Origin of the sequence: Desulfogranum marinum, assembly GCF_963675105.2 — a bacterium.
Lineage (GTDB): Bacteria > Desulfobacterota > Desulfobulbia > Desulfobulbales > Desulfobulbaceae > Desulfogranum > Desulfogranum marinum.
Genome location: NZ_CAXXRO010000002.1, coordinates 1,333,405 through 1,391,075, shown reverse-complemented (window position 1 = coordinate 1,391,075; position 57,671 = coordinate 1,333,405). Strand labels below are relative to the sequence as shown.

Here is a 57,671-nt window from a genome sequence, read left to right as displayed (position 1 = left end):
TGGAAAGATCGAAAATGATGATTTATTACTGTTTGAAATTATGGATAACGTAGATGATGTGGTACGATATGTCCGTAAAACATTGGTTTTTTAGTTGATATACTACCTGCATGCCGGTGAAAGGAGTAATATATGGCTCAGATTGACGCATTTTTTAAACTTATGAACGATGAGGGTGCTTCGGATTTACATGTAATGGCTGGTCAGCAGCCGGTATTGCGGATCCGTGGTGATATGGAGCGGGTTAAGTTTAAGGTTTTGGATAATGAAACCCTTAAACAGATGTTGTATGAGATTTGTCCGGAAGATAAAATTAAGATATTTGAAGAGACCGGGGACATGGATTTCGGCTACGAAATACCGGGTCTCGCCAGGTACAGGTGTAATTTTTTCCAGCAGAAGTATGGTATTGGCGCTGTTTTTCGTGAGATTCCAAGCGAAATTATGACCTGTGACCAACTGGGATTGCCAAAGGTTATTTCAAAACTTGCAACTTTACCCAAAGGCCTGGTGCTTGTCACCGGCCCTACAGGATCAGGTAAGTCGACCACCCTTGCCGCCATACTCGATGAGTGTAACAAAACAAGAAAAGACCATATTCTTACCATTGAAGACCCCATCGAGTTCGTCCATAAATCCCAGCAGTGTGTCATTAATCACCGCGAAGTGGGTACCCATACTAAATCATTTACAGCTGCACTAAGGGGAGCGCTTCGTGAGGACCCTGATATTATTCTTGTGGGCGAGCTACGCGACCTGGAAACCATTACCTTGGCCATGGAAGCATCAATGACCGGGCACCTGGTTTTTGGAACCCTGCACACCATGAATGCTATGAAAACAGTTGACCGTGTGGTTGAAGTCTTTCCGGCCAACCAACAGGGACAGGTTCGATCAACCCTGGCTGATGCCTTAAAAGCGGTGGTGTCTCAAACGTTGTTTAAACGAGTGGATATAAAAGGACGGGTTGCCGCCTTGGAAGTTTTAATCTGTACACCGGCGGTACGTAACCTTATACGGGAAGCGAAGACCTATCAAATTCCCAGCGTAATGCAGACAGGGAAAAAATACGGTATGCAGACCCTTGATGATGCCATTCTTGAGCTTTTACAAAAGAAAAAAGTCAGTGCAGAAGATGCTTACATCAACTGTTCCGAAAAGCAGAAATTTGTAAAATTTTTAAGAAAGGCACCGGTTGATTTTACTGAGATATAAGCTCTTCGGGGGGTTGGATCTCTTCCAACTTCCCATTTGTTTGGATACAGTCGGCAAGTAATTTTTTCTGTGCCTGGGTAAGATTAAGAAATCGGGCACCTTTGGTTGCTTGAATTGCAGCAACGGGTGTTTCGTTCTGGATTTTTTCAGGGGTCGATACAATTTCTACAGGTAGCTGCTCTATCCCCGTGCCGGTATTACAGTTAAAAATGTCAACTCGCAAAGTTTTGTGAGCCGGCAGGCAGCAACTGAGATTATCAAAGCTGATGCCTCCTTGACTGATGTTTTTTATGCGAGCAAACTGGGGTTTGTCGCCGGGTATGCGCAATAAAAAAGAAGCTGGAAGCAGGAACCTGTTGTGTCTGCGTTGTTCGGCGGATATGGTGCACAGTCCATAGGAAGTGAGCCGTTGCCCACATTCAGTGCACACCAGTGGCGAAGCAAAAGAGGTGCGCTCCATCCATGAGTTCTGCCCCCTGCTCATCATTTTTTTTCCACCACAGCAAGGACATCGTTTACCCAAACATACCATTTTTTCATACTCCAATGTTGATGGTCGAATGATGTGGAGGGAGAAAATATTGCATGCAGCGATAAATTTCAAGCAATTAATCAACCCGGATTTCTCTTCAATAAAGTGTTTCGCAGGGCAAGGCACAAGCCGCGCAGTAGGTAGCGAAGACTCCGGGTAGCGAAGACTCCGGTGGTAAATTACCGCACGTGGTTTGTAGGGTAGATTCTGCGGAAAAATTTATTGGAAAACTATTTTTTTCCCTGAAAAGGTGCTGGCCTGTAATGATTTTCCATTGGTGTTGCAGGTAATAGTGCCGTCTGCAGCGGTTATGAGAACGGGTATTTTTTGTTTTTTCCATTGTCTGATATGCTTGCTGTGAGGGTGTAGACCTTTTTTGCTGCTTCCTGAGGAAACGAGAATTAACTGTGGACGAGTTTTCTCGATGAAAGTAGCACTGCTTGAAGTAATACTGCCGTGGTGAGATGCCAGAAGCACATCGGTTGCGAGAGTCTGATGACGGGTAAGTAAAATATCTTCTGCTGTTGCAGGGATGTCGCCGGGAAAGAGAAAAGTTCGAGAACCGTGCCGTAAAAGGAATACCAGACTCTGTTCATTGGAAGACCACTGTTTATGCTCATCCAGCAGTCCTCTCATTCCAAGGCATGATAATGTGTATTGTCTGCCGGTGGAAATGATAGTGCCGGCTGTTCCCTTTATAAGGGCAACGTCTTGCTGTTGCGCTATGGAGAGAAGCCTTTGGTAGGGCTTGTCATCTTTTTCTTCCTGCCCGTTGATGTACAGCGTATCGGGTGAAAACTGGCGCAGTAAAAAGGGGATGCCGTTAAAATGGTCGGAATCCGGGTGGGAAATGAGGATGCTTTCAAGGTGCCGGATTCTTTGTTTGCGAAGAAAAGGAGCAATTACGCTTCTGCCGATATTAAAACGTGTAGAGTGGGCACCCCCGCCGTCAATGAGGATGTTTTTCCCATCAGGTAGCTGTAACAGGGTGGCATTCCCCTGGCCAATGTCCAAATAATGGATTCTGGTCTCCTTGCTGTGGCGTGGATGCCAGAAAGAGGAGGTGAAAGAGAGCATGAGTAGAGACGACATGCTTGCGATACCAACAGCCTTCAGAGCGTATTTCTGCTGAAAGTTGCCCTGTAGGCATAAGGCAATGACTACATAATAGAGAGCAATTTCATAATATGTAGGGGTGATGGTCCATACCGATGAAAATGGGAAAGCGGCGATTGCAGCGGTACTTTTTACTGCCAGCCATAGACCTGCCTGGCCGATTTTCAATATCAAGAGTGCTAACTCAGGAGCCGGCTGCATAAAGAGAAGCGCAACTAATCCTGCAGGAAGCGCCCAGAGGCAAAGGAGCGGTTCCAGAAGCAGGTTCATCACCGGGCCGACAAGAGATGTTTGATTAAAGTGGAAAAGCATTATTGGGAGAGTGCCAATGGTTGCAGCACAGGAGACAATCAGTAAAGAGAGAATGAGTTTGCCAAATGAAAATTTGCTCCCTTTTTCGGTCTGCTTTTCATCAGAAGAAGAGAGCGGCAATTTAGGGAGGATGGCGGCAATGGCAATAATAGCAGCAAAGGAAAGTTGAAACGAGGCTGTTGCCAGGGCAAGTGGTTTGTAGATAAGCATCAACAAGGCTACCGCAGCAATCAAGTGCATCAGATTTTTTCTTCTTCTTATGAGCAGGGCATAAAGAGCTAGTGCTGCCATAAGGAAGGCTCGTAGAACCGGAGCATTTGCTCCGGCGATTAAGCAGTAAGTGAAAAGAAGTGGTAGTGTCAGGCATACAGCCATGGTCGGGACATGGGTATGCAGGAGCAGCCATTGCGAACGTTTGCCTAAAAAGGTCAGCAGCAGTGCTGTTATGCCGCCTAATAGACCTAAATGGAGGCCTGAAATTGCAAGCAGGTGCATCGTGCCTGCGTTTTTAAATTGTTCAATAATCTGCAAGGGGATATTGCCGCGGTAACCAATGAGCAGGGCTTGATACAAACCGCAGATTGTCTTGTCTAAATGGGTGTAGAGAAAAATAGCAATTTGCTGCCGCACGCGTTGCGGTGCAAAACGAACTTTTTCCCATAAAGAGGAGTTGCTGCCGACAAGTCCGAGTATGCTTGCCGATGATTTGATCCATCCCGTTGTGTAAATTGCTTTTTCTGCGAGATAAAGTTCGTAGTTAAATGCTCCCGGTGTCTGGAAATTTCGAGGGGGGGAAAGGGTGGCAATAGCCATTATTTTCATACCTGGTTGAAAGGTACCTGTCAGATCATGCCTGATTGCCAGTTGCAGTTTACCACATGTGGGTTGAAACTTTTTGGACTGTTTGTGCAAAGAGTGGAGCAGTATCTCTTCCGCTATCACGGTGAATCTACTCTTTTCCCCATTATACTCAACCATGGTGCTAATGGTGCCGACTACTGTTGCCTCCCGGCTCTTAGTAATGAGATTGGCGATATGATTGTCTAGTTGAGGTCCTTGAAGCGCATTGTTGGTCAGTGTAACACCAAGCAGGAAGAAAAGCGCTATACAGGCAATCGGTCCATAAGAAGTATGCAATCGCCTTGAAAAAATGAGTCCCCATAGCGGGAAGGCAAGAAAAAACGGAAAGATAAACAGTGACAGTTTAGAGGAGGGAAGGGCAAGAGTGAGAGCAGAACCGGTTACATACCCGATAGCAACCCATGGGAGCAGAGTATCGGAAAGTTTTCGGTTGAAAGCGACTACCAAATAATGATCTCCTTTTTTTACTTCACTTCCCCAGTTTGGGGGGAAGTAAGTCTAGAAGTAAGTCCAAATGACGCCTCACCACTCCTTGATTGGCGCGGACCCACTGCCTGGCCTGTTTTCCTTTTTCTTCCCGGTACAAAGCGTCGGCAAAAACATGAGTTAAGGATTCCAGTAACTCTTTCTCTCCGGGAACTTGTATCCCGCCTCCACAATGAACCAGTTCCGCTGCGATTTCTGAAAAGTCCTCCATATGGATACCAAAAAAGACAGGGATTGCGAACACGGCTGCCTCTAAGGGGTTATGCCCTCCCAGGGCAACAAGGCTGCCGCCGATAAAGGCTGCATCTGCCAGCTGATAGGCAGCGGCCAATTCGCCAAGAGTGTCAAGTATGAGGAGGTCGTAGGGTGCGTCGAGGGCTAAAGAGGTTTTTTGGGCGCAGCGGAAATTGTAGCTGTGCGCCAGTTCGAGGAGTTCGCCGCTTCGGCCTATGTCCCTGGGAGCAACTATAAGCTGCAGTTCGGGGAAAGTGTTTTTGAGCCTGGCAAATACATTAAAGAGAATTGTTTCTTCACCATCATGGGTCGAGCCGCATATCAGCACCGGTGCATCGGGGAGTAAACCATAATACTGCTTAAGCTGGGAAACATCAGTATCTGGTAGAGACTCTTTCAGGAGAAGGGTATCGAGCTTCAGGTTTCCCAACGTATGAATTTTTGACGAAGTTATTCCCAGTTTTTGCAAATTCTGACAATCGTTCGCAGTCTGCATGCTGAGTACGGTGAAGCCGGAAAAAAGGGGCTTGAAGAACCAGGCAAATCGACGGTACCTTATAAACGACTCCTGTGAAATTCGCCCGTTGACAAGCACTGTTGGGATGGATTGTCGGTTGAGCAGGAAAAGCCAATTCGGCCAGAAATCTGTTTCTGTCAATATAAAGATATCGGGCTGTATAGACCGGATAAAGAGGTTAATCGTTAGCAGGAAATCCAGCGGTGCTGCAATGACAGCATCTGCGTGTGGTTTGATAATAGTATCGGCAAGAGTCTGCCCTGAACGAGTGGTCGTTGAAAAGACGATCAATGCATCGGGGTATTCAGCGCGCAGTCCTTTCACCAGGGGCAGGGCTGAGGTGGTCTCACCTACGGACAGGGCATGTATCCAGATGGTTTGTTTGTAGGGATGTTGTTGATGGATAATGGGGAGTCCCCAACCCAGACGTTTAGCGATTCGTGTTCTATATTTTTGTTTTGAGAGAACACCTACCAAGAGCAGTGGTAGAAGCAATAGACAGCCAAGTGTCACAATCAGGTTATAGAGCAGTATGGTGCAATATTGAAGCAATTGCAAATCCTTGGGTGGTGGTGATTAGAGATGTAGCGAGTCTGCAGAATTGTTTGTGCGGTTGAGGATCTTACCTCGCTGGACTTATTCGGTTGAGGCTGACAGGCTAATCGATGCCAGGACTTTTTCCAGTTTTGCTATAATCTTGTCGCATCCTGAAATAGTGTGGCGGTCACGCAGGTATTGGGGACTGTTGTAAGTAATCCATACCTTGCCATCTTTATCTTCCCAGACCAGCATTTTTTGTGGCAAGTCTATAGCCACAGTCTGCTGACATTTCATCAAGGGTGCCCCGACAACCGGATTACCGAAAATAAGGAGCTCCGTCTTCCGTAAATCAATGCCGGCGAGTTTAGCGCCTTCGGAGTGCTTTATCCGATTGAATACCGTCAGCCCTTTTTTTTGCATTATAATTTCCAGTCGATCTGCTGTTGCCTGTACTGAGAAACTACTTGCTACATTCACTGTGCCATCAACTGCTTGGGCTGAAACGGTCATGGAAAAGAAGAGCAGAAGAACAAGGAATATTTTTTTCATGTTACCTCCGGAAATTTCTTGTAGTTGTTACCCGTTATTAGGGTACTGTTAAAGTATAAAAACTACCCAGGGAGACAATCTTTTCTCTTACCCATAATATGGGCACAGGCTTTTTGAAAGGATAAAAAGACAGCTTCTTTTTTTTAGGAGTACGGCAATGTCTTTGAAGAATATTTTGAAAAATATAATTTTTCAAAGTACCCCCAATTAATAACGAAAATTAACCATGGTTGAAAATACGATGGAAATGAAAACAAAAACATTGCCTGCGGATTTTTCCCAGGCTTTTGACGTGTATACCCAAGTTTCAGAGAAGATCCAAACTATCATCAGGGGCAAAAGCGAAACTGTACGATTGCTGTTGGCAGCTTTTTTTGCCGGTGGACATGTTTTGCTGGAGGATGTGCCTGGCACGGGAAAAACAACTATTGCTAAAAGTCTGGCTCAATCTATTGATATGGCCTTTGGCAGGCTCCAGTTCACTCCTGATATGCTGCCGTCAGACATTCTAGGTGTCTCTATTTACAGACAAAATAGTGGGCGTTTCGAATATATTCAAGGCCCAGTTTTTACAAATATATTGCTTGCTGACGAGATTAATCGGGCAAGCCCACGGACTCAGTCTGCCCTGCTTGAGGCTATGGCAGAGCGGCAAGTGACGGTTGAGGGAAAGGTTTACGCTTTGCCTGTACCGTTTTTTGTCATTGCTACCCAGAATCCGGTGGAGTTTCACGGAACCTATCCTCTTCCCGAGTCCCAGATGGATAGGTTCATGATCGAACTCTCTCCTGGTTACCTTGATAGAGATGCAGAAGTAACAGTGCTCGGTGACCAACTTGTCGACCATCCTCTGAACTCGGTACTTCCGGTAAGTTCGGAAAAGCAGGTCCGAGAGGTCACCAGATCACTTGCCCACATCCGAATTTCAGAAGAGCTGCAGTACTATATTGTAGATGTGGTCAGCGGGACGAGAAAGGCTGAAAGTGTTTTGCTTGGTGCCAGTGTCAGAGCATCGCTTGCTTTAATGAGAATATCTCAGGCTCTGGCCCTGTTTGGCGGCAGAGAATACGTCATTCCAGATGACATTGTGGAAGCAGCGCCATATGTGCTTGCACACCGACTGCAACTAACTTCCCAGGCGAGGTTTTCCGGATTGACTGCCCGGGGAATTATTCATTCCATTCTTGAGCAGATTCCTCAACCCCGATGAGGTACAGGTTCTATACCCTTTACAGGGTCGTTGCCGGACTGAAGCAACGATTGCATGCCAGGACCACACCCTTGGGCAGATTGTTAGTCCTGTTCACCGTGTTGGTGATGGTGTTTGGGTTGAACACCAGACAGACCATGATGTATCAACTGGCCACGATTTGCTTTGGGGTGATGATTGTTGCCTTTTTCATGTCTTTTTTTTCCACCCCCAAGGTGAGAGTACGGAGAATACTGCCCAAAACCTGTACCACTGGAGAAAAAATTGCCTACGTGCTGGAGGCGGAAAATAACTGCCCCCAGGCAGTAGCTGGTGTTTTTTTTCGAGAACAGGGAGGAAGCGGTCTGCCGACCTATCAGGAATATCTTGTTTGTCTCAAAGAAGAAGGGAGCAAGCGAAATGTCGTAGACAGCAAATTGGGTTATTACCAGTGGCGGGATCTGTTGAGAAAGATAGTTGGTGTCAAACTGGAGTCCCACCAACTGCCTGACTTACTTCCAGGTGAAAAGAAAGCTGTAGAGATTTCATTGGTGCCATTGAGAAGAGGCTACCTTTCTTTAACCGGTTACGTGCTCTTTTCTCTGGATCCTTTTGGTCTTTTTAAAAAAAGTTTTTTTGTGAGTGCTCCTAGTAAAATGCTTGCCCTGCCCCAGCGCTATCCTGTGGTATCCGGACAACCACCAAAATCAAGAAAATACCATCAGGGGGGGCTGACAGCCGCAGCAGGGAGTGGCGATATAGGGGAATTTGTCTCTTTACGTGAATATTTTTCGGGTGACCCGGTCAAGCATATTGATTGGAAAGCGACCGCTAGAACGGGGGAAACCATTATCAGGCAGTTTGAAGATGAATATTTTTCCAGATACGGGGTGGTGGTCGATACCTATACGACTCAGCCTGGGGGTGCCGTTTTTGAGGATGTTCTTTCCGTTGCAGCATCGATAATCATTGATCAGGATATCACGACTAACCTTGTTGATATGTTTTTAGCTGGTCAGTCAGGTGTGGTCTCGTTGTCTTGCGGAAGAGGTAATACTGATCAATATAGTCTCCTCGAAGCGCTGGCATGCGCTGATGCCTGTAGCGCATTTTCTTTTCAGACCATGACAAAAACGCTCATGGCGAATCTCCCTCTGTTGAGCGGGGTGATTCTCATTCTCCTCGATGTTGATGAGCAACGGTTAGATTTGGTACGCCTGTTGGCTCAAGAAAAAAAAAGCTGCAAGGTCATTGTTGTTACAGCCGATGAACAACTTACCCGGAAAAAACTGCACCGCCACATGCTGCATGAAGCAAAGATTTTTCCTGTTGATGCGGCAATAAAAATTGTTGACTTACAATGAGTACTCCTACGTTACTGCTCGCTGCTGCAGTCCTTTTTTGGGGGCTGGAAAGTAAACATGTTCTTATTGGTGTGCTGCTGGCAGCGATTATTGGCGCAGAGCATTTTATGGGAAGAAGATGGAAGTTGGAACAGGATGATTTTATACGGGTTTCCGATCTGACATCCATCATTTTTCTGGCTGCTGCGGCAATTGTTCTGATTAATGTGGATAAAGTATATTTTTTAAAGACAGTGATCGTCTGGCAGCCAGCTGTTCTGCTGCCGCTGCTTCTTGCACAAATTTATACAGGGCAGAGCGAGATTGTTATCGGCACTCGTTTTGGATTTCGGCGTAAGCAAGCTTATGCCCATGAGCCCTTGGATTTTAAAATATATTATTTGGGAGTATGCCTTGTTGCCGCAGCCATGGCCAATAGCCGCTCTCTTCTCTTTTTCCCCTTTGCCTCGGGATTACTCTTTTGGTTGCTTTTTGTTAATCGGGGGCGCCGATTTTCCAGATTTGTTTTTTCTTTGGCTTTTATTGTTGTTTTGCTTGGTGGCTTTTTTGGGTTCAAGGTTGCCGAGACCGCGCATCAGTACGTACGGGAGAAAACCAGGCATCTGATGCGCGCATATTATGCGGGGAAGTATACCGATCCATTTCAATCCCACCTCTCCTATGGCAATATTGGGCAATTAAAATTCTCGGGTAAAATTATATTGCGGGTCACGAACAATGGGATCTCGCCGGGACTGTTACGGCAGGCAAGTTATGCGACGTATCATAAAGATACCTGGCACAGTAAGAAACAGTTCGAATACCTCTTGCTCCGCGACTTAGGCTGGGATTTGCAACCGCAACCGCACAAGCCCGACAAGCAGGCAACCATAGAATATTATCTTCCCAAAGAGCAGGGATTGTTACCTCAACCCTATGGCAGTTACCGGGTAACAGGGACCACTCTTTATGAACTCTCTCAAAAAAAGGATGGGATTGTGAGGATTGTCGATGGGGCTCCGTTAATACGCTATACTATTTTTTTTAGTCCTGATGTATTTCCACCTGTTGACATACCCTCGTACAGAAATCTTGCTGTGCAGCAGGATGAAAAACGTTACCTTGCTCCAATCGTAGACGGCTTGCAACTTGATCATCTTACAGTTGAGGAGAAGATACAGCAGGTACGACAATTTTTTGGAGACGGTTTCACTTACTCCTTACGTTCCGTTGCCCCTGGACAGTATGCTTCTGCGCTTGAGCGTTTCCTGCTCTCTGATCGTTCGGGGTATTGCGAGCTTTTTGCGACTGCTACAGCACTCATGTTGCGGCAGGCAGGGGTTCCCAGCAGGTATGTGACAGGATATGTGGTGTCAGAGAAAAGCACCTTGGAAAATAAATATGTGGTGCGGGATCGGCACAGTCATGCCTGGGCGGAAGCCTTTGTCCATGGCCGATGGGTGGTGGTGGATACTACCCCGGCCAATTGGTTAGCTCTGGAAAAAGAAAATGGAGCCAGGTTCGAGAAGTTGCAGGATCTTTTTTCGTATTTCAAATTAAAATACGATCATTTCCGCATAGGAACAGAGCAGAATTATACAATAGTTCTGACTGTAGTTGTTGTCATACTGACACTTATCCTCATTTTTCGGATCTATCGACGAATGAATGCGCAGACCAGACGGGTTGAAGCACAGGTGGAGAGGCAAAAGGTGACGGTAGTGGACTCGCCATTTTATAGGGTCATGGAAAAGGTGTCAGAGTACGGGATACCGCGCAAGCAAAATGAGTCTTTTTTATCCTGGGCCGAAAAAATTGAGCAGCAACATCATATTGATATTGTTGCCCTCACCCAGATGTTTCATCTGCACCAGCGGTTACGGTTTGACCCCGAAGGCCTGAAAAATGATGAGCAGAAGCATTTGTCGCAACTTACCGCAAAATGGCTTGCGACCTATGGAGCAATGACGCCGGCAGACAGTGCATTTGAACAAAACAGTGCTTTGCCTGCTACTGATTAAGGGTCTCTTGAACAGTTGCTGATTCGTCCAACTTCTTTGTTCCATCCAACATTGTATCTTCTGAGATAAGCGAAGAATCCGATATTAAGTGTATGCCTGTGTTAACATTTTCCCCATCCCTTGTTCTTCATCGAAAATGCTAATTTTTCAAGGTACCCTTTGCTTTTTGCATGAGATAACGAAATGCTTTTTCTTTTTTGCTCATAATTTCAGGTGGGTGACAGTACGTTATTTTGTTGCGCGGCAATAGTCCTGAGAAATGAAGATATATGCAGATAGTGATATGCTTTTGCATACTTTTATTATGTTGAGCCAACGGCTTTAGCTGCTTAATCAGTTCCCCGTCGAAATCATAACAAAACCGCAAAGAATGTATGCAACAAATGAATTTGACAAATAAATTTTGAAACAGCATAATTTAAGTTCCACCCGGTATGAATTATCCAGTTCGGATGGAGACTCTGTGCATACCGTGCATTTACTTCTCTAAAGAAAATCGAAAGATATATATATCGTTTTAGAGCAGATGTCCTCTGGGTACATTGCCTCAACTCATTAACCACAAATGCCAATGGAAATAGTTATGCGTAAACTGTTATATCGCAAGTTCTTTGTTGTCGTGCTGTTTTTATTTTTATTTAATATTTCCAGTATTTTAGCTGGGGAAGGTCCGAACTTTGCTGATGGTCAGCAACTCGTAGTGACCACCACTGTTGGCGATAGCAGGCACCGTGAAGCTAATGGGCAAGTATATCAAAAAAGTGATTTTTTAAGTGGTTGGCTCCGTATGCTTGACTCCCTGCCCCAAAGTGAAGATGAGGCTGGAAAAAGGGTTACCGTTGTGTCATTTGTATCTAGGGTGCCTGGAGATATTACGACAGTCCTCAATGAGTCCGGCGGCGAAAAAGGTTTGTGGGGAGTGGCACGTATGTGTCTCTTGTCCATGGTCTCTATTGCCATTGGATATCTTGCAATGTTATGGGCAAACAGAGCATTTCAAAAATATATTATGCGGCTGCAGGCGGTAAACATTCCCAACGATCAATTGTGGGCAAAAATCACTGTATCCTTATTACATCTGATACCAAAGTGTGTGGAACTGTTTATCGTTGGGATTGTATCAACAGTCTTTTTTGTGCTGACAGTGGGGTGGATATCAGTTCACAATAAAATGCTGTTCCAGCTGCTGCTGGGCACGTTTTTGATAACAAGATTTGTCGTCTTTTGCACCAGGGCTGCATTTTCGGCCGATGATGCAGGTAACCGTCTGATATCAATTCCTACAGAGCTGGTCACGCCCATTGTAAAAATAGTGGGATCAACGTTTTCGATTGTCTTTATCGGCGTATTGTTTATCCGTTATTTTATGGAATTGGGCGTTCAGGAGCAAACCGTATCATGGCTATTTATTGGTTTTGGAACGTTGATGATGTGTTCGATCGGTTATCAATTGTTCAGCATGCAAAAACAGGTTGCACTTGTGCTTAAAGAGGGGGCGGAACAGGAAACCTTAAAAATGCAGCTGGCAGATTACTGGCTCTTTCCTTTCCTGTTTTACCTGTTGGTATGCTGGGGTATCTGGGTAGCGCAGGAGCTTACAGGCACAGCTTTGCATGATGGCGCTCTTATCGGCAGCGTATTAATTCTGCCAATCTATCTGGGAGTCATCAGTATCGGCAAGGTAGTGATATGTTCGGTTGTAGACTCACTGGATCTTTTTGCAGCCAGTGAACCTGCAATTTGGGAACAGCAATCACCTGTGGGTGCTGAACAGGAGCAGCAAGCCAAAACTTCGGAGGAGAAAAAACGAGAAGTTGTCGACAAGGCATACTTATTTTTTAAGGCATTTGTTTTTTGTGTACTCGTAGCGTGGCTGCTCAATCTTTGGGGCTACCCATTACCCTTTGCTCAACATGCGATAAGGGCCATATTCGAATCGCTGGTCGTGCTTACCCTTGCTTTGCTTTTCTGGCAGTATGCCTCATCGTATATCGAGAAAAAGATAGAAGATGCTACTCCCAAAAATGACGCAAGTGCTGAAGATTCTGACGACGAATTCGGTGGTGCAGTTCCAACTGGCCGAAGTCATACTCTTTTGCCCATGCTACGGAAAGTGATTGCCAGCGTATTGATTGTAATGGTTGTCCTGGTGGTCGTTTCATCTTTTGGGGTGAATATTGGACCATTACTTGCCGGAGCCGGAGTGGTGGGGCTTGCAGTCGGTTTTGGTGCCCAAAAACTTGTTTCCGATGTTCTTTCCGGTTTCTTTTTTCTTTTAGATGATGCCTTTCGAGTTGGAGAATATATCCAGGCCGGTTCCATTAAAGGATCGGTAGAGGCAATATCACTCAGAAATGTTCTGTTGCGGCACCATCTTGGAATGCTCCAGGTCGTACCGCATAGTGACCTGGGAACTATAACCAACTTTATGCGTGGCGGTATAGTTGTCAAGTTTCCCTTGGAGTTCCCTTATGATACCGATGTTGACAAAGTTCGTAAAATCATCAAGAAAGTCGGGCAGGCTATGCTTAGTGAACCGGAATTTTGCGATGATTTTATCCTGCCTATAAAGTCTCAGGGGGTCAATGAAATAGCCAATTCTGTTATGGTTATTAAAGTCAAATTTACGGCCAAGCCGGGCAAACAGTTTCTTATTAGACGAGAAGCGTATCGGCGTATTACTGAGGCATTAAATGTAAAGGGTATTTATTACGCTCACCGTAAAGTTATCGTGGACTTTCCAGAGGAAGCAAAAAATATTGATCTGGCATCGGAAGAGGCCAAAAAGATTGCACAGGCTGGTGCTGCTATTTCGCTGGAGATGGATATAGAACAAGAACAACAACTAGCTGAAAACGAAGGGAAAGAATGAACAGAAGTTGGGGGTACTTGATAGTTTCCCATTCTGGTTCAATAGTGTAGCTTTGTAAAGGGAGAGGACGGAGGTGGGCTGTAATTGCTGCCCACCCCGAATCTTCTCTTCTTTGTGGGTTAAAGTTCATTGGTCATGAGAACGTGTTTTTTCCCGTCACATTCGATTTTTATTTCCGGCATGTTGGTTTAAAAAAGCATCAAGGCGGTTGGCAAAATTTTGCCGGTCCCGCTTGTTGAGTGTTGCCGGGCCGCCTGTTTCTATACCGTTTGTGCGAAGAGTATCCATAAAATCACGCATACTCAGACGATCTCTTATATTTTCCGCGGTATACATCTCCCCACGGGGGTTCAGTGCATAGCCCCCTTTGTCCACCACATTTGCCGCCAAGGGTATGTCGGCGGTGATGACCAGGTCACCGGCGCTCATTTTTTTCACTATCTCATTGTCTGCAACATCTAAACCAGCAGAGACGCGGACAAAGCATATGTAGGGTGATGGCGGTGTTCGTAGAAATTGGTTGGCAACCAGTGTCAGCATTGTGCCTGTTCGTTCTGCAGCTTTATATAAAATGTCTTTGATCACTGCAGGGCAAGCGTCTGCATCTACCCATATCTTCATGTTGAGGCTCTCAATAGTCGTGGAAAAAGAACGGCAACATCCTCGTTAAAAGATGTGTGCCAAAACCTGGAAATCTCTTTCAGGGAAGGAACTCAAGAAAGAGGTTACTTGCTAATTGTTTTTGAATACTGTTATTGGGTCTTTATGGCGAATTGCTCATGAGCATTTTGCCATTTTTTTAGATTCGCTGTCTTCTGGCTACTCCAGGGGATTACGGGTTGTTTGTCCTTTCATTTCAACACGCTCCGGTCCTCGTTTATGCCATGGAGCACAGGCCATCCCAACCTGTACGGTAAGCTGGATAGAGAAGAGTGATAAATGTGGCGTCATATTTCTTTTATAAAATGTTGTTCGACAAGGGCACGACTGTAACAAACTATGCCTTCCACATAATCAAAATCAAACAGCCCTCCCACGTAAAAGGTCCGGTTTTCTCCCTGGATTTTTTCCCACCTGTCGTAATAGCCCGCACGGAACTCATCCACAGAGACGTGTTTGAAGTAGAGCCATGCATCGTAAGAGTGCCAATCATCATCGGTTTTAATTTTTCCGCCAAATGCCTTTACGTAGCGCTCAACATGTTCACGCAGCCTATGTTCATCAGCCTCTGTCGGGTTGGAAGAGGACAGCCGTGCGTAAAAGGCCATTAGTTCGTTGTCCGGGTGCGGTTGGGAAATGATCATGGGCTCCCCCAAGGGAGGAAGAGGAAGGTGAAAGGCAACTCGCTCCTGTAAAACCATGTCGGCAATTTCAAAGGATGCGACGGCGTACGGGATAAATTGTGTCCTCGACTGCAGCCAGGCTTCCTCTTCGGTAAGATCCATCATTTTTTCCATCTCTTTTTTTAAGAGCGGACAAGAGATAATCAGATGGTCAAACTGGGCCTTGTCTATGGCATGGCTCACCTGGTCGCCAAGCATTTGTATAGGATGGGTGTAAGTGACAGTGATTCCGTCCTCATTTCGTTTGATTGTCTTGACCTCGACATTCAGCCGCACATTTAAGTCCCAGGCCACTTGCTCCCAAAATCTTTGAAAGCCATATGTAAATCGCCGCACCAACAGCACGCCCGGGAGGAATCGAGAGAATTTTACACTACTGAGCAAAATAGCCACAAGCGTCCTGGTGCTCATGTAGCGTAGCGCATAGGGTGCGGGGATTTCGTCGAGGTTACCGTAGCCGAATGTGGTAATGGGTATTTCGAAGAGACGGCTCAATTCTTCTAAATGGTTATTTTTTAACCAAGCAGAAAACGTAACGCATAAATCCGGGTGCGCTGTGATGCCTGCCCACCCGGGATGTCGAAACACATCGCGAAGAAAAAAACGTTTTTTCAGATAATTCAGGCAGAGCAGCAGGTAGCGTAAGTGTCGGATCAATGAGGAGCCGCCTGCCAGATAGTCGTACAACCGATGGTAAGGAGTTTCGTTTTTTCCGTTATCCATAGAAAATGCTGCCGCACCAATAGCTTTTTCCAGGCGAATCCTGTACTGACGAGCCATTTTGAGTACTTCGCCGTAGTCAGGCGAAACTACTGCGGCACCCAGGTCAAAAGACTGGTTGTCTTCGGTAATGGACCGACACAATCCGCCTACACGGCCTAGTTTTTCAAAGATCGTAACGTTCTTGTACCCGTACTGTCGTAAGTAGTGCGCAGTCGAAAGTCCCCCTGCGCCTGCTCCGAGAATCAAAATTTTTGCATCACGATCTATTTTGCGCATCAAGTCCCCCTTTTCATAACATGATCACCTTTTGTCCATCTGGTAGGGTAACGCCTTTGAGTAGAAAGCTTTGTGGTGTCTTTCCTTTGGCTGGGCTATATTTCTACCTGAATGATGTGATTGTTCTGTACACCCGCAATATGCGCTTTAGCCTTTCCTTGTATGTAAATATTCCAGGATTTTTCCCATTAATTTGTTGATGGCCTTATATTGCTCTTGAGGTGTCGCTAAAATTTCTTCCTCGCGTTGGATGTAGGCACCGTCCACGAGTTCATCTCTGCAGTGTTTGACAATGGCCTGCGCTGAACCAGGTGTTGTCTCCAAGTGGAATTGAAGCCCAATAACACTGTCTCCAATCTGAAAGGCTTGGTTTTTACAACCTTTGCTTTCTGCGATTGAAACTGCCCCCTCCGGCAGGTTAAATGTTTCCCCGTGCCAATGGAATACTGGTATTTCTTTCGGAAACTGAAAAAAAGTAGTGCTGTCCGTTTTAGTGGCTTGCACTGGAAACCATCCAATTTCTTTCACCGAATTTGGAAAAACATCCCCACCCATTGAAGCGGCAATGAGTTGCGCGCCCAGGCAAATACCTAGAGTGGGTTTCCCTGACTGGATGACTTCTTTTATGAATTTTTTTTCTTTGTCCATCCAGGGATACTGTATCTCATCGTTCACGCTCATGGGGCCGCCCATAATAACGAGCAGGTCAATATCAGCAATACTGGGAAGCACCCCAGCTTCGTAGAAACGAGTGTTTGTTATTTCATATCCAGCATCTCGGAGCCAAGTTTCGATACTGCCGAGACCTTCAAAAGATACATGTTGCAAGTAGTGAGCATGCATCTCCAGTCCTTTTTATATGGTTAATGTTGATGTTATCAGGTAACTACGTGTTGTAGCAGCTGCGCGGCTTTTTTTTATGATTTCAGATGAATAGATGGTTAAATGAATGACAATATTACAGCAAACAGTCCAGCTGTAAACTACAGCCATGAGACCAGAAAGAAAAGGCCAAAAATAGAGTCAATGGCGTTTGCATAAGTTTTTCCAACGGTTTGTAACAGAAGAGACAACAGGACTCATCACGTCTCCCGCTACCCGCAGAGATATAGGCAAAAGAGGAATTGGTGTCTATATTCAAGAAGGCCGCTGAAGCAGCACCGATAAAAGCACTTGTTGTGAACCCTTTGATCCTGCTAGAATTATCTCAAGTTACAAGAGAGCTTTTGGACACCCGAACAGCTTTTCCACTCAAACCACAGTGAGCATATGACCATCGCCATTCAGGAAGTTACAACCGAAGCCGAGCGTCAGCAGCTTTTCGGTTTTCGATATACGATTTATGCAGAAGAACTGAACAAACAACTGCCTGGGATAGATCACCAGCAAAAAATATACAGTGATGAACTTGATACAAATGCCTACCTGATTGTTGCAAAAGATACAGAGACGGGAGGTATTGCGGGAGCTATCCGCAATAACTCCGCAGCAGAATCCGTATTCCCCCGGCAACTGCGTGATTGCCTTAAGCTTGAACCGCTTCTGCAAACGCTTGACCAAGCGTCAGTGAGTTATACCAGTGGCCTGATGATTGATCCAGGCTATCGCGGGACAACAGTCGTGTCACTGTTGGTTAATTTTCTCTATAAACGCAGCATCGCGCTTGGGTACAGCATTGATATCTGTTTATCGGAACTGTCATTGGTGCATCTTTATTATCAATTAGGGTATCGTCCTTATGTGGCTCCCAAGCGACTTTATGCAGATGCTGGGCTACGTCTCCCGATGCTTTTAATCTCCCAGGATAAAGCCTATCTAAAAAAAGTAAGAAGCCCTTTGCGCCGTTTTGCCTCTGCCAGGGAGGATGATGGTGGAAAAACCGCTCTATTATTGAAAAAAGTTTTCCCGGAATGGGAAGACCCTCTTGTCACGCCTTTGCAGAAAAAGGCCCTTTGGGCAGGGATAGCTCATAGTTTCAGGTCGTCACCGACAACCAGTTTTTTCAAAGGGTTTTCCCCGGAAGAAATGCAGCGCCTTATGCAGCACATGCGACGATACCCTAATATTCGTATCAAGCGAGGCGAGCGACTTTTCAATAGAGGCGAAAACGAACAGAGCATGGGGCTGCTTCTTTCCGGCCAACTTGGGATTACCTTTGATAAAGACGCTGATCCCCATTTTGTTGCAGTGCTGGGACCCGGAGAATTGTGCGGTGAGGCAGAAGCGCTCATCGGAGGGACTCGCAGCGCCTCTCTCGTTGCCCTGGAAGACTCAGAGGTTTTGATATTGCCCTCCAACCTGTTTGAGGTGATGGGTAAACAAGACGCCTCTTTCGCAAGCCGGTTAAGTATGAATCTTAATCTTCTACTAGTTTCCCGGTTGCAGATGATGCATCTGCACTATATAAAATCGTATCAACGTGCTTCAAGTCGTTACTATAAAAGAAATGAACAACTCATCGGCAATGGCACACACGGGGAAGAAGAATTCAACGATTCATATGCAATCACCACACTGGATGATCCGGAAAGAGAATTGGAACGGCTGCAAAAGCAGGCCTGGATGGGGGAAGAAATTGAAAGGTATTGGCTTAACAAAATAGGATGTGTCGATAACAGTACTTTTCTTGATCTGGGATCTGGGCCTGGACTGACTTCTGTTATGTTGGCAAAAATGTTCCCCAACAGTCGGCTTATAGGGGTCGAGCCGGATGATATGCTGCGAAATACGGCAACGCAGGCGGCGCTGGAGGCTGGGGTGTCGGAAAGGTGTACTTTTGTAAAAGGAAGAGGAGAAGAGATACCGCTGGAAGATGATCGAGTCGATTATTGTAATGCCCGTTTTGTTTTTCAACATCTGCCCAACCCATCGGAGGTACTGGCAGAGCTGGACAGGGTTACCCGACCAGGAGGATTGATTTTTATTCTCGATGTTGATGATAGGGGGGTCATTATTCACCCTGAACCTCCGGGCCTCTATGGGTTTCAGCAGAGAACCGCCGAGGCACAGGCTGGAATGGGCGGCGACAGATTCATCGGTAGAAAACTCGGCGACTTGATGCTTGGTGAAGGCCTCACCGCCATCAACACAGAAGTGGTGCCTATAACATCAAGAGAAATTCCCATGAATGCACTTGTAGACGCTGCTTTCAGCTTTAAAGAGCAGACCCTGAAGCGTATGCATTTGTGGAAAGCTGAAGACCAGCAGGTGATTGATGCGCTCCGAAACCTACCTTCAATTCCCGGAGCATGGATGTATGTGCCTGTTTTCCTTGCCCATGGTAGGAAAAAAGAACGTTCCCTGTGAGCTTGCTATCATTGTAAACATTGGTCTGGTTGCTGAAAAAGTCTCTCCGTTTGCTGAGAGCAAACCACACCCAGTGTGATTGGGAAAAAAATATGCACAAAGGCCTGCAACGAAGCTGGCTTCCTTGCTGAGAATAGGGTATTTACAGAATCCATGAATGCCAAACGATAAGCAGGCAGCCCGGACACACGACCTGTTGAGGCCGAATCCTCACGGTGTGTTTATCCACAGCCGGTACATGGGACCGGTTGATTTTTTCCCGGTTTTTCCGAGTGAGGGAGACGAATGGGGGAAATGTTGATGATAACCAGAAACAAGAGCACTGGCAGGCATGGTTTGAAAAAAACAATAGGCGAAACCGAATTAATTCGGCTGCAGGTTAGCCGGACAGTTACGCTGCTGCAAAATAATATCACCCGTCACTACGATGCGCTCTATGAGCTCAGACGGCTGACCCTTATTCTGCTGGCCCAACAGCACCATACACAGCAGGACATTGACACTTGGCTGGAGCAGGAAGGCTTTGGTGTCGATACTGACGGCTTTTGGCTGAGTTTGCCTTTGCTTCAACAATTCCGAAAGGGAGTGGCACCTAAAGACGCTATCAGCCATTCATGGGATCCGGCAATCAAAGACCTGGAAGATGCTCGTTCCCGAATGTATTGCCTGCGCGATATAGGAACCTTTGTCCAAGAGATCCATTCCCGTTTACCCGGCAGCGCCTGGATCTACTATCAGGATGTCACCAACACTTCAATTCAATTCCCTTATATCGACCAGGTAACAGCCATCACTCCCGATTTTAACTGGTTGACCTATCATACCTTTGCCTCGGTCACCCCCCAGGCCAATCCCGAGCGGGCAATTCGATGGACACTGCCCAGCATAGACTATGCAGGAGAAGGGGTTATTCTTTCGGTATCCATACCGGTTTATCATGAAGAGCGGTTTATCGGTGCCTGGTCCATTGACCTGCCCATGAACACCCTTTATCAGGACTATATTGATGAATCGTATGTAGCAGGCCAGGAAAATTGTATTTTTGACCAGTATGAAAATATTATTGTTCACCCCTCTATTGAGGCTGGAATCGACAAGGAAAAAGGGAGCCTGTTTCAGCATAAACTAAATAGTCTGGGAGGAGATTTAGCCATTTTACAATCAGCCGGCTTGATCCGTGGCAAGCAGGGAGAGTTGCGCTTAAAGGGGAGAGACGGAGAGGAACTCCTTGCCTATTACGGCACTGTCCCCGACATAAACTGGACTTTTCTGGTAACAGTGCCGCGAGCTTCTCTGCTGGATGCGGTTAACCGAAGGATCAAAACGGCTTTCGATAAAATCATGAAGGGAGATTTCAGTTATCGAATAGTCAACCGGCAGGATGCCGGACATCAAAATCTCCTGGTGGAAGGGTACAATAAAATGGCCGCGGCTCTCCAGCAGCAGGAAGATATTCGGCGACAGGCTGAAAAAGCTCTGCGCGAGAGTGAAAATAAATATCGGCTCCTTTTTTCTAACGCCCATGATGGTATTTTCATTATCCAAGAAGGCCGGATTACCTTTGCAAATCCGAGAACACTCGAGATGACGGGGTACACCATGCATGAACTTGCGTTTCTGCCCATTGCCGACTTGCTCCATCCCGAATATCGCGAGGACGTTCTTGCGCACTATCAAAGGACATTGGAAAATGTATCACCGGAAACCCACACCTTCAAGATCCTCAACAACAATCAGGAAGAGCTGTGGATTCACCTTAACTCAGTACGGATAACCTGGGACAAAATAGCGGCTACGCTGCATTTTGCCCGCGACATTACCCAACAGGTAGAGCTTGAGCAGCAACTGCATCATGCTCAGAAAATGGACGCCATAGGAAAGCTGGCATCTTCCGTTGCCCACGAGTTTGGCAACCCACTCCTAGGCATGCGCTTTGCCATGCGAGATATTCTTAAGCGTTCGTATCTTAAAGAAGAAGATACCGAGCTGCTGTCTATGGCAGAAAAGGAGTGTGATCGCATGAGAGGGCTTATACGCGATCTCCAACGGTTTAATCGTCCCACCTCTGGAAGCAGAACAACATTTAATCTCCATCACCTTCTGGATAGCCTGTTCGTTTTCCACCGACGTTTACTCTCTTTAAATAAAGTACGACTTGTTCAACTTTACGATAAGCAGGAGATCATGATCAATGCGGTGGAAGATCAGCTCCGACAGGTCTTTATCAACCTCATCCTCAATGCAATCGATGCGATGAAGGAAAACGGTGGCGTACTCACCATACTCACTGCCTTGTACCCGGAAAAAGCGGTGATCTCAATTAAGGACAATGGGGCGGGAATAAAACTAGAGGCAATGGATCATATTTTTGAACCGTTTTTTACCACTAAATCTGCAGTAGAAGGGGTGGGGCTGGGCTTACCTGTCTCCTATGGCATCGTCCAGGCGCATAACGGCGAGATTGCGGTTGAGTCCAAGCCGGGAAATACGGTGTTTGAGGTGACCTTGCCGCTCTAGTCTTGACATTGGTGTTTGTAGGGTTTCGGAAAAGGGGCGCAACCCGGGAGAACAATTGTAGCGGGGATCGTTACCCCGTTGCAATCGATCCTTATTTTTTTATTTTGTCATCAATCACAGAATTTTACGTGAAATTTTCCCTTAATAGACTTCTTCCCTGGGCAGCTAAATGCTTTTTACAATTATGGTGCAATGCTTGCCGTAACTCCCAGCCCCCCCCCCCATTACACCATCTCCCAGAGGCACGCCTTACGTTTTGCTGTCAGGTCCATGTAAAAATTTACCCCAGGAAAAATGCCGACCTACAAGACCTGACCCTATCGACCTATGACCCCGCCGACCCAGCAGCCCGGTTCTGTCCCCGGGAACGGCCGAGCACTAGCTCGGCATAGAACAGAAAACAGAAGAAATGCAATGAGAAGGCAGGAATTCAAGCAACCATGTCCAGCCCATTCACCCCACGGAGGCATGCCGCATGTAGCAGTTTGGGGTACTTTTTAATTTTTTCACTCCAGGCTAAATGCTTGAATGCAGGCCTTTATCTTGCCTTCTTCCAGCATAATGCCGAGCTGGAGCTCGGCGTACCCGGGGGCAACGAGTACCTGGATGACGGCTCGAGTGTTAGCTGGGGTCAACTCGAAAGCGCCGGGATGAGCACCTCATACTACATTTGCGGGCGGTTGAATCTCACCGATCAAGCTCCTTTGAGCAGTATAAGAGTTTTTGTTTTAAGCCATTTTTGATTGACTCTCTCATAAAGCTACCCGTCTGACAAAATTTTTTACAGAATCACATGCGTCCATTGCTAGCTTTCAATATTGTAAAAGGGGTTGACATGGCCTTGATCTGTTGAAGTCTTATCAAGAAAAGTAACCTTGTCTATTCCTTCTATCTGATTAACTATATTTTCAATTCTTGATCGTATGACTTCATCATTTTTTAAAACGTCTCCCACGTTTGATAGAAAAGCTTCCTTGTTCCTTACTCTCACTTCAACCACCAATGAGTAATCTATCATGATGGAGTAAATTTTTGCTTCTAAAGTGATTTCATTAACTTTTCTTTTCGATTCTTCAGTGGTTTGAAATACTGGTTTGTTTGCAGCCTGGTAAAGTATATTGACAGCATCATCAACCTGAAGTTTATGAATGTTGATGACCATATCGTAGAGTCTGCTGTCCCAGGTGTCTATGCCGTATAGTTGCATTCCCCATTTTCTTCTTTCAACGTCATCTTTTTTGATAGTATCAATAGCTTGGTTTTCAGAAATGCCGTCTCTGTTTATAACTTCTTTTACGCGATCTTCAATGTTGGCCAGTATTCGAACCTTAAAGACATGAGGTATATCTTTTAAGAAATAATGACCTGCTAACCCATGGTACACGACGTTGTCATTTTGAATATGCTTCAATAAAGCATATTTATAATACGTCATGTATCGAAGTTTTCCTTGGTTGAATTTATTAAATATCGAAGGAGAATCATGCAATGCTTTGGTTAGTCTCATTTCAGGTATGTCAAATTCTTCAGAAGCTTCGAGGAGAATTTCACGAGAAACGCATTCGTAACCTAATTTTGCTGCTAATTTCTCTGCGACTTCCTTACCTCTGCTAAACGATCCTCTCGATATTGTGATTATGGACATGTCTCGCTCCTTGATAAATTTTAAATTACCCCAGTTATGATTATTTTAAAGGAACACACAAACCGAGTCAACCCAAGCATTTTGTTTTCAATCTTTGATTGTAATAAAGGCCCTATAAACAAGCTTTTAAAAAATAATAATTAATTTTGATTGTAATGTTCGGTAGAACTGCATCGATCTGTGATGAAAATAGTGGTACAAAAAAATATTAAAAATAATTCCTAACTAGAGTGTTATCAAATTGATCAACAGAGGATTCCGCATGCATAATGCAATGAATTGTTTCACATTCGCATGGATTATTGTCCTTCTTTCAGGAGTATTCAGTTGCGCTTTTGGATCAAGTCCCCATCAGATTAATACTGGTGAATTCACATTGGAGATGGGGCTTGTTTTTGCAGTGTTGATCCTGGTTATTTTACTTTTTGTATTTGAGTGGGTCAGGGTTGATGTTGTTGGCATTATTATGATGGTACTTTTACCTTTTTTAAATCTTGTTACTCCTCAGGAAGCCATCAGTGGTTTATCCAGTAATGCTGTTGTTGCAATCATAGCTGTCGTTATCATAGGTTCAGGGTTAGATAAAACCGGTTGCATGAATATACTTGCTCGTCAAATTTTACGCCGAGCAGGAAAATCCGAAAAAAAAATAGTGATACTTATTTCTACTACAGTCGCCTTTATCTCCAGCTTTATGCAAAATATAGGTGCTGCCGCACTTTTTCTACCTGCTGTCCGCAGGATCGCTCGTCAAACCGGAATTTCAGCCTCTAAAATTTTAATGCCCATGGCATATTGTGCCATAATCGGTGGGACGATAACATTGGTCGGCGCAAGTCCAACCATACTTTTAAACGACTTAATTCATCAGGCCAATGAGTTGCACACATTTGATAAGAATATTGAGCCGCTCGGACTTTTTACTCAAACACCTATTGGGATTGCTCTTGTTATTGCCGCAATCCTCTATTTCGTTGTTTTTGGCCGTTTTATCATCCCCTCAAAAGACGAGGCTGGGGATGAGAACAAAATTATGCCTTCTTCATTAGCAGATACTTATCAGGAAATAGCTGGAGTCTTTGAAGTCGTAATACCTGATGATTTCGGCTCCTTTACATTGGAAGAATTGCATGTGCGGGATAAATATCATGTCACCATTGCCGGTGTTTATTCTCCAGAAAAGAAATTGAAAAATTATGCTCCCACTCGATATGAATTGATTCACTCTGATGAAACACTGGCGATCGTCGGAAATGAAATGCATGCTCGTCAATGTGCAAAGGATCTGGGGTGGGTATTTAAAGGTGAGCTCGATATTTTTGCAGAAGATTTTTCGCCGAATAACGCAGGAATGGTAGAGGGCATCGTCACCCCGCGGTCACAATTAGTAGGTACAAATATGAGGGAGCGCCGGTTTAGAAAGAGGAATGGTATTGTTCCGGTTGTTCTTTGTCGAGATGGGATCTGTCAATTCAGTCAAATCACGAAGGAAATAATAAAACCTGGCGATGCGTTACTTATGTTTGGACGATGGGAAAAATTTCTTGAGCTGGCTCAGAAAGATTGTTTTGCTTTTACAAATGAAATTAAAGGGGAAGTGGTTAGAGAGGAAAAAGCAAAAGTTGCTTTTGGGTGGCTCGTTTTTACTATTGCAATGATATTATGGTTGAAACCTCTTTCGGCATCATTAGGTTTTCAGATAGATGTATCTTTATCTGTTTGTCTCCTTGCAGGTGCTTTAGGCATGATTTTAACCAAAGTAATTACCATTGACGAGGCATACAAATCTATAGACTGGATGACGGTATTTTTACTCGGCGGGCTTATTCCCCTGGGCTTGGCATTTCAAAAAACGGGAGCTGCTGAATGGATGGCAACATCAATAATGGTGTTGGTTGGCTCTGTTCCTGAGTCTATATTTTTGTTGATTATTGGCATTCTTACATCTTTTTTTACTTTGGTGGTTTCCAATGTTGGTGCGACCGTTCTTCTTGTTCCACTTTCAATGTCTATGGCCGTTGAAGTAGGGTGTGATCCACGATTAGCCGCTATGGTAGTAGCAATAGCGGCATCTAATACATTTGTGTTACCCACGCATCAGGTAAATGCTTTAGTTATGAGGCCTGGTGGTTACCAAACCATGGATTATGTTAAAACCGGAACGGGAATGACGGTCATATTCTTGTTGGTTTTAACGGTGATGCTCATTACTTTTTACTAGTATTTGCGCCGTTCGCGCAGTCAAATAACGCATAAGCGGCTCGTAACCGGGTTGGGCTAAACTATCGTCCTGAGTTACTGGTGTTTAAATCAATAGAATAACTATTGCCTGATCAATCACCTTGGTCCTATCCCCTTCCTGATTTGATCACTATACAGTGATAGGTATTGGTTCCTGGTTGAAAAGCACCACCATACTTGCGCCAAATGCACCACCGTCCCCCTTTTTCCCCTGGAGTAAACAATGTTCAACATCTGTAAACTATTGAAGTGTAATTAGATTAAGGATATAGTAGGCCGTGGCATGAAACATGCTTAATATTATCTACTTTGATATTTTGTAATCCATAAAGATATCATGAATCATGAGATATTTTGTCTAACCTGGTCAAATTAACTGGAGGAACCCGCAATGAAAAAACGAAGTATAGTTATCAGTGTCGTGTTTGCAGTGGCAACGAGTGTTGCCGCATTTGCTATTGAGCTTCCTGCTGACGTAACCGATATTCCATCAAGTTATGCTACGGTCAGCAATGGTAAAGTGAAATTTGCGTCAGACTGCAGGGCTTATCCGTCTTCGGTCTTCAATGCCGTCTTGGAATCTTATGGTCTTGAATTGACCGCGGAGAATGCAGCTGCGGTACCTTCAACCTATGCTAAGGTAAAGGATGGAACAGTGAGTTTTAACACCACGGCCATGGCCTACTCGCCGATGAAATACCATAAAATTCTGACAGCCTATGGCCTGGAACTTACTCCTGAAGGGGCGGCGACAATTGAAGGAACAAAAAATTATTGCCAAGTACTCAATGGTAAGATTGTGTTTGGTAAATCCGCTATGGCTTATAGCGGCTCGAAATGGAATCAGATCCTGTCAGCCTATACCCTTCCTGTAACTCCTGTAGTTGTTGTTGAAGTAGACTGCATCGACTCTGATGGGGATACAGTTTGTGATGAAATTGATGTATGTCCAGGGACGCCTAAGGGTGTTGAGGTAGATGAAAGAGGTTGTTGGGTACTTGAGCAGACCTACCTGTTTGATTTTGATAAAGCAGAACTCAAACCGGAATTTATGCCACTGTTGGATCATGTCGCCAGGATAGTAAATGATAACCCGAAAATGAACCTTCAAATTGAAGGCCATACAGATTCTATAGGTACTGAAGAGTACAACCAAAAACTCTCAGAAAGAAGAGCTGATGCTATAAAGAAAGCCCTTGTCAGCACCTATAAAATTGAACCGATGCGATTAAAGAGTAAAGGCTTCGGCGAAACAAAACCTATCGCCAGTAACACCACCGCTGAAGGTCGTGCAAAAAACAGAAGAGTGGAATTGACCCCTCTTTGGTAGCATAACTAAGCAAATGGATTAATGAAATCTGTTTGCCAAGTATATATGGGCGGGGTGCTACGAGGCACCAGTTGTATTGTCTACGTAAACACCTCTCCCATTTGTACAGGTTGTAAGAGATAAAACCAAATAACAGGGGCAGACCAAGCTATTATTCTGAATTACTGGTGTTTAAATGAATACAATAGTTGTTGCCTGCACCCTGCAGTACTCTTTTGATCCCCAACTAGCCCGGATTTCTCATCAGTTCAGGCAGCGCCAAGTTCAAAGTTTTTGGTAATGAATAGGTAAGCGTAGACTCCGATAGTCGCCTATATTCATTGCCAAAATACTGAAGAAAATGGTGCTGGATGGACTGACCTTTGGTGAACATTGTGAAAAACTTTCAACTTCATCTTAGCTTCTATAACATATAAGAATTGTATGCAATTTGACAGGTTGACACAATGTTCATGAGAAATTCGGGCTAGGAAATTGTAAGGGGCTGAAGCCCCTTTAAAAAAAATCCTTCCTTCTTTGAGGCAATCGAGCGCCCTCTGGCTCGTACGCCAAGTTGCTGGTGTATCTTTTCTACAAAGTCCTCGCTTCCGACCACAATTGATTCATTCCAAAGGCTCTTTCTTTTTTTTCACATCAGTTTGTAACTCTGAATCCACCCAGTCGCTATATTCTTGCTGGAAAGGCGCATGATTGCCTATGGAAAAAAATCCAGCAGAGCCTTCCTGTTTTTTTCAAAACGGAGAAGAAATTCTTGCTTATGGCACCTGTGGGTGATGTGCCGGACCAGTCCGGGGCTGTAGTGTCTGGGCGCTCTTGGCATAAAAAGAATTTGTTTTAGCTGCTTTGCGGAAAAAGAATAATTCCTTAGAATGTTGTTTTTGGGGTGAAAAAAGAAACTTTAAGGATAAAAAAGGAGTGGTTTGATATATATTATAAGGCTAAAACAGGTAATTGCTTTGGTCCGACCCCGCTCTTTGCCCGCTCTTTGAGGTCCCCTGTTTGACCAATGAAAAAAAATATCTTAAGCAAAATGCCGACCTACAAAACCTGACCCCACCGACTTAGCAGCCAGGTTCTGCCCCCGGGAACGCCGAGCTCCAGCTCGGCACAGAACAGCAGAAATAGAATGAAAATGCAGGCAATCAAGTACTCATGTCCCATCCCACCACCCCCGGAGGCATGCCGCATGTAGCTGTTTGGGGTACTTTTCCAATTTTTTCACTCCAGGCTAAATGCTGGAATGCGGGCCTTGATCCTGCCTTCTTCCAGCATAATGCCGAGCTGGAGCTCGGCGTTCCCGGGGGAAATCTTTGCCTTCTCCTTATTTATCGGGAGAGTTGCTTACCTTCTAGTGTTTTACTCTTTTGAAAAATTTACTCGAGGCCAGATAGTGTGGCAGATGCCGTAACTGCCAGGCCTTCCGTTCTGCTGTCAGGCCAATGAAAAAAAATCCCAGGAAACCTGCCGACCTACAAAAGCTGATTCCATCGACCTAAGACCCCGTTAATCCAGCAGACCGGTTCTGTCCCCGGGAACGCCGAGCTCCAGCTCGGCACAAGACAGCAGAAATGGAATGAAAATGCAGGCAATCAAGTACCCTTGTCCCATCGCTCCACCCCCGGAGGCATGTCGCATGTAGCTGTTTGGGGTACTTCTCCAATTTTTCACTCCAGGCTAAATGCTGGAATGCGGGCCTTGATCCTGCCTTCTTCCAGCATAATGCCGAGCTGGAGCTCGGCGTTCCCGGGGGAAATCTTTGCCTTCCCCTTATTTATCGGGAGAGTTGCTTGCCTTCTACTGTTTTACTCTTTTGAAAAATCTACTCGAGGACAGATGGTACGGTAGATGCCGTAACTGCCAGTCCTTCACCTATTACACCACCTCTTAGTGTCATGCCTTCCGTTCTGCAGTCAGGCCAATGAAAAAAACAGGAAACCTGCCGACCTACAAAAGCTGATTCCATCGACCTAAGACCCCGTTAATCCAGCAGACCGGTTCTGTCCCCGGGAACGCCGAGCTCCAGCTCGGCACAGAACAGCAGAAATGGAATGAAAATGCAGGCAATCAAGCACCCCTGTCCCAATCCCACCACCCGCGGAGGCATGCGGCATGTAGCTGTTTGAGGTACTTTTCCAATTTTTTCACTCCAGGCTAAATGCTGGGATGCAGGCCTTGATCCTGCCTTCTTCCAGCATAATGTCGAGCTGGAGCTCGGCGTTCCCGGGGGGCAACGAGTAGCTGGAGGAGGGCTTGAGTGTTAGCTGGGGGCAAGTCTAAAGCGCTGGATAAACCGGCATAAAGTAGAGGGTGAAAGTCTCTTACATAAAAGGAGAAGCTGCTCCATCATGTCCCCGAGTCATGCGTCGGCTATCCACGAGGAAGCGGCGATGCGTTGACAGGGGAACACGCAGGCCAGCCATTGAGATCCGAAATTACCTCATTACATTTTTCGCAAAGAAACAGACCGCCTTAAAGGGGTGAACTCAGAACTACCCCCTCTATGGGGATATTTATTCATAATGTGTCCACAGCCGAATAATTTTAACTATTTTTTTAGCGTCATAAGGCTGATAAGCTAATCTATGTTGTATGTTTATTCTTCGTGAATATGCACCTGACAAATCACCAACTAATGTTTCATAGGGTGGGGAGTTTTGATAGGGATTCCCTCTTATGATATCTAGTAACTTCTGGGCCTTATTTTTTAAACCAGCTGAAGAGATTTTTTTTGCGTCTTTTTGAGCTTGTTTTGTGAAAAACAGTTCCCAACTCACCAATCAAGCTCCTTTGAGCAGTCTGAGAGTTTTTCTTTTAAGCCATTTTTGATAGACTCTCTCATTCCAGGAACGGAAAGCAGATGCATGGTTTCAGTAATAGCATTCCAATCTTCTTCTGAAATCAAGACTGCATTTTTTTTACCTGTAATAACAATAGGTTCATGTGTTTCTGCCGTTTCGTCAATTAACCGATAGAGCTTTGATCTAGCTTCTGTTGCATTTAATATATTCATAATAATACCTCCTGATGTGAGCGTACGTCAGTCCACTTGATATGCTGGGGCATATAATGAAATAGAATGTGTGTGTTCTTTTATTTTTGTTTTACGCAGAATTATTTTCTTTGTTTTTTTATTTTTGGTGAATAATTGAGTTGACATCGACGAAAAGGAGAGTATTTTGTTTTCAATGAGGAATGATTATTATAAATGTTGTGTGCTCTGTGGTTGAGCAAGCCGGTGTAAACACGATGATTGATGAAACCAGCCTGAAAATATTAAAGATATTACAGGAAAAAGCAAGAATACCCAATGTGGAAGTTGCCAGGCAGATGGAAATGGCACCGTCTGCTGTTCTTGAGCGAATTCGGAAAATGGAGCGGCAAGGGATTATTGATGGCTACGAAGTGCGTCTTAATCCTGATCGGTTTAATCGACGCCAGGTTGCCTTTGTTCAGGTGCAGGTTTCTGCCGATAATACCTGTGCCGGGGAAGCATTTGCAGCAATACCGGAAGTCCAGGAAGTGCACTACGTTGCAGGCGATGACAGTTACCTGTTGAAGCTGCGTGTTGCTGACACCGAAGAGCTTGGTAGTATCCTTCGGGAAAAGATTACCCAGGTGAATGGTGTGACTGCAACCCGAACCGCAACCGTTCTCCATACGTATAAAGAAACCGCTAAGTTACCTCTTTTAGATACTGTACATATAAAGGAATGAGATTATGCCCCTTTCGTCTGACTATAAAACACGACTTTACCCCAATTTACCTGCCATAATCGACCACTTCGGCACTCCTTTTCATGTGTACGATGAGAAGGGGATTCGTGAAACCGGTGCCCGGCTCAAGGATGCCTTTGCCGGTATTGATGAATTTCGCGAATATTATGCGGTGAAAGCGCTGCCTAATCCGGCAATTTTAGGCATTATGCAAGATATGGGCTTTGGCTTTGACTGCAGCTCCGCTACCGAACTGATGATGAGCCGAGAGCTGGGCGCCAAAGGCAGTGACATCATGTTTACCTCCAACAATACCAGCAAGGAAGAGTTTAAGCTGGCCGCAGCTGACGGTGGGTGTATCCTTAATCTTGATGATATAACCTTGATTGATAAGCTGGAGGAAATGCCGGAATTAATTTGTTTTCGTTATAATCCCGGTGCACGCCGCTCAGGCAACGACATCATCGGTAATCCTGTGGAATCCAAGTATGGTGTAAGCCACGACCAGATTGTGGATGCGTACCGCAAGGCTCGAGATCGGGGTGCGAAAAAATTCGGTATTCATACCATGTTGGCCTCCAATGAATTGTATCATGGGTATATGGTGCAAACGGCGGAGATGCTGCTTGAGTTGATTGACGAACTGCACCAGGCACTGGGTATAACCATTGACTTTATTAACATAGGCGGTGGCCTGGGGATCCCTTATACACCGGATGCTGCACCGTTGGACCTTGAAGCCATGGGGCGGGGGATAACTTCTCTTTTTCAGCGGTTTAAACAACAGAATGGGTATGCGCCCGCTCTGTATATGGAAAGCGGCAGGTTTATGACCGGGCCTCATGGTGCGCTGGTGGTAAAGGCTATTAACCGGAAGGAAATTTATCGGACGTATATCGGGGTCGATGCCTGTATGACCGCCTTGATGCGACCTGCTATGTATGGTGCGTATCACCATATTGAGGTGCTGGGTAAAGAAGATGGTAAGGCTGCGGAAGTGGTGGATGTGGTCGGTTCCTTATGTGAAAATAACGATAAGTTCGCCATCCAGCGCACTCTGCCGGCGATTGATAATAATGACGTGTTGATCATTCATGATACCGGAGCCCACGGTCAGGCCATGGGTTTTAACTACAATGGAAAGCTCCGCCCCAAAGAGGTTTTGTTGAAAGCAGATAATTCTGTTGCCCTTATTCGCCGGGAAGAAACCGCTGCCGATTACTTTGCAACCCTGAATTTTGAGGCTGACAGCCTTAAGCTGTCCTAAGTTTTACTCATATTCATCATCCATGAACTTACTCATTTTTGAAGACGACGAGCTCCTGGGCCGTCGCCTTATTTTGTCCGGCCGCCGAGCCAGGCATTTGCTGAAAGTGCTGCGGGTAGAACCGGGCCACACAGTGCGGGTGGGAATGGTCAACGGGCCGGTCGGCAGCGGGCTGGTTATTACGCTGGGGGCAAACACGGTGACTCTGGAGGTAACGCTTGAGCAAAAGCCGGTCTGTGACCTTCATGTAGAACTTATCCTTGCTCTGCCCAGGCCGATAATGCTGCAGCGTATCCTTAAACAGGCGACCGTACTCGGCGTACGGAGGTTTTATCTGATAAGGTCGAGACGGGTTGAAAAGTCCTTCTTTCAAAGTCCGGTGCTGGCAGCGGAAAAGATACGGGAGCTGCTTGTGGAGGGAATGGAGCAGGGGATGGATACCTGGCTTCCCGAGGTGAGTATTCATAAACAGTTCAAGCCGTTTGCCCAGGAGGTACTGCCGCAGGTCGAAGGAACCGGCATCATTGCCCATCCTCGTGTGGAGACCCCGCTTGCAGGTCTGGATGTGCCGGGTAAAGAGCGTAAACCCCTTTTACTGGCAGTGGGGCCGGAAGGTGGGTGGAACGATTTTGAGCTGGATATGTTTGCCGACCAGGGGTTTATCCCCTTCACCATGGGCAATCGGATTTTACATGTTGATACCGCAACAGTAGCATTGCTTGCTCAGTTACAGCTGCTTTACGACTTACAAAATCTTTGACGCACCTTGCTGGTCAGCAGGGTGAACTCGGGTAAATTGAGCAGTTGCAGGCTAATCGCATAGACACCTCCTCCGCAACCAACCAGCAGAAAAACGCCCAGCGCCTGCAGGGGAATCGGACCCTGCAGCCAGGTTTGTATTTGCAGTTGCAGGAACCACACCGCACCTCCCATCACCAGGGTTGCTGTGAGAATTTTGAGCAGCCCTTTGCCCAGGTAAGCCAGCGGCAGTCCCTCCAGTTTTTTCAGCAGTATTACCCCTAAAAAAAAGAAATTGCAGGCCATGGCGCATGAGGTGGAAAGCGCAATGCCACGGTGCTGGAGGTGGTCGATCAGCAGGCTGATGATAATCAGGTTGGCACCCACACCGATAAAGCTGCCTATAACAGGATACCTGGTGTTGTTAATAGCGTAAAAGACCGGGACCATAATCTTTATGGCGGAGTAGGCAAAAAGACCCAAGGCATAGAACTGAAGCGCTTCTGCGGTCCTGATTGTGTCAAAGGAGGTAAATATGCCATGTTCAAAAATAAGGCTGATAATGGGTTCTGCCAGCAGGATTAACCCGGCTGTGGCTGGTATGGTCAGGCTGAACACCAGAATCAGGGAAGAGATAAAAGACTGCTTAAGTCCTGCCATGTTTTTTTCCGCAGCCTGTTTTGCCATCACCGGCATAGCGGCAATGGACAGGGCCACACCAAAAATACCAATGGGCAGTTGGACCAGGCGAAAGGCGTAATTTAACCAGGAAACCGAACCTTCGGCACAGCTGGCGGCAAAGTTGGTGTTAATAAAGATATTGAGCTGGGTAGCGGAAAGACCAATGGTTGCAGGGAGCATGAGTAACAGAATACGTTTGAGCCCGGGATCTTTGAGGTTGAGCCGTGGGGTAAATTTGAAACCTGTTCGCATCAGGGTGGGGAGTTGCATACAGAGCTGCATCGCCCCGCCGATGAGCGTGCCCCAGGCCATGCCGGCAATCGCAGGTTGGTTGAAATGTGGAAAGATTAGAGCGAGCGATACCCCGCCGACAATGGAGCCGAGGTTGAAAAAGCTGGATGCCATGGCCGGCACGAAAAATTTTCCCTTGGTGTTGAGCATGCCCATCACCACTGCTGCAAGGGAAACAAAGAGCAGAAAGGGAAACATGATTTTGGTCAGCTTGGTTGTCAGGGCTGTTTTGCCGGTGACTGTATCAAAGTCCGGTGCCAGCAGGTGGACGATGGTATCTGCGTAGTATATACCAAACAGGGTTAACGTGCTGAGCAGTATGGCAAAGAAGATCAGAACGGTTGAAGCCAGTTCCCACGTTGCTTTTTCCCCCTTGTTGGTGTCGTAATCGGAAAACACGGTAACAAAGGCCGCGGAAAGGGCACCTTCGCCAAAAAGATCTCTGAGCAGGTTGGGAATTCGAAAGGCAACCACAAAGGCGTCATAGGCATAACCAGCCCCGAAAAGACCTGCAAAAAGTTGTTCGCGGATCAGCCCAAGGACACGGCTACACATGACTGCGCCACTTACCGCCCCAGCGGAGCGAGCAATTTTACTTGTGGTATGGCTTGGCTGGTCAGGTTTTTGAGAGGTCATACATCTATTAAGGTATCAGGGTATCAGGAGGTTATCGCTTGACTTTGCCGGAGTAATCTGAATATATAAGAATCTGTTTTTTCAGGAGTAGATGGTTACCATTCCTACCTGGAAAGAGAAAGGTTTTTCCCAAAATGCGGGTGGGAAAGGTAATCTCACAACAATTAATTATTGTACCCGTTTCACCGGAGGTATCCATGCAAGACGTTCAACAGATCAGGAACACAGTTATTCTCGGACATGGCAACAGCGGTAAATCTACACTTGCTGAAGCTTTATTGTTTACTGCGGGTTCGGTGAATCGGTTGGGAAAGGTGGATGACGGTACAGCCTCAATGGACTTTGAGCCGGAAGAAATCAAGCGCCAGGTAAGTATGAGCACTGCTTTTAATCATCTGCAGTGGCAAAAAAACGATGTGTTTCTTGCTGATACGCCGGGTGATGATAACTTCTTCAATGAAACCCGGTCTGCGGTTCAGGTGGCAGACAGCGCAATTCTCAGCGTTGGTGCCGTGCTGAGTGTCCGTCCTCAGACAGAAAAATTTGTTGATTTGGTGCAGGACAAAAATCTACCTTGTCTTATCTGCGTTACCAAGATGGATAGGGAGCGTGCCGATTTTTCTAAAACCGTTGACGATATCCGTGCTGCCTTTAAGCTGAACCCGGTTGTTCTTTATCTGCCCATTGGTGCGGAAGATGATTTTAAGGGAGTTGTGGACATTGTAGCCAACAAGGCCTTGATGTTTGATGACAAGGGCGGGGTAAAAACTGAAGACGTACCCGCAGACATGGCTGATGAGGTTGCAGAGCTTCGCGAAAACCTTCAGGAATATGTGGCTGAAACTGATGACGACCTGCTGGAAATGTTTCTTGAAGAAGGCGAGTTGACCGATGAAGCGATGAAGTCAGGGCTTGCCGAAGCTGTCAGGACTGCCAAAGTTGCTCCTGTTTGTGCCTGCGCTTCTTTACTTAATAAAGGAACCAGCGTAATTCTTGATGCCATCGTTGACCTGCTGCCATCTCCGGATCAGCGACCGGCTGTTGAAGGTATTAATCCTGATAACGATGATGTGGTAGAGAGGGAAAGAACTGCCGACGCACCGTTTTCCGCTCTGGTTTTTAAGACCATGGCAGATCCCTTTGCCGGTCGTTTGACTATTTTTCGTGTCTTTTCAGGTACGCTGGACAATGACAGCTTTTATAATGCCAACAAAGAAACATCTGAACGTTTTGGGCAGTTGTTTGTGTTGCAAGGGAAGGAGCAAAAGCCTGTAGATAAGGCGATTCCCGGGATGATTATCGCGGTCGCTAAATTAAAAGAGACCACCACCGGCGACACACTGTGTGCCGAATCTGATAAGGTTATCTTTGAGAGTATTGAGCCTTTACCGACTGTTATCTCTTATGCCGTAAGTGCCAAGAAGGGAGATGAGGAAAAGCTGTTTGCCTCCATTACTAAATTGCTTGATGAAGACCTGACCCTTAAACTGACCAGGCAGCCGGAGACGCACGAGGTGCTTATTTCCGGGGTCGGCCAGAGTCATCTTGAAATGGTTGGTGAAAAGCTCAAACGTAAATATGGCGTGGAAATGGAGCTGCGGGCACCCAAGGTCCCGTATCGTGAAACCATTAAAGGCAGCACCACGGTTCAGGGTAAGCACAAAAAGCAGTCCGGTGGTCGCGGACAGTTTGGTGATTGTACTGTCGAGTTATCACCGCTTGCGCGTGGTGAGCAATTTGAATTTGTCGACTCCATTGTTGGTGGTGTTATCCCGCAAACATATCGTCCGGCTGTGGAAAAAGGTATTCTGGAAGCCATGGAAAAAGGTGTTATTGCCGGCTATCCTTTTGTTGACTTGAAAGTCAATTTGATCGATGGTTCCTTTCACAACGTCGATTCTTCGGAAATGGCATTTAAGATTGCCGGTTCGCTTGCCTTTAAAAAGGGTGTTATGGATGCGAAGCCGGTTCTGCTTGAGCCGATTATGGAGATGGAGGTCCATGTACAAAAGGACTTTGTCGGCGATGTGATGGGTGATTTGAATAGTCGCCGCGGTAAGGTTTTGGGAATGGACTCGACTGATAAGTATGAAATCATTAATGCCCATGTACCACAGGCAGAGATTTTATTGTATGCCCTGGATTTGACTTCCATGACTGGTGGACAGGGAACGTTTACGGTCAAGTTCTCCCATTATGAAGAGGTTCCGGCAAGTATTGCGGAAAAGATTATCGAAGAGCATAAAAAGGCTGAAGAGTAACAGTGAGTCATCAATCAACCCATGAGGTGTATAACTGCGGTATCCTGACACTCAGTGACAAAGGTTCACGTGGTGAACGCGTTGATACCAGCGGCGAACTGCTCAAAGAGATGCTGAGTGGTGCCGGTTTTGTAGTAGCAGAGTACCTGGTTTTACCTGATCAGCGTTTACAGATAGAAAAAACACTGATTGAGTGGGTTGATGCCAAGCAGCTTGATTTGATCGTGACAACGGGTGGCACCGGAGTGTCACCCTCTGATCAAACCCCTGAAGCCACCCGTGCTATCCTGGATATGGAAGTACCTGGAATCAGTGAGGCAATGCGTGCTGCCAGTCTTGAAAAAACGATTCAAGGGGTTTGGTCTCGGGGGATTGCCGGTATCAGAAAGAAAAGCCTGATCATTAATTTACCCGGAAGCAGGAAAGCTGCAGGTGAGAATCTGGAAGCCGTATTGCCGGCCTTGGCGCATGGAATTTACAAGTTGAAAGGTGGGACCGCAGATTGCGCTCAAACCTGATTGAAGGCATTTTAAAACCACATTTTATGTGGTGTATAATTAGAAATTCTGCAGTGAGCTGTGAAAGAAACAAAGGGGCAGAGAGATGTTCGCATCTCTCTGCCCCTTTGTTTTGATCGGCTTTTTTTGTCGAGGTTATTTGCCTGCAGGCTCAATAATAACCTGTTTTCCCTCTCCCTCTTTGGCTGCAACGACATCGCCTATAAGGTACGGTTGCTCTCCCAGCGCTGTTAACTGGTGAAGAACATCGTCTACATGTTCACTCGCAACAATGGCCAGCATGCCTATGCCCATGTTGAAGGTTCGGTACATTTCGTCAAGATGAATGTTGCCTTTGCTTTGCAGAAAGTCAAAGATGGGCAACACCGGCCAGGTGCCTTCTGTGATGTGCGCATTGCATCCGGTTGGAAGTATTCTTGGGATATTGTCTATGAAACCACCGCCGGTGTTATGGATCAGCCCGTTTATCGGATAACGACGCAGGAGGTTGGTGAGGCTGTCCACATATATACGGGTAGGGCGGAGCAGCTCTTCACCGACCGTGCATCCAAGTTCTTCGATCGTGTCCTTTACATCCAGTCCCAGTTCCTCAAACATAACCTTTCTTACCAAAGAGTAGCCGTTTGAATGGATCCCGGATGAGGCCAGGCCGATAATTTTGTCGCCGACGCTCACATCGCTGCCGTCGATGATGCTGTTGCGATCACCGATGCCCACCACAAAGCCGGCCAGGTCATAATCTCCTGGTTGGTAAAGTCCCGGCATTTCCGCTGTCTCACCACCGATAAGCGAGCAGTTTGCTATTTTGCAGCCTTCAGCTATACCTTTTACTACCTCGGTCGCCACGTCGAGATCCAATGTGCTTGCCGAAAAATAATCAAGAAAGAAGAGCGGTCTGGCTCCGCTGACGATTACATCATTGACACACATCGCTACCAGGTCGATGCCGATTGTGTCGTGCTTGTTGCATAACTTGGCAATATTAAGTTTGGTTCCCACACCGTCGGTAGACGCTATAAGCACCGGGTCTTTAATATCTTCGTTGCCGATGGCAAACAATCCGGAAAAGCCACCAATGTCACTGAGGACACCGCGACGATGGGTGTCTTTGACGATGTCTTTTATGCGGGAAACAAAAAGATTGCCTTTGTCGATGTCTACACCAGCTTCGGCATATTTGGAGGTAGGTTGTGTCATAGGAGTATAATTGAGGGCGGTTTTCTGGAGTATCCAGGCAAAATAATTTTTCAATGACATTCTAAAAACGTTTTTTATATCTGTTTGTTTTTATTACGTCATCATGCATGAGGTAATGGGTTGTTGATGCATTGATCCATTACCGGGAAACAGGTTTGCTTCCTTGTTGAGTAACACTTTACGATACTTTTTTTTGCCGAGTATTGTCAATATGTTTGTGGTGATTGCAACCCTTGTTTCTTTCTGGTAAGGAGTCGGTATGAAATTATTGATTACATTGATAGGCCTTGTTTTTGTTTTGGAAGGGTTGCCATATGTTGTTTCCCCGGAAGGAATGCAGCGTTGGTTAAGACAACTTGTAGAAATGAAGCCCGCCCAGTTGCGTGTTATTGGAGGGATAGCTATGGCCGCTGGTTTTTTTCTGTGCTTTATCGGCCAGCGTAGTGGACTATTTCCCTGATAGAATGAGTCTGGGTGAAAACCGGATTGGCTGATTACCCTTTCTCTTCATAATCCTGCCTTTTATAGATTGACTTTTATCTTTATCGGTCATTAGAATACATTTCTTTGGTGCCTTGCATTACTAGCTTGGCAACTCGCCGCCGCCACTTTCGAATGCGGCATATTATTTGTGAAATTTGCGCTGTTTTCATCAATTGCTGATTACTTCGCCAAACCGAATTGGTCCGTTGCATAAAGGACCGTGAAATTATTTCCTCTTTGGTCATGAGGTGCTGTTAATGGAAAAAAACCCAAAAAGAGAAATGGTCGGGCTCGAAGGGAAGGTGCTACGAGATACCTTACGACGTTTATATCGTCGGGGAGCAATTGAAAATATTCGAAGGCTTATTGTCAAGACACACCCGGCAGATCTTGCCTGGGTTTTTCGCTCCCTTAATTTTACAGAACAAAAAGACATATTTGAAATCCTGGCCCAGACCGAACAGGTAGCACACTTCCTTAGTGAGCTTGACGAGTCTATCATGCTCGATTTGGTTGAGGGGTTATCTGCAAAGTTTATGGCCAATGTGGTCACGGAAATGGCATCGGATGATGCCGCTGATCTCCTTGAAGCCCTGCCTAATGAAGTGGCTATAGAGATCCGCACCCACATGGAGGTGAAAGACAGGGACGAGGTCGAAGAGCTGCTCAAGTATGATCCGGATACAGCTGGTGGCATCATGTCGCCTGATTTTATGTATCTGGACGAGGATCTGACCGTAGAGGAGGCCATTACCAAGGTGCAGAAGCGCAGTGAGGAAAAAGAGATGGTTTTTTATCTCTATATTACCCACGGCGATGGTCAGCTGGGAGGCGTATTATCCCTTCGTGAGCTCCTTCTCCATCCTATGCACAGGAAACTGAAAAACATCATGAATCCAAATGTGGTCACCGTAACCACGGATACCGATCAGGAAAAAGTAGCGCATATTGTTTCTCAATATAATATGCTCGCTGTTCCAGTTGTTGACGGAGCATTCAACATGGTTGGTATTGTAACTGTAGATGATGTTATCGACGTTCTGCGCGAAGAGGCCAACGAGGATTTTATGCAGATGGCGGGTGCCGGTAGGGATCAGGAAATTCTCCTCAAACCTCTGCATCAAAAGATCCTTATTCGTGCGCCTTGGCTGTTAGCCTCCTGGATGGGCGGTGTTGGGGCCATGTACATTATTAATTCTTTTGAAGATGCTCTTATGAAGGTATTGGCTTTGGCTGCCTTTATTCCAATTATTGCCGGCATGGGGGGGAATATCGCGACCCAGTCCAGCACTATTATTGTCAGGGGGTTGGCAACCGGCAGGGTAAATATGCACCATTTTTTTCAGATAGTGATTAAAGAATCCCTGGTGGGTATCGCATTGGGCTTCGTTTTCGGGCTTCTTTTAGGTGTGATTGCTTATTTTAGTTATGCAAATCCGATGGAACTTGGGATTGTCGTTGGTGTCTCTGTTTTTGCAGTTATGGCAATGTCTGCCACTGTCGGCGCTATAGTCCCTCTGATGTTGAAACGGCTAAATATTGATGCTGCCGTTGCCACAGGTCCTTTTATTACAACAGCAGTGGATGTTTTAGGCATTGGCCTCTACTTCATGGTTGCTAAAATGTTACTTAATTTATAGCTGCTGAACAGTTACAGACCGAGGTTAAGGCGAGCTTATTTATTTTTCGCTAACTACATACTATGAAACGAACATTTTTCTCGCAGAAGCCGGGGGGCAATAAAAGCACGCTTTGGGTTTTGGTTATTATCGGCGTTATTTTGTGGCTGGCTTTTCAGACTCTTCAACCCTCCTTACTGGATCCAAAGGCCGTACCTCGAGCTGTTGAAGCGCGCGGTGATCTGGCAATGGATGAAAAAAACACCATAGAAATTTTCAGGAGCGCAGCACCTTCGGTGGTGTACATCACCAGTATTGCCGTTCGGAGGAATCTTTTCAGCCTCAATGTGTACGAAATTCCCCAGGGCACAGGGTCCGGGTTTGTGTGGGATAAACAGGGGCGTATCGTTACCAATTATCATGTTATTTCCGATGCCGGTCGGATTGAAGTAACCCTTGCCGATCATACCAGTTGGAAGGCTGTGCTGGTGGGTGCCGCTCCTGACCGTGACCTGGCGGTTCTTCAGATTTCTGCTCCGGCATCTAAGTTACATCCTCTTTCCATTGGTGACTCTTCAGATCTGCAGGTTGGGCAAAAGGTTTTTGCCATAGGCAATCCGTTTGGATTGGACCAGACCTTGACCACAGGGGTGGTCAGTGCGCTCGGTCGGGAAATAAAGGCTGTTACAGGAAGAACCATTCATGATGTTATTCAGACCGATGCTGCCATTAATCCGGGAAACTCCGGGGGGCCGCTTTTAGATAGTGCCGGACGACTTATTGGTGTGAACACAGCTATTTACAGCCCTTCTGGGGCTAGCTCAGGCATTGGCTTTGCCGTGCCCGTAGGAGAGGTAAACCGAGTCGTGCCCCAGGTTATTCGCCATGGGAAGGTTATTAAACCTGGTCTTGGCGTTACCCTTGCCAACAAGCGCTTGACCAGTGAATTGGGCTTGGAGGGCGTGCTTGTGCTGCGAGTCATGCCTGGTTCGAACGCTGAAAAGGCAGGATTACAAGGGACAAAGCAAGTTCGGGGTGGGCTGATTCTCGGCGATGTTATCCAGGCGGTAAACGGCCGCTCGGTTGCTGATTATGATTCGCTTCGTGACGAGCTGGAACGGTATAAAGTGGGAGATTCCGTCGCCTTAAGTCTGCTGCGGGATGAAGGTAGGATTGAAGTGGCTGTCACCTTGGAAGCAACAGAGTAAAAAAAAAAGCCCACCGCCTTGTTTGGCAGGTTAACCGGGAGGGGGTGGGCTTTGGTACTACGAAAGAAGGCTAGGCTTTTTCCTGCGTGATTTTCTTGAAATACGACCCAGCAGCCATCCCACCAGGAGTACCCCGGAACCAGCCATAAACCACTTTATTGATTCATTTTTTTTGAGCACGGAATTGGCGATCTTCACATCTGCATTTTCCTGTTTCAGCTGTTCGATATCTTTTCTTGCCTGCAGCAGAGCCTCTTTGGTCTGAACCACATCCAGAGTCTCCCTTTCTAAGCTTTGGTACCTGTCTCTAATATCCGTACGTTCTGCAATACAGGTGCTGAGTTCGACTGCTGTCTGCCCTTGCGCATCGGTCAGTTCATTCAGCCGGCTCTGAAGAGAACTAACCTGGGCTGTTAATGTGTTTTTTTCTGTTGAGAGCTGGGAAACCTGTTCGGTGAGCGGCGGTGTAGGGCTCAGGTAACGTTTGAGGATCCAGCCCTGTTTACCATTTTTCAGCTTTACCTGGGCCCAGCCGTCTTTTTCCGAAATATATTCAACCGCAGTGCCGTCGGTGACGATGGAAACGATTTTGTAGTCTGTTCCCTGGCCCCGTCGCATAGGTATTTCTGAGGATGGCTGTACGTACAGCATTTCGGCAGCGGCGGTTGTGGATGCAAAAAGAGAAAGGCCGACAGCAAAAAGCAGAGAGCGATGATGTTTTTTGTAACAGTGGAAAAATAATTGTGTTTTCATGAAAAAATTATTTTGTGCGTTACCCGTGAGAGACGGCGTGTTCCTTTTGTAGACATAATGAAGTGGTCAGCTACAAGTGAGTGCTGATTAATTTAACAGCGCACATATGTACCACTCTTTTAACACTGTCGCCACTTTACTTACATTTGTTTGTCAGGGGAGCTGTAAAGGTTATTCGGCTTCCTGCTCTTTCTCTTTTGCCGGGGTAATAGGCGTGGCCTGATTTTCCTCGGCAGCGAGTTTTTTCTTTTTCAACCGTGCAAACTCTCGCATATTCTGATTTTTATCCGATTCATCAACAATTTCACGGCCCAGTATTTCTTCGATAATATCTTCCAGGCTGATCACGCCTGTTACGCTGCCGTATTCGTCGACCACGACCATCAGGTGCTGGTGGTTTTCAAAGAACTCAATAAAGACTCGGTCTAAAGGGGCCGTTTCCGGGACAAAGTGGACTGGTCGCATAATACGTGAGAGCTGGAGGTCGTCCTGGTCAAGGGCTGCAGCCATTAATACCTCCTGGCTGAGCACTTGGCCAACTACATCATCCTGGTCCCCGTCCTTAAACAACGGAACTCTGCTGTGCATGCGCCATTTTTCCTCATCTTGCGCGGCCTCGCGTATTGTCGTTGATTGGTCGACAGAGTAGGTGACTGTTCTGGGGGTCATAACCTTTCGTACTGATTTTTTACCAAGCTGAAGGATATTGCCGATGATTGCCTCCTGATCGGCTTCGATCTCGCCGGATTTCCTGCTCAGGCTGGCAATGGTTTTCAGTTCTTCTGCCGATATTTGGTTTGAATTAGGGCTGTTGGGGACTAGTCTGGTCACGGTTCTGCAGAGCCATATAATTGGCAGGAGCAGGGTAATCATCCATTGGAGTGGTCGTACAATAAATGGTGCCAACTGTCTGGTGTATACCACACCGATGGTCTTGGGCAGAATTTCGGAAAAAATAAGTATGGCCAGGGTAAAGCTGATGGAGAACCAGACTAGAGAGTGCTGGCCGAAAAGGGCGACAGCAGCAGCCCCTGCCACAGATGCGCCGATTGTGTTGGCAATGGTGTTGAGGGTAAGGATAGCGGTTATAGGTTTCTCTATATTTTCCTTTAACTGGTTCATGCCTCTTGCTTGATGAGGGTGTTTTTCAGCCATCAGTTCGACATGGGGTATAGACAGCGAGTAGAGCACCGCTTCAAAAATACTGCATAATGCGGAAATAATGATGGCACAGCAAACAGAAACTATAAAAATAGTTAGCAATGGAGCCTCCTTGTAAGGATATAATTTTTTGCTATCTTAGCGGAAAATAACAGTTTTGCCAATTGAGGTTCAGTGAACTTTGGTGTAAGAATTGAAGTTGTGTCCCTTTTGCTCATATTTTGGATGAATCGTGTGTAATCGTGTAACTCCATAAGGTGCAGTTTGCATAGAGCATTGTGTGCCATTAAACAAGGTTGCCTCGATGTGTTTTAAAAGAGAGGGTAAGTGGGCCAGGCTGATTTTTCTTGCAATTTTTTTTGAAAATAATTGGATCCAGATCCCGTAGGGGTGGCTTATATCTACCGCTCAATTGACTGGATAGTGTTGTGAAAGAGAGATATATCTTGAGGCGAAGATGATAAAACTGACAAGCAAGACCCCTGAGGATTTTGCAGGAGACCTCTTGGTTTACCTGGTAGAAGAAGGAGTGGAACGGTTGCCGGGGGAAACGGCTTCATTGGTAAACAGGGCTCTCTATCAGATAAAGGAGCAAGGTGATTTTAAGGGAAAAAAAGAAGAAACGTTTTTGTTTTATCCTGGATTAATTGGTGAACAGGAAGAACTGAAAGCAGGCCGGGTGCTGTTGGTCGGGCTTGGCCAACAAGATGATAACATGGCTGCCCGTTTGGAACAACTCCGTATTGCCGGTGGCATCATCGCAACACAGGGCAGTAAGGTGAAAGCAGTAGATGTGCTGGTGGTTTTACCCAAAGAATTTGTACTTTCTGCAGCTGAAATAGCGGAAAGCATTACCGAAGGGCTGCTGCTCGGCAACTATCGGTTTACAGAATACAAGACCGATGAAGAGGCTATTGAAAAAGTAAAGCCGGTGACAACTTTTTTCCTCAGTGATGGCGGATTATCGTCAACGGCTGTCCGCAGAGGGATGAATCGAGGTCGGATTTTGGCTGAAGCAGCGTGTGCTGCTCGGGATATGGCCAATCAGCCGGGGAATGGATGGACCCCTGCAGAATTTGCTGAGTATGCCAAGAAAATTTCTAAAAAGTTTCGTCTCAAGTACAAGGTCATCGAAAAGGCAACTATGAAAAAGCTTGGCATGGGAGGGATTTTAGGGGTTAATCAGGGCTCTGAACAGCCGCCCAAGCTGGTTGTGCTTGAATATAAGACGGACAAGAAAGATCCGACGGTAATGCTGGTCGGTAAAGGGCTGACTTTTGATTCCGGCGGGGTAAGTCTGAAGCCTGCTGCCGGCATGGAAGACATGAAGTACGATATGTGCGGTGGGGCAGCCGTGATAACTGCAATGCAGGCCATTGCTGAAGAAGCACCTGCAGGAGTCAATGTGATTGGATTGGTGCCGACCACAGATAACATGGCAGGTGGTGCTGCACTGAAACCCGGCGATATTATAACCCACTTTGGTGGCAAGACATCTGAGATTATTAATACGGATGCCGAGGGACGACTGATCTTAGCCGATGCCCTTGCCTATGGCATAGAAACGTATGCGCCGGAGGCTGTTATCGATGTTGCTACCTTGACAGGTGCGGTTATTATCGGACTCGGGCATCATCGAACCGGTCTCGTCGCCAATAATGATACCCTGGCAGAGCGGTTGCTTGAAGCAGGAGAGCGGTCTGGTGAGCTTTTATGGCGATTACCCATTGGTCCGGAATACAGAAAGCAGATTGATTCCACAGTTGCTGATATCAAAAATACCGGAGGCAAGAGTGCCGGGACCATAACAGCTGCCTGCTATCTGCAGGAATTTGTAGGAGATGTACCATGGGCTCACCTGGATATAGCTGGTACTGCGTGGGAATACACTGAAAAGTCATATGTGCCCAAAGGGCCTTCCGGCATTGGTACTCGTACCTTGGTGAACCTGTTGCGGAACTGGAATCCTCTGCCGGAACGTGAAACAAAAAAATCGTAATCGATGTAAAAAGGAAGTTCGTTTTTAAAGGAGAGCGCATGCTTGAAAAAAGAAAAGGAATAACGGTTTCCAGGCAGATTATGGATGACCAGCTGCTCCATCCTGATGCAACGGGTGAATTAACCGGTTTACTCAATGATCTGGTGGTTGCCGGCAAAATTATCAGTGCAGAGGTGAACATGGCCGGCCTTGCCGACATTCTCGGGCAGTCCGGAAAAACCAATATTCAGGGGGAAACTGTTCAAAAACTGGATGTATTTGCCAATCAAACCATAAAAAGGCGCATGGAGCAGTGTGGGTATGTCTGTGTAATGGCCTCGGAAGAGGATGACGAGGTCATACCGGTTTTGGATGGCTATGAAGGTGAATACACCATTGCCTTTGATCCCCTTGACGGCTCATCTAATATTGATGTCAATGTCAGTATCGGTACTATTTTTTCCATCCACCGTCGTCTTTCTGAAAAAGGCATGGGCACCGAGGCAGACCTTCTGCAGAAAGGGAGCAAACAGGTTGCGGCCGGTTACATAATCTATGGTTCTTCAACGGTTATGGTCTATACAACCGGATCAGGTGTTCATGGCTTTACCTTAGACCCGAGTGTCGGCGAATTTTTTCTTTCTCATCCTTATATTACCATTCCCGATGTCTGTCCTTATTACAGTGTTAATGAGGCGTACAGCACCTACTGGCTCGATTCCACCCGCGATTTTATTGCTCAGCTCAAAAAAGAGGAAGATGGGATGGGCCCTTACAGCCTGAGGTATATCGGTTCACTGGTGGCTGATTTTCATCGAAACCTGGTAAAAGGGGGTATTTTCCTGTATCCGCGGGATAAGAAAAGTCCTGAAAAATCTGAAGGCAAACTCCGCCTTTTGTATGAAGCAGCACCACTTGCCATGGTGGTAGAGCAGGCAGGAGGCAGGGCTATTACCGACGATGGAAGGCGTATTCTCGATATTGAACCCACCAACCTGCACCAGCGGGTACCCTTGATTATCGGTTCCAAGAAAGAAGTGGATCTGGCAGAGAAGTTTTTTACTTGAACATGAGAATAACACCTTATTTTTGTAGCATTTTGCTAAGCCATGAAACGCAGCTGCATATTTTTGAAATATGCAAGGAGAATGATTGACTATAGGGGTTAATAGGATACTCAAGTATCCTTCCAGAGAGGAATATAAATCTATCTTGAGGAGGAAAGAATGAAAAGAGTTGGTACGATAATTTTATCCCTTACTGCTGCGATGGCTATTGCAGTGCTAGGTACAAGCTGCAAAAATCAGGAGGAACCCGCTAAGACTGGATCAGTCGAAGAGAAAGCAGCAGTTCCAGAAAAAGCTGTAAAATGGAAACTGGCAATGACCTGGTCTTCCACCTTGACGCCCCTTGCTTCTCCACCACTGAAACTGGCTAAACTGCTGGATGAGATGAGTGGCGGGCAATTTACCATCCGAGTAGAGGGCGCAGAAAAACATAAGGCAGCCCTTGGTATTCTCGATATGGTTAAGGGCGGGCAGTATGATATGGGGCACAGCGCTTCCTATTATTGGAAGGGTAAAGATATGGCCATGGTTTTCTTCACCTCTGTTCCCTTTGGTATGACCGCTTCTGAACAGTATGCCTGGTTTTACTACGGCGGTGGTATGGAGCTGATGCAGGAAGCCTATGAAAAGTACAATGTCCTGAGTTTACCCGGTGGAAATACCGGTGTGCAGATGGGCGGCTGGTTCAGAAAAGAAATCAATTCATTGGACGATTTGAAGGGATTGAAAATGCGGATTCCTGGGCTTGCCGGCGAAGTATTTGCAAAACTGGGCGTGAACGTTACCAATATTCCTCCGGGAGAACTGTATACTTCTCTTGACCGCGGCACCATTGATGCGCTGGAGTGGGTGGGACCTGCAATGGACATTAAAATGGGTTTTCATAAAATTGCACCTTACTACTATACTGGCTGGCATGAGCCTGCCTCGGAGATGCAGTTCTTGATTAATAAAAAGGCTTATGAAGAGTTGACTCCAGAGTTCAAGGCAATGCTTGATACTGCAATCAAAGCTGTAACTGCAGATATGTATATCGAAAACTTTGCGGGCAGTGTGGATGCCTGGTCACAGATGAAGACAGAATATCCCAACATTATGGTCAAGACTTTTCCAAAGCCTGTACTTAAGGCAATGAAGACAGCTGCCGACGGCTTGTATGACAGCTATGCTGAAAATGATGCAATGTTTAAAAAAGTACTCGACTCACAGCGTGAGTACATGGAAAAAGCTAGGGCCTGGAGTATCATTTCTGAATTCAACTATATAGAAACCAGCAAAGCCCTAGCTGAGTAACGCCAGATAAACTGCTGGATTATCTCGCTGCCCTGTCATGTGTTTTGTGACAGGGCAGTTTTGTATGCACACAAAATTTTATCAGTCTGCCATGTTAAATAAAGTTGAGCTGTTAATCAGTCGAGTCGTTGATTTTGTGGGAAGGTGTTTGGCCATTTTGCTTTTGCTGATGGTACTGAATGTGTCCTATGATGTCATGATGCGCTATTTGTTTCACGCAAGTTCTGTTGGGATGCAGGAGATGGAGTGGCATTTGTTTGCCGTCATCATCTTATTTGGAGTCGGCGTTGCCTTGAAAGAGGAGGGGCATGTCCGGGTTGATTTTTTATATGACCGATTGAGCAAGCGGAAAAAGGCTGTCATTAATGTGTTAGGGACAATTTTTCTCCTTCTTCCTTTGGCATTATTAATCCTTTTCGGCTCCATTGATTTTGTTCTGGACGCATATAACTCGGGTGAGATATCTGAAGACCCAGGTGGCTTGCCATTAAGATGGATTGTTAAATGTATGATTCCCGTGGCGTTCGGTTTTCTGCTTTTTGCAGCCGTCGGTTATATCCTTCAGAATGTTGAAAAATACAGGAGTAGCAAATGACTGGGATAATAATGTTTTTTGCAGCTCTGGCATTACTGGTTGTTGGCTACCCCGTAGCCTTTACTTTCGGTTCTGTAGCCATGTTTTTTGGTCTTATTGCGGCAATTGTGGAATTGCTTCCAAACCCTAGCTTCATGAGTGTTATGGAAGAATTTTTCAGTATGTTTTCAATGATGCCGTTCAGGACCTATTCCATCATGACCAATACCATTTTGATGGCAATTCCACTGTTTATTCTGATGGGAATTATTCTTCAGAAGTCTCAGTTGGCAGAGCGGCTGCTGGAATCCATGGGGATTTTGTTCGGCAAGGTCCGGGGTGGCCTGGCAATCAGTACCGTTTTGGTGGGCACCTTGCTTGCTGCCTCCACTGGAGTGGTTGGGGCCTCAGTTGTTGCGATGGGCGTTATCTCGCTGCCGGTCATGCTGAAATACGGGTACAGCAAAAAGCTCTCCACCGGAACTATTTGCGCAGCCGGAACGCTAGGACAGATCATACCTCCTTCCATTGTGCTCATTATTTTAGGCGACGTTTTTCAACTGCCGGTGGGTGATTTGTTTAAGGCAGCCTTATTTCCCGGGTTGGCACTTGTTGGCTGTTATGTTCTCTATATCCTCGTCATTTCTATGATAAATAAGGACGCTGCTCCGCGGATTGTGGTTCCGGAAGACGAGAAGAAAGGCATGGTTTGGCGGGCGGTTTTGGCCATAGTCCCTCCACTTGCACTGATAGTTATGGTACTCGGGTCCATTTTTGCTGGTATCGCCACTCCCACTGAATCTGCTTCTGTAGGAGCTATCGGCGCTATGCTTTTGGCTGCGGCATATAAAAAACTCAGTTGGAAAATTGTTATAGATTCCTGCAGGGAGACGGTCAAGATCACGGCTATGGTTTTTGCTATTTTAATTGGCGCCACAGCTTTTTCCATGGTGTTTGTTTACACTGGTGCGGATCTTCTGGTTGAAGAATTTATGATGAATCTTCCCGGTGAAAAGTGGGGTTTTTTGATCCTGTCCATGCTGGCAATTATGGCTCTTGGCTTTTTTATCGATTTCATCGAGATCTCCTACATCGTTGTTCCCATCCTGCTGCCGATTTCTGAAGCCATAGGTATCAATCCGATGTGGTTTGCGATTCTGATCGCGATGAATTTACAGACATCTTTTTTAACCCCGCCTTTTGGGTTTTCTTTATTTTATTTAAAGGGGGTATGCCCACCAGGTGTGCGCACCGTTGATATTTATAAAGGAGTTATGCCTTTTATTATTATTCAAATTGGGGTGCTGGCTTCGTTGGTTATTTTTCCAGGGCTCTATGGCTTTTAGTCGGAATTTCTCATCAGTACAGGCGGTGGCAGGTTCATAGGAGGATGGTCCCGACCGGACTGACCTTGGGCGAGCATTATGTCTGGTGCAAGTGGTATGCGGGGCGAATATAAGGTTAAGATGGGGAAAAGTTGATGTTTGGGGAAGTTCGGTTGTACGTTTACTTGTTGATAGCGGCATGCATTTTTTTACCAGGAGCCGCTTTTCAAGCAGCTCTTGGGGCACCATTGCCAGAAAGTGATGGTGTGCTGTACCACAAAAGTAAGAAAGTCGGTGATTTTGATGTAATGGAAAAAGATCATATGATCAGGTTCCTGGTACCTTTTAGTAAAACCTTTTATTTTCTTGAAAAGGGCAAACAAATGGGACTGGCTTATGAGAGTGTCAAGTTTTTTGAAAAGTATATCAATCAGCAGCAGCAAAAAGGTCATGTTAAAATAAAAGCCGTTATCATACCAACCCCTCGTGATCGCTTAATTCCAGATCTGGCTGAAGGATATGGTGATATTGCGGTGGGCAATTTGACCATCACTCCTGAACGGTTAAAAATCGTTGATTTTGGTGATCCTTTTTATCGGGATGTCAGAGAAGTTGTCATCACCCCTGGTAATGCTCCATCTTTTAAGTCTTTGTTTGACCTGGCTGGAAAACAGATTTTTGTTAGAAAATCAAGCAGCTACCATGAAAGTCTCCTTCATGTCAATGAAACGTTGGCTGCAACTGGGAAAAAGCCGATAAACATAATGCCGGCTGATGAGTATCTGGAGGATGAGGACCTGCTGGAGATGGTGAACGCCGGCCTCATTCCTATGGTGGTTGTTGATCTGCATAAAGCTGACCTGTGGAAACAGGTATTTCCCCATATTAAGGTGCATGACAACATCGTTATCCACAGCGGCGGTAATGTTGCCTGGGCAATTCGTAAAAAAAGTCCTTTGTTGAAAAAACAACTGAATAGTTTTGTTAAGACTCACCGTCAGGGCACGCTGCACTTCAACATACTGATGAAGCGATATCTTAAAAGTACTAAATATGCGCGTAATAATGTTTCCAAAAAAGAAATCAAGAAGTTCAATGACGTTGTCAAGTTGTTTCAGAAATATGGCGATCAGTACGCTTTTGATTGGCTGATGCTCGGGGCGCTTGCCTACCAGGAGTCGGGCCTTGATCAGGGCAAAAGAAGTAAGGCCGGTGCGGTGGGAATTATGCAGGTTTTGCCAAGTACGGCAGCTGACTCGAATGTGAATATTCAGGGTATTGACAAGCTGGAACCTAATGTTCATGCCGGGACAAAATATTTACGTTTTATGGCTGATCGATACTATTCCGGGCAGGAAGTGGATACGTTAAATAAATATCTTTTTTCCTTTGCTTCTTATAATGCCGGCCCGGCACGCGTTGCCAGGCTGCGCAAAGAAGCGTTGCAGAACGGCCTCGATCCCAATATCTGGTTTAATAATGTGGAACTGGTTGCAGCCCGGAGAATTGGGCGGGAGACTGTTCAGTATGTCTCAAATATTTATAAGTACTATGTCGCCTACAAGTTGATCGTTAGAGATATTATGAACAAAGAGGTGGGGAAAAAAATATTGCAACAACAGTATGCCAACTAAGGCAAAATGTTCCCCCTCGAAAAGGGAGAACCATTGTCTGCAGATGAATATCGCTTGTTACCTAAATCTTGCATGTCAAACATGACAAAAATGCTTTTAGTTATGTTTTTCCAGGCTGTTGTGGGGTTTATCAACAAGAAATCAGTTCACTTTTTATGTGAGTTACATTTAAGAGCATTTTTCTCATGCTTGCCACCCTTCGGGATTGCCGATTTTACCGAATCTGCTTTGTTTGCGCACACTTGAAGTACTACAGTACGTCTGCGTGTACGCAGCCTCGCACCTTCGGCAAACTTGGCAATTGCAGGATTTAGGTGTTAATATAATTTCCGTTTGCCAAAGCCTGAACCAATAACATTAAAACTATTTTCCACAATAAACAGTGCGTTGTTGTCTGTTTCAAAAACGATATTTTCCATTTTTTTGAGCTGAATATTGTTGGTTATTGCCATGAGAATCAGCTTGTCCTGTCCGCTGTATGCTCCTTTTCCCCGTATAAAAGTTGCTCCCTGGGACAGCTGATCCTGTAGAGCTTTTGCTATACGTTTGCTGTGGTCACTGATTACATAGACTATTTTTCGTTGGCTAAAAAGTGTCATGACCTGGTCAAGGGTAGTGGAGTTAATAAAAACCAGGATAATTGAGGCGATAACCATGTCAGGACTGTAAAGCGAGGCAGCTAATCCAAAAAGGATCGCATTAAAGAAAAGGTATACTCTACCAACCCCAATATTGAACCTGGTGTACAGCATTACGGCAACGATATCGAGCCCGCCGGCTGACCCTAGAGAACGGAAAATGATACCTGTCCCCAGCCCACAGATGAGGCCGCTGGCAATGGCTGCGTAGATCTGTTCATGGATGTGAAAATTGAGCGTGATAAACTGAGCGGCTAGAGAGGTGATGATCATTCCGTACAGGCTGTAGGCAAAAAAGCGCTTTCCCACAAAAAAGTAGCTTATGATAAAAAGCGGCACATTCAGGAGGAAGAACCATATGGAAGGTGAAAATCCCTCTACGGTATAATTTAGCAGAAGGGCAGCCCCGAAAATGCCACCGGTAATGAAATTGTGATGAATGGCTATTGCCTTGATACCGATTGCGTAAATCGTTGAACCAGCAGTAATTAAAAAAAGGTTCCAGATCCAAGATTGTGATAAATTGCTCACTGGTTTTTTCCTGTAGGGTGTTCGTTGATGGAAAAGGTAAAGGACATTGATAAATGGATGTGAGGATGCCGAAAATAGACGGAAACAGCGGAACAGGCTGATAACTAATTGGCAGCTTTTAGTTTTCGCTACCCTGCAGAAGGTAGCGAAAATTAATATAACGATCAATCAATGGTCGTATTGTTTTGCGTGCTCTGTATTATTGTACATGGGTTGTTCAGCCTCTGCTTACCATAATTTTCTATGATTTGCTGCCCTTTCTCTGAGCCGACAAAATCGATAAATTTTGAGGCGGCAAGCTGTCCCGCCGTGGCACCTTGTGGCTGACACAATCCATGATAGGTATTAATCAAAACCGGATCGCCTTTAAAAGTATTCTAAGGATCCCCAGCTCTTTCATGTCCGCGACCCAGGTTGAGGCGTCGGTCATGAAATAACCGTCGATTTCATTTGCTTTTTTAAGGGTGGCCATCAATCGAGTATAGAAAAAATAATGACTCCAGGAATCAATACTGCCAAGAAAGCTAAGATTTTTTATAAAGTGCATGAATATTCCCACGACCCCAAAAGCGATTCTTATGGCGCTGAAGCAGCCGAGAAAATGGAAGTAGCCGAACAACGGATATTCAAGACACTTGTCGTCCGAATCGGCCCCAAAGATTTGATTGTAGGAGTGGTCCCGGTAGCTTCATCATTGCATATGAAGAGTATTGCAAAGGCTGCGGGAGCCAAAAAAGCAGGTATGGCCGATCCCGTAGACGTGGAAAAGTCGACAGGGTATGTTTTAGGAGGTGTAAGTCCTCTTGGACAAAAAAAGAAACTTGCCACTATCATAGATTCTTCGGCACAAAAACATGCGACTATTTTTGTCAGTGCCGGTCGCCGAGGCCTGGAGCTGGAGCTTAAGCCTGACGATCTCAAGGATTTAACCCGTGGTTTTTTTGCAGATATTTGCAGGTGAAAGAGCGAGTTTGTTGGAGCCTTTTGCAGGGAAATCACTACGCCTGCAAGGTAGGACAGAGCTGCTATGGGCTTTATTTCTTTGGGGAAAGCGCGGACAACTGATTCGTGATGAATGAGTGCTGATGGAAATTGTCGACACTTTTAATGGTGCTGCATAAGCGGAACATTTTGGAATATCCGTATTTCTTGCTTGACAATCTGCTGGGTGGCTTTAGTATGTGTAAAATTATAAAATACATCATGACTGCTATGCCTAACAAACTCGCTCTACTTCTACTCCTAGATGAACTGCTACCCACACCCGTGGTAGATGAGGGCGTTGTTTTCTGAGATACTATTAGGACTGACCCTTTAAAGCCACGGTTTGTATAAACCGTGGCTTTTTTTTTTGTTTTTTTGACTTCTGCTTATGTGGAGATGGAAATGGACCCGATAAAGACTCAAAAATATAGACCCTATACGAGAATCGATTTACCTGATCGTACCTGGCCGTCAAAAGTGATTGATGCTGCACCTGCATGGTGCAGTGTTGACTTGAGAGATGGCAATCAGGCTCTTGTCCAGCCAATGAATCTCGAAGAAAAGTTAGAGCTATTCCAGTTACTGACCAATATAGGGTTTAAGGAGATCGAAGTCGGATTTCCGGCAGCCTCCCAGATAGAGTTTGATTTCATGCGGATGCTTATCGATGGAAATCGGATTCCTGAAGGGGTGGTTATCCAGACACTTACCCAGTCCAAGGAACAGCTGATTAAGAAAACCTTTGCCTCTTTTGAGGGAGCTAAAGACGCAATAATCCATCTCTACAATTCCACCTCAACATTGCAGCGCGATGTGGTGTTTAAAATGGAGCGCAAGGAAATAGTTGCGCTTGGTGTGGCCGGTGCCAAACTGATTCATGAGCTGGCAAAAGACAGCGATGTAAAGGTTCGCTATGAGTATTCTCCAGAAAGTTTTACTGGAACCGAGCTTGATTTTGCCCTTGAGATATGTCAGGCGATCATGGATGTGTGGGAACCGACACCGGAAAATCCAGTCATCCTTAATCTGCCTGCCACTGTTGAGATGTCGACCCCCAATATTTACGCAGACCAGATAGAGTGGTTCTGCCGTAACCTTCCCAGCAGAGATTGCGCATTAATAAGTCTGCATGGGCACAATGATAGAGGGACCGCTGTAGCAGCCACCGAACTCGCTCTTATGGCAGGGGCGGACAGGGTGGAGGGGACCTTGTTTGGTAATGGCGAACGGACCGGTAATGTGGATTTGGTTACCCTGGCTTTGAATATGTTCACCCAGGGCGTGGACCCTGAACTTGATTTGTCCAATATCAACAAGGTCATTAACGTGTATGAGCGTTGCACCAAAATGAGTGTCCATGCGCGGCACCCCTATGCAGGTGAATTGGTATACACTGCTTTTTCCGGGTCCCATCAGGACGCAATCAACAAAGGCATGGATGCGATTATCCATGATCCGCAGAGCTTTTGGGAAGTTCCTTATCTGCCCATTGACCCTCAAGATGTCGGACGGACCTATGAATCGATTATCCGTATTAACTCCCAGTCCGGCAAGGGTGGGGTGGCGTATGTGATGGATAAGGACTTTGGCTTTAAGCTGCCCAAAGAAATGCATCCAGGCTTTGGTCGTGTTGTCCAGGAAATTGCTGATGCGCAGGGGGATGAGTTAAGTCCGGACATGATTTTTCATGCCTTTGAAAAAGAATATCTCTTTAATAGTACCGGTTATGCCTTAAAGGCTTTTAATGTGTTGAAGCGGCATTTAGATAATGATGAAGAATCCTCAACTGCCGAAGTAGAGGCCATGCTGGAGGTTCATGGGGAAGAAAAATGGATCGAAGCGGTTGGTAACGGACCGCTTGATGGCTTTTGTCAAGGGTTGCGCGATACCCTGGGGCTTGATTTTACGCTGCATGCTTATCACGAGCACGCGCTTACCCGAGGCAGTTCCTCCAAGGCGGTCACCTATATAGAAATATATGATCAGGATAATGAGAGCTGGTGGGGCGCGGGAGTGGACACTGATATTATTATTTCGTCCATTAAAGCACTGCTTAGCGCCTTAAACAGGTCTGATAATAAAAACAATTAAGGTTTAGCTGCACCCACGGAGTTCGCGTTACCCCTGCGCACGATCAGACCGGAAAACGTAGCATGAGTATAGTTATCCAGCAGAGTTGTACGCATCAGCCTGGATTTCTCATCAATAAAGTTTTTCGCAGGGCAAGGCACAAGCCGCGCAGCAGGTAAGCGAAGACTCCGATAGTAAACTACCGCAAGTGGCTTGTAACGTAGATCCTGCGGAAAAATCTATTGACCCAAAGGGGGAACTTTTTGATTTAAAACAAAAAACACACTGTTAATAGTGCAGGTTGTATTTTAGTTAATAATATCAATTGGTTGAGTGTTAAATCAAAAAGTTCATGAGAAATTCGGGCTAGAGCTTTACTCAACAGTTACAGATCAAGGTTAAGGTGAGATTCGTTGAATATCTACCACCAAGTAAACTCCATAAAAGTGGAGAGCAAACATTGGCTTCTTTAATAGAGACCGTAAATAATATTTTTCATATCATCACCGACTGGCTGCTGATCATCCTCGGTGTTCTGCTGATAGTAGTTGCCAGTCGGGCCATTGATGTCAATATCGTTAAATATGGCGTTATTGCGGTGGGCGTCGGCCTTGCTGTGGCTGGATTCTGGTTTCGCTATAGTCGGATGAAGAAAAAGCATAAACCTAGATCGTAATTTTAACGAGTTGGAAAGCCCTATTAATAGTAGATAATGCCTGTCTGTCTTTTGGCGGCATTGGCTTTTTCACTTTTTTAGATCAGGAAACTTCTATATTGATATGAGTTTTTTCCTCTTGCCACATTAGGTCGTTTGCCTGAGCCCAGCCAAACAGAGACTGGAGGATGGCCTGTTCCAGGGCCGGCGGTAATTCAACTTCTTTGCCGGCAAGTGTTACTCTACATTGGTTGGTGATTTTTGGGTTTTGCTTGCAGAATCTTTCTTCAATCATGGTTGCCAATTCTTCACTCTGGTCAGCATCAAAGTGAAGGATGCCTTGCACCTGGGCATCACCGACCAGGGCGATGACATTGTCCACCTGGGAATAGAGGAAATCATTCCCTTGTCGGTGCACCTCAATTTTGGGTACAGGAGAGGTGTGTTTGAAGCCTTCGACGATCACAATATCCATTGAGCTGAAATAGATTCCAGCCAGGACATGGAGATTAAGATCAGGTTTTGCCGTACGTACTACCAGTTGATCCGGAGCAGCCAAGGCAACACCGGCAGCTCCTGCCATTGCATACGTATGGGTATCCGTGCCGGGAGTGTCGGAGGCGATCCCAATGTCTTTGGTCGATTTTATAACACCAACCGCAAGTCCACGAGTGGTGAGGTGTTTAACCACCTTGCTTGCCAAAGTTGTTTTTCCTGAATTATGCCAGCCGATGAAGCCTACCAGAGGTATCATTGTCATAGTGCTCACTCGTTGTGAAGGGTCTATCAAAAGGAACGAAAAAGACTGTCTGCTACTGTAACGACCATTGCTTAGAAATACCAGGTAAGGATCAGGTAGAGTTGGGTCGGACGGCTTGTGGTAATTTGAGAATCGTCAAGGGTAATGGAGCCATATTCACTGTTTGCACTCCCAACTGGGATGTTGCACCCGCCAAGCAGTTGCAGGGACGAGGTAATGCTCCAGTCAACTCTGGGCTGCAGCAGAAAAGAGGTGTCATCCAGGTTGACTATTGCTGAGGCATAAAGGTGTATCAGAGGGTGTACCTCATATTGGAGCATGCCGTCGATGTACCAACGACCAGTGGCAAAAAGATCGCCACGAGCAAGACGCTCCAGGGTCGCTGGATCCTGGAATGCTTCCTGTGGGGTATCATGGCCCAGGCCATTGTAATAGATTTCCAGCAGACCGTACCAGTTTTTTGAGGC

The 57,671-nt window shown here is 45.9% G+C and carries 46 protein-coding genes and 1 pseudogene (2 of these 47 only partly in view); 27 read left to right on the top strand and 20 right to left on the bottom strand.

The genetic code is table 11. The features are described 5' to 3' along the window. Window positions 1-94 carry the 3' end of an LOG family protein gene (locus ACHZCY_RS06965; RefSeq protein WP_319548310.1) on the top strand. 581 nt of this gene lie to the left of the window's left edge, so 94 of the gene's 675 nt are visible here — the last part of the coding sequence; its start codon lies beyond the left edge, outside the window; it ends in the stop codon at window positions 92-94. Window positions 95-132: 38 nt separating this feature from the next. Beyond that, window positions 133-1,215, top strand: a complete 1,083-nt coding sequence (locus ACHZCY_RS06960; RefSeq protein WP_205221857.1) for a type IV pilus twitching motility protein PilT — start codon at window positions 133-135, stop codon at window positions 1,213-1,215. On the opposite strand, the gene ACHZCY_RS06955 is transcribed toward ACHZCY_RS06960, so the two are convergent. The 4 genes from ACHZCY_RS06955 to ACHZCY_RS06940 form a co-directional block, all read right to left on the bottom strand. Continuing rightward, window positions 1,202-1,702: a PilZ domain-containing protein gene (locus ACHZCY_RS06955; RefSeq protein WP_205221856.1), complete on the bottom strand. Its 501-nt coding sequence runs from the start codon at window positions 1,700-1,702 to the stop codon at window positions 1,202-1,204. The genes ACHZCY_RS06960 and ACHZCY_RS06955 overlap by 14 nt on opposite strands. A 264-nt stretch (window positions 1,703-1,966) precedes the next feature. Then, window positions 1,967-4,483 (bottom strand): DNA internalization-related competence protein ComEC/Rec2, encoded by a 2,517-nt coding sequence (locus ACHZCY_RS06950; RefSeq protein ID WP_319548309.1) that lies wholly within the window; start codon window positions 4,481-4,483, stop codon window positions 1,967-1,969. A gap of 22 nt (window positions 4,484-4,505) precedes the next feature. Continuing rightward, on the bottom strand, window positions 4,506-5,825 hold the full coding sequence (locus tag ACHZCY_RS06945) for a 3-deoxy-D-manno-octulosonic acid transferase (RefSeq protein WP_319548308.1): 1,320 nt from the start codon (window positions 5,823-5,825) through the stop codon (window positions 4,506-4,508). A gap of 84 nt (window positions 5,826-5,909) precedes the next feature. Then, entirely contained in the window at window positions 5,910-6,362 is a 453-nt protein-coding gene (locus tag ACHZCY_RS06940; protein ID WP_319548307.1) for a DUF302 domain-containing protein, read from the bottom strand. A 226-nt stretch (window positions 6,363-6,588) separates the two neighbouring features. Here ACHZCY_RS06940 and ACHZCY_RS06935 point away from each other — a divergent pair, with 226 nt between their 5' ends. The 4 genes from ACHZCY_RS06935 (at window position 6,589) to ACHZCY_RS06920 (ending at window position 13,787) form a co-directional block, all read left to right on the top strand. Further along, window positions 6,589-7,572 carry an AAA family ATPase gene (locus ACHZCY_RS06935; protein ID WP_319548306.1) on the top strand — a complete coding sequence of 328 codons (984 nt, stop codon included), beginning with the start codon at window positions 6,589-6,591 and terminating at the stop codon, window positions 7,570-7,572. Further along, window positions 7,569-8,915, top strand: coding sequence for a DUF58 domain-containing protein (locus ACHZCY_RS06930; RefSeq protein ID WP_319548305.1), 1,347 nt, complete (start codon window positions 7,569-7,571; stop codon window positions 8,913-8,915). The genes ACHZCY_RS06935 and ACHZCY_RS06930 overlap by 4 nt, the downstream gene beginning before the upstream one ends. Continuing rightward, window positions 8,912-10,915, top strand: coding sequence for a transglutaminase-like domain-containing protein (locus ACHZCY_RS06925; protein WP_319548304.1), 2,004 nt, complete (start codon window positions 8,912-8,914; stop codon window positions 10,913-10,915). Before ACHZCY_RS06930 ends, ACHZCY_RS06925 begins: the two co-directional genes overlap by 4 nt. 583 nt (window positions 10,916-11,498) lie before the next feature. Continuing rightward, entirely contained in the window at window positions 11,499-13,787 is a 2,289-nt protein-coding gene (locus tag ACHZCY_RS06920) for a mechanosensitive ion channel family protein (RefSeq protein WP_319548303.1), read from the top strand. Window positions 13,788-13,943: 156 nt separating this feature from the next. On the opposite strand, the gene ACHZCY_RS06915 is transcribed toward ACHZCY_RS06920, so the two are convergent. From ACHZCY_RS06915 to ACHZCY_RS06900, 4 genes are all read right to left on the bottom strand, one after another. Continuing rightward, window positions 13,944-14,408 (bottom strand): YaiI/YqxD family protein, encoded by a 465-nt coding sequence (locus ACHZCY_RS06915; protein ID WP_205221849.1) that lies wholly within the window; start codon window positions 14,406-14,408, stop codon window positions 13,944-13,946. Between the two features lie 198 nt (window positions 14,409-14,606). After that, window positions 14,607-14,738 (bottom strand): hypothetical protein, encoded by a 132-nt coding sequence (locus tag ACHZCY_RS06910; protein WP_269755821.1) that lies wholly within the window; start codon window positions 14,736-14,738, stop codon window positions 14,607-14,609. After that, window positions 14,735-16,129 (bottom strand): FAD-dependent oxidoreductase, encoded by a 1,395-nt coding sequence (locus ACHZCY_RS06905; protein WP_319548302.1) that lies wholly within the window; start codon window positions 16,127-16,129, stop codon window positions 14,735-14,737. The genes ACHZCY_RS06910 and ACHZCY_RS06905 overlap by 4 nt, the downstream gene beginning before the upstream one ends. Before the next feature lie 147 nt (window positions 16,130-16,276). Beyond that, a complete protein-coding gene (locus tag ACHZCY_RS06900) occupies window positions 16,277-16,972 on the bottom strand; it encodes a type 1 glutamine amidotransferase (RefSeq protein WP_319548301.1) in 696 nt (231 codons plus the stop codon). A 426-nt stretch (window positions 16,973-17,398) separates the two neighbouring features. Between ACHZCY_RS06900 and ACHZCY_RS06895 the strand changes: the two genes are divergently transcribed. Both ACHZCY_RS06895 and ACHZCY_RS06890 read left to right on the top strand, forming a co-directional pair. Then, entirely contained in the window at window positions 17,399-19,435 is a 2,037-nt protein-coding gene (locus tag ACHZCY_RS06895) for a methyltransferase domain-containing protein (protein ID WP_205221846.1), read from the top strand. 300 nt (window positions 19,436-19,735) lie between these two features. Then, window positions 19,736-21,952, top strand: a complete 2,217-nt coding sequence (locus ACHZCY_RS06890; RefSeq protein WP_319548300.1) for an ATP-binding protein — start codon at window positions 19,736-19,738, stop codon at window positions 21,950-21,952. Between the two features lie 506 nt (window positions 21,953-22,458). Here the strand turns inward: ACHZCY_RS06890 and ACHZCY_RS06885 are convergent. Continuing rightward, window positions 22,459-22,587 carry a hypothetical protein gene (locus ACHZCY_RS06885; protein ID WP_319548299.1) on the bottom strand — a complete coding sequence of 43 codons (129 nt, stop codon included), beginning with the start codon at window positions 22,585-22,587 and terminating at the stop codon, window positions 22,459-22,461. Between the two features lie 170 nt (window positions 22,588-22,757). Next, window positions 22,758-23,597 carry a cytidylate kinase-like family protein gene (locus ACHZCY_RS06880; RefSeq protein ID WP_319548298.1) on the bottom strand — a complete coding sequence of 280 codons (840 nt, stop codon included), beginning with the start codon at window positions 23,595-23,597 and terminating at the stop codon, window positions 22,758-22,760. A gap of 262 nt (window positions 23,598-23,859) precedes the next feature. Here ACHZCY_RS06880 and ACHZCY_RS06875 point away from each other — a divergent pair, with 262 nt between their 5' ends. Both ACHZCY_RS06875 and ACHZCY_RS06870 read left to right on the top strand, forming a co-directional pair. Next, the gene (locus tag ACHZCY_RS06875; protein WP_319548297.1) at window positions 23,860-25,818 is read left to right on the top strand and encodes an SLC13 family permease; all 1,959 of its coding nucleotides are present in this window, start codon (window positions 23,860-23,862) and stop codon (window positions 25,816-25,818) included. 411 nt (window positions 25,819-26,229) lie between these two features. Next, entirely contained in the window at window positions 26,230-27,168 is a 939-nt protein-coding gene (locus ACHZCY_RS06870; protein WP_319548296.1) for an OmpA family protein, read from the top strand. A 718-nt stretch (window positions 27,169-27,886) separates the two neighbouring features. On the opposite strand, the pseudogene ACHZCY_RS06865 reads toward ACHZCY_RS06870, so the two are convergent. The 3 genes and pseudogenes from ACHZCY_RS06865 to ACHZCY_RS06855 form a co-directional block, all read right to left on the bottom strand. After that, window positions 27,887-27,988 (bottom strand): annotated as a pseudogene (locus ACHZCY_RS06865) (transposase); the annotation flags it as partial. 1,690 nt (window positions 27,989-29,678) lie between these two features. Then, complete coding sequence (locus ACHZCY_RS06860) at window positions 29,679-29,942, bottom strand: Txe/YoeB family addiction module toxin (RefSeq protein ID WP_319548295.1); 264 nt, start codon at window positions 29,940-29,942, stop codon at window positions 29,679-29,681. After that, window positions 29,939-30,178: a type II toxin-antitoxin system Phd/YefM family antitoxin gene (locus ACHZCY_RS06855; RefSeq protein ID WP_319548294.1), complete on the bottom strand. Its 240-nt coding sequence runs from the start codon at window positions 30,176-30,178 to the stop codon at window positions 29,939-29,941. The genes ACHZCY_RS06860 and ACHZCY_RS06855 overlap by 4 nt, the downstream gene beginning before the upstream one ends. Before the next feature lie 236 nt (window positions 30,179-30,414). On the opposite strand from ACHZCY_RS06855, the gene ACHZCY_RS06850 reads away from it, so the two are divergent. The 3 genes from ACHZCY_RS06850 to ACHZCY_RS06840 are packed head-to-tail and all read left to right on the top strand — an operon-like array spanning window position 30,415 to window position 32,909. After that, on the top strand, window positions 30,415-30,882 hold the full coding sequence (locus tag ACHZCY_RS06850; RefSeq protein WP_394713372.1) for an Lrp/AsnC family transcriptional regulator: 468 nt from the start codon (window positions 30,415-30,417) through the stop codon (window positions 30,880-30,882). A 4-nt stretch (window positions 30,883-30,886) separates the two neighbouring features. Further along, a complete protein-coding gene (locus ACHZCY_RS06845; RefSeq protein WP_205221841.1) occupies window positions 30,887-32,149 on the top strand; it encodes a diaminopimelate decarboxylase in 1,263 nt (420 codons plus the stop codon). A gap of 22 nt (window positions 32,150-32,171) precedes the next feature. After that, window positions 32,172-32,909: a 16S rRNA (uracil(1498)-N(3))-methyltransferase gene (locus ACHZCY_RS06840; RefSeq protein WP_319548292.1), complete on the top strand. Its 738-nt coding sequence runs from the start codon at window positions 32,172-32,174 to the stop codon at window positions 32,907-32,909. Here ACHZCY_RS06840 and murJ read toward each other — a convergent pair. Further along, window positions 32,888-34,495, bottom strand: coding sequence for a murein biosynthesis integral membrane protein MurJ (gene murJ / locus ACHZCY_RS06835; RefSeq protein ID WP_205221839.1), 1,608 nt, complete (start codon window positions 34,493-34,495; stop codon window positions 32,888-32,890). The genes ACHZCY_RS06840 and murJ overlap by 22 nt on opposite strands. A gap of 197 nt (window positions 34,496-34,692) precedes the next feature. Here murJ and fusA point away from each other — a divergent pair, with 197 nt between their 5' ends. Together fusA and ACHZCY_RS06825 are read left to right on the top strand one after the other, a co-directional pair. After that, on the top strand, window positions 34,693-36,756 hold the full coding sequence (gene fusA, locus ACHZCY_RS06830) for an elongation factor G (protein WP_319548291.1): 2,064 nt from the start codon (window positions 34,693-34,695) through the stop codon (window positions 36,754-36,756). A 2-nt stretch (window positions 36,757-36,758) separates the two neighbouring features. Continuing rightward, on the top strand, window positions 36,759-37,274 hold the full coding sequence (locus ACHZCY_RS06825) for a MogA/MoaB family molybdenum cofactor biosynthesis protein (RefSeq protein WP_319548290.1): 516 nt from the start codon (window positions 36,759-36,761) through the stop codon (window positions 37,272-37,274). Window positions 37,275-37,409: 135 nt separating this feature from the next. Here ACHZCY_RS06825 and purM read toward each other — a convergent pair whose 3' ends face one another. After that, window positions 37,410-38,471 (bottom strand): phosphoribosylformylglycinamidine cyclo-ligase, encoded by a 1,062-nt coding sequence (gene purM, locus ACHZCY_RS06820; protein WP_319548289.1) that lies wholly within the window; start codon window positions 38,469-38,471, stop codon window positions 37,410-37,412. 259 nt (window positions 38,472-38,730) lie between these two features. Here purM and ACHZCY_RS06815 point away from each other — a divergent pair, with 259 nt between their 5' ends. From ACHZCY_RS06815 to ACHZCY_RS06805, 3 genes are all read left to right on the top strand, one after another. Next, window positions 38,731-38,931, top strand: coding sequence for a DUF2065 domain-containing protein (locus ACHZCY_RS06815; RefSeq protein WP_205221836.1), 201 nt, complete (start codon window positions 38,731-38,733; stop codon window positions 38,929-38,931). 280 nt (window positions 38,932-39,211) lie between these two features. Then, window positions 39,212-40,594, top strand: coding sequence for a magnesium transporter (gene mgtE / locus ACHZCY_RS06810; RefSeq protein ID WP_205221835.1), 1,383 nt, complete (start codon window positions 39,212-39,214; stop codon window positions 40,592-40,594). Between the two features lie 62 nt (window positions 40,595-40,656). Next, on the top strand, window positions 40,657-41,781 hold the full coding sequence (locus tag ACHZCY_RS06805) for a S1C family serine protease (protein WP_205221834.1): 1,125 nt from the start codon (window positions 40,657-40,659) through the stop codon (window positions 41,779-41,781). 57 nt (window positions 41,782-41,838) lie between these two features. Here the strand turns inward: ACHZCY_RS06805 and ACHZCY_RS06800 are convergent, their stop codons facing one another. Continuing rightward, a complete protein-coding gene (locus ACHZCY_RS06800; protein ID WP_205221833.1) occupies window positions 41,839-42,534 on the bottom strand; it encodes a TIGR04211 family SH3 domain-containing protein in 696 nt (231 codons plus the stop codon). A 171-nt stretch (window positions 42,535-42,705) separates the two neighbouring features. Continuing rightward, entirely contained in the window at window positions 42,706-43,797 is a 1,092-nt protein-coding gene (locus ACHZCY_RS06795) for a hemolysin family protein (protein WP_205221832.1), read from the bottom strand. A gap of 355 nt (window positions 43,798-44,152) precedes the next feature. Here ACHZCY_RS06795 and ACHZCY_RS06790 point away from each other — a divergent pair, with 355 nt between their 5' ends. The 6 genes from ACHZCY_RS06790 (at window position 44,153) to ACHZCY_RS06765 (ending at window position 51,566) form a co-directional block, all read left to right on the top strand. Next, window positions 44,153-45,694: a leucyl aminopeptidase gene (locus ACHZCY_RS06790; protein ID WP_205221831.1), complete on the top strand. Its 1,542-nt coding sequence runs from the start codon at window positions 44,153-44,155 to the stop codon at window positions 45,692-45,694. Window positions 45,695-45,732: 38 nt separating this feature from the next. Continuing rightward, window positions 45,733-46,740, top strand: a complete 1,008-nt coding sequence (fbp, locus tag ACHZCY_RS06785; RefSeq protein ID WP_205221830.1) for a class 1 fructose-bisphosphatase — start codon at window positions 45,733-45,735, stop codon at window positions 46,738-46,740. 159 nt (window positions 46,741-46,899) lie between these two features. Further along, the gene (locus ACHZCY_RS06780) at window positions 46,900-48,033 is read left to right on the top strand and encodes a TRAP transporter substrate-binding protein (protein WP_319548288.1); all 1,134 of its coding nucleotides are present in this window, start codon (window positions 46,900-46,902) and stop codon (window positions 48,031-48,033) included. Window positions 48,034-48,097: 64 nt separating this feature from the next. Next, complete coding sequence (locus tag ACHZCY_RS06775) at window positions 48,098-48,628, top strand: TRAP transporter small permease subunit (protein WP_319548287.1); 531 nt, start codon at window positions 48,098-48,100, stop codon at window positions 48,626-48,628. Further along, a complete protein-coding gene (locus ACHZCY_RS06770) occupies window positions 48,625-49,953 on the top strand; it encodes a TRAP transporter large permease (protein ID WP_205221827.1) in 1,329 nt (442 codons plus the stop codon). Before ACHZCY_RS06775 ends, ACHZCY_RS06770 begins: the two co-directional genes overlap by 4 nt. A gap of 134 nt (window positions 49,954-50,087) precedes the next feature. Further along, window positions 50,088-51,566 carry an MltF family protein gene (locus ACHZCY_RS06765; protein ID WP_319548286.1) on the top strand — a complete coding sequence of 493 codons (1,479 nt, stop codon included), beginning with the start codon at window positions 50,088-50,090 and terminating at the stop codon, window positions 51,564-51,566. A gap of 317 nt (window positions 51,567-51,883) precedes the next feature. On the opposite strand, the gene ACHZCY_RS06760 is transcribed toward ACHZCY_RS06765, so the two are convergent. Next, window positions 51,884-52,735 carry a YitT family protein gene (locus ACHZCY_RS06760; protein ID WP_205221825.1) on the bottom strand — a complete coding sequence of 284 codons (852 nt, stop codon included), beginning with the start codon at window positions 52,733-52,735 and terminating at the stop codon, window positions 51,884-51,886. 493 nt (window positions 52,736-53,228) lie between these two features. Here ACHZCY_RS06760 and ybaK point away from each other — a divergent pair, with 493 nt between their 5' ends. From ybaK to ACHZCY_RS06745, 3 genes are all read left to right on the top strand, one after another. Beyond that, window positions 53,229-53,696 (top strand): Cys-tRNA(Pro) deacylase, encoded by a 468-nt coding sequence (ybaK, locus tag ACHZCY_RS06755; RefSeq protein ID WP_205221824.1) that lies wholly within the window; start codon window positions 53,229-53,231, stop codon window positions 53,694-53,696. A 434-nt stretch (window positions 53,697-54,130) separates the two neighbouring features. Continuing rightward, complete coding sequence (leuA, locus tag ACHZCY_RS06750; RefSeq protein ID WP_394713371.1) at window positions 54,131-55,810, top strand: 2-isopropylmalate synthase; 1,680 nt, start codon at window positions 54,131-54,133, stop codon at window positions 55,808-55,810. A gap of 439 nt (window positions 55,811-56,249) precedes the next feature. Further along, window positions 56,250-56,465 carry a hypothetical protein gene (locus ACHZCY_RS06745; protein WP_319548284.1) on the top strand — a complete coding sequence of 72 codons (216 nt, stop codon included), beginning with the start codon at window positions 56,250-56,252 and terminating at the stop codon, window positions 56,463-56,465. A gap of 82 nt (window positions 56,466-56,547) precedes the next feature. On the opposite strand, the gene mobB is transcribed toward ACHZCY_RS06745, so the two are convergent. Beyond that, window positions 56,548-57,204, bottom strand: coding sequence for a molybdopterin-guanine dinucleotide biosynthesis protein B (mobB, locus tag ACHZCY_RS06740; RefSeq protein WP_319548283.1), 657 nt, complete (start codon window positions 57,202-57,204; stop codon window positions 56,548-56,550). A gap of 71 nt (window positions 57,205-57,275) precedes the next feature. Further along, window positions 57,276-57,671, bottom strand: partial view of a hypothetical protein gene (locus ACHZCY_RS06735; RefSeq protein ID WP_319548282.1) — the end only. The gene runs 891 nt beyond the window's last position; 396 of the gene's 1,287 nt are visible here — the last part of the coding sequence; its start codon lies off the right edge, out of view; it ends in the stop codon at window positions 57,276-57,278.

What these genes read in the sequence shown, in the direction of transcription:
- ACHZCY_RS06960 (WP_205221857.1), top strand. Translation starts at nt 133, where the DNA reads ATGGCTCAGATTGACGCATTTTTTAAACTTATGAACGATGAGGGTGCT.
- ACHZCY_RS06955 (WP_205221856.1), bottom strand. Translation starts at nt 1,702, where the DNA reads ATGATGAGCAGGGGGCAGAACTCATGGATGGAGCGCACCTCTTTTGCT.
- ACHZCY_RS06940 (WP_319548307.1), bottom strand. Translation starts at nt 6,362, where the DNA reads ATGAAAAAAATATTCCTTGTTCTTCTGCTCTTCTTTTCCATGACCGTT.
- ACHZCY_RS06935 (WP_319548306.1), top strand. Translation starts at nt 6,589, where the DNA reads ATGGTTGAAAATACGATGGAAATGAAAACAAAAACATTGCCTGCGGAT.
- ACHZCY_RS06930 (WP_319548305.1), top strand. Translation starts at nt 7,569, where the DNA reads ATGAGGTACAGGTTCTATACCCTTTACAGGGTCGTTGCCGGACTGAAG.
- ACHZCY_RS06925 (WP_319548304.1), top strand. Translation starts at nt 8,912, where the DNA reads ATGAGTACTCCTACGTTACTGCTCGCTGCTGCAGTCCTTTTTTGGGGG.
- ACHZCY_RS06920 (WP_319548303.1), top strand. Translation starts at nt 11,499, where the DNA reads ATGCGTAAACTGTTATATCGCAAGTTCTTTGTTGTCGTGCTGTTTTTA.
- ACHZCY_RS06915 (WP_205221849.1), bottom strand. Translation starts at nt 14,408, where the DNA reads ATGAAGATATGGGTAGATGCAGACGCTTGCCCTGCAGTGATCAAAGAC.
- ACHZCY_RS06910 (WP_269755821.1), bottom strand. Translation starts at nt 14,738, where the DNA reads ATGACGCCACATTTATCACTCTTCTCTATCCAGCTTACCGTACAGGTT.
- ACHZCY_RS06905 (WP_319548302.1), bottom strand. Translation starts at nt 16,129, where the DNA reads ATGCGCAAAATAGATCGTGATGCAAAAATTTTGATTCTCGGAGCAGGC.
- ACHZCY_RS06900 (WP_319548301.1), bottom strand. Translation starts at nt 16,972, where the DNA reads ATGCATGCTCACTACTTGCAACATGTATCTTTTGAAGGTCTCGGCAGT.
- ACHZCY_RS06895 (WP_205221846.1), top strand. Translation starts at nt 17,399, where the DNA reads ATGACCATCGCCATTCAGGAAGTTACAACCGAAGCCGAGCGTCAGCAG.
- ACHZCY_RS06890 (WP_319548300.1), top strand. Translation starts at nt 19,736, where the DNA reads ATGATAACCAGAAACAAGAGCACTGGCAGGCATGGTTTGAAAAAAACA.
- ACHZCY_RS06880 (WP_319548298.1), bottom strand. Translation starts at nt 23,597, where the DNA reads ATGTCCATAATCACAATATCGAGAGGATCGTTTAGCAGAGGTAAGGAA.
- ACHZCY_RS06875 (WP_319548297.1), top strand. Translation starts at nt 23,860, where the DNA reads ATGCATAATGCAATGAATTGTTTCACATTCGCATGGATTATTGTCCTT.
- ACHZCY_RS06870 (WP_319548296.1), top strand. Translation starts at nt 26,230, where the DNA reads ATGAAAAAACGAAGTATAGTTATCAGTGTCGTGTTTGCAGTGGCAACG.
- ACHZCY_RS06855 (WP_319548294.1), bottom strand. Translation starts at nt 30,178, where the DNA reads ATGAATATATTAAATGCAACAGAAGCTAGATCAAAGCTCTATCGGTTA.
- ACHZCY_RS06850 (WP_394713372.1), top strand. Translation starts at nt 30,415, where the DNA reads ATGATTGATGAAACCAGCCTGAAAATATTAAAGATATTACAGGAAAAA.
- ACHZCY_RS06845 (WP_205221841.1), top strand. Translation starts at nt 30,887, where the DNA reads ATGCCCCTTTCGTCTGACTATAAAACACGACTTTACCCCAATTTACCT.
- ACHZCY_RS06840 (WP_319548292.1), top strand. Translation starts at nt 32,172, where the DNA reads ATGAACTTACTCATTTTTGAAGACGACGAGCTCCTGGGCCGTCGCCTT.
- murJ (WP_205221839.1), bottom strand. Translation starts at nt 34,495, where the DNA reads ATGACCTCTCAAAAACCTGACCAGCCAAGCCATACCACAAGTAAAATT.
- fusA (WP_319548291.1), top strand. Translation starts at nt 34,693, where the DNA reads ATGCAAGACGTTCAACAGATCAGGAACACAGTTATTCTCGGACATGGC.
- purM (WP_319548289.1), bottom strand. Translation starts at nt 38,471, where the DNA reads ATGACACAACCTACCTCCAAATATGCCGAAGCTGGTGTAGACATCGAC.
- ACHZCY_RS06815 (WP_205221836.1), top strand. Translation starts at nt 38,731, where the DNA reads ATGAAATTATTGATTACATTGATAGGCCTTGTTTTTGTTTTGGAAGGG.
- mgtE (WP_205221835.1), top strand. Translation starts at nt 39,212, where the DNA reads ATGGAAAAAAACCCAAAAAGAGAAATGGTCGGGCTCGAAGGGAAGGTG.
- ACHZCY_RS06805 (WP_205221834.1), top strand. Translation starts at nt 40,657, where the DNA reads ATGAAACGAACATTTTTCTCGCAGAAGCCGGGGGGCAATAAAAGCACG.
- ACHZCY_RS06800 (WP_205221833.1), bottom strand. Translation starts at nt 42,534, where the DNA reads ATGAAAACACAATTATTTTTCCACTGTTACAAAAAACATCATCGCTCT.
- ACHZCY_RS06790 (WP_205221831.1), top strand. Translation starts at nt 44,153, where the DNA reads ATGATAAAACTGACAAGCAAGACCCCTGAGGATTTTGCAGGAGACCTC.
- fbp (WP_205221830.1), top strand. Translation starts at nt 45,733, where the DNA reads ATGCTTGAAAAAAGAAAAGGAATAACGGTTTCCAGGCAGATTATGGAT.
- ACHZCY_RS06780 (WP_319548288.1), top strand. Translation starts at nt 46,900, where the DNA reads ATGAAAAGAGTTGGTACGATAATTTTATCCCTTACTGCTGCGATGGCT.
- ACHZCY_RS06775 (WP_319548287.1), top strand. Translation starts at nt 48,098, where the DNA reads ATGCACACAAAATTTTATCAGTCTGCCATGTTAAATAAAGTTGAGCTG.
- ACHZCY_RS06770 (WP_205221827.1), top strand. Translation starts at nt 48,625, where the DNA reads ATGACTGGGATAATAATGTTTTTTGCAGCTCTGGCATTACTGGTTGTT.
- ACHZCY_RS06765 (WP_319548286.1), top strand. Translation starts at nt 50,088, where the DNA reads ATGTTTGGGGAAGTTCGGTTGTACGTTTACTTGTTGATAGCGGCATGC.
- ybaK (WP_205221824.1), top strand. Translation starts at nt 53,229, where the DNA reads ATGACTCCAGGAATCAATACTGCCAAGAAAGCTAAGATTTTTTATAAA.
- mobB (WP_319548283.1), bottom strand. Translation starts at nt 57,204, where the DNA reads ATGACAATGATACCTCTGGTAGGCTTCATCGGCTGGCATAATTCAGGA.